The sequence below is a fragment of the Pseudoalteromonas sp. RB2-MNA-CIBAN-0110 genome (assembly GCF_040309305.1).
Lineage (GTDB): Bacteria > Pseudomonadota > Gammaproteobacteria > Enterobacterales > Alteromonadaceae > Pseudoalteromonas > Pseudoalteromonas arctica.
The window spans coordinates 1-54,791 of the sequence record NZ_JBEOOQ010000033.1; the positions used below are offsets into that span (position 1 = coordinate 1).

The 54,791-nt window shown below is 38.1% G+C and carries 34 protein-coding genes, 1 tRNA gene and 1 pseudogene; 10 read left to right on the forward strand and 26 right to left on the reverse strand.

Features of this window, described 5'->3' with window-relative positions; translation table 11 throughout:
- The first annotated feature begins 95 nt into the window (after positions 1-95).
- Both AAEY68_RS15220 and AAEY68_RS15225 read left to right on the forward strand, forming a co-directional pair.
- Positions 96-172 (forward strand) — tRNA-Val (locus AAEY68_RS15220).
- Between the two features lie 581 nt (positions 173-753).
- A pseudogene (locus AAEY68_RS15225) lies at positions 754-1,288 on the forward strand (IS256 family transposase); the annotation flags it as partial.
- Between the two features lie 148 nt (positions 1,289-1,436).
- Here the strand turns inward: AAEY68_RS15225 and AAEY68_RS15230 are convergent.
- Positions 1,437-2,198, reverse strand: a complete 762-nt coding sequence (locus tag AAEY68_RS15230) for a 2-keto-4-pentenoate hydratase (RefSeq protein ID WP_024594156.1) — start codon at positions 2,196-2,198, stop codon at positions 1,437-1,439.
- A gap of 188 nt (positions 2,199-2,386) precedes the next feature.
- Between AAEY68_RS15230 and AAEY68_RS15235 the strand changes: the two genes are divergently transcribed.
- The 3 genes from AAEY68_RS15235 (at position 2,387) to AAEY68_RS15245 (ending at position 6,931) form a co-directional block, all read left to right on the forward strand.
- Complete coding sequence (locus tag AAEY68_RS15235; protein ID WP_024594155.1) at positions 2,387-5,218, forward strand: TonB-dependent receptor; 2,832 nt, start codon at positions 2,387-2,389, stop codon at positions 5,216-5,218.
- 172 nt (positions 5,219-5,390) lie between these two features.
- Complete coding sequence (locus AAEY68_RS15240) at positions 5,391-6,128, forward strand: FadR/GntR family transcriptional regulator (protein ID WP_024594154.1); 738 nt, start codon at positions 5,391-5,393, stop codon at positions 6,126-6,128.
- A gap of 68 nt (positions 6,129-6,196) precedes the next feature.
- Positions 6,197-6,931, forward strand: a complete 735-nt coding sequence (locus AAEY68_RS15245) for a FadR/GntR family transcriptional regulator (protein ID WP_024594153.1) — start codon at positions 6,197-6,199, stop codon at positions 6,929-6,931.
- A 101-nt stretch (positions 6,932-7,032) separates the two neighbouring features.
- Here the strand turns inward: AAEY68_RS15245 and AAEY68_RS15250 are convergent, their stop codons facing one another.
- The 10 genes from AAEY68_RS15250 to AAEY68_RS15295 form a co-directional block, all read right to left on the reverse strand.
- Positions 7,033-7,653 carry a 2-dehydro-3-deoxy-6-phosphogalactonate aldolase gene (locus AAEY68_RS15250; protein WP_024594152.1) on the reverse strand — a complete coding sequence of 207 codons (621 nt, stop codon included), beginning with the start codon at positions 7,651-7,653 and terminating at the stop codon, positions 7,033-7,035.
- A complete protein-coding gene (locus AAEY68_RS15255; RefSeq protein WP_024594151.1) occupies positions 7,644-8,651 on the reverse strand; it encodes a 2-dehydro-3-deoxygalactonokinase in 1,008 nt (335 codons plus the stop codon). Before AAEY68_RS15255 ends, AAEY68_RS15250 begins: the two co-directional genes overlap by 10 nt.
- A gap of 18 nt (positions 8,652-8,669) precedes the next feature.
- The gene (locus AAEY68_RS15260) at positions 8,670-9,833 is read right to left on the reverse strand and encodes a mandelate racemase/muconate lactonizing enzyme family protein (RefSeq protein ID WP_024594150.1); all 1,164 of its coding nucleotides are present in this window, start codon (positions 9,831-9,833) and stop codon (positions 8,670-8,672) included.
- 10 nt (positions 9,834-9,843) lie between these two features.
- Complete coding sequence (locus AAEY68_RS15265; RefSeq protein WP_024594149.1) at positions 9,844-11,271, reverse strand: NAD-dependent succinate-semialdehyde dehydrogenase; 1,428 nt, start codon at positions 11,269-11,271, stop codon at positions 9,844-9,846.
- A gap of 123 nt (positions 11,272-11,394) precedes the next feature.
- Complete coding sequence (locus AAEY68_RS15270; protein ID WP_024594148.1) at positions 11,395-12,378, reverse strand: aldose epimerase family protein; 984 nt, start codon at positions 12,376-12,378, stop codon at positions 11,395-11,397.
- Between the two features lies 1 nt (position 12,379).
- Entirely contained in the window at positions 12,380-13,159 is a 780-nt protein-coding gene (locus tag AAEY68_RS15275) for an SDR family NAD(P)-dependent oxidoreductase (protein ID WP_024594147.1), read from the reverse strand.
- A gap of 11 nt (positions 13,160-13,170) precedes the next feature.
- Positions 13,171-14,742: a sugar porter family MFS transporter gene (locus AAEY68_RS15280; protein WP_024594146.1), complete on the reverse strand. Its 1,572-nt coding sequence runs from the start codon at positions 14,740-14,742 to the stop codon at positions 13,171-13,173.
- Between the two features lie 201 nt (positions 14,743-14,943).
- Positions 14,944-15,819: an SMP-30/gluconolactonase/LRE family protein gene (locus AAEY68_RS15285; protein WP_024594145.1), complete on the reverse strand. Its 876-nt coding sequence runs from the start codon at positions 15,817-15,819 to the stop codon at positions 14,944-14,946.
- 17 nt (positions 15,820-15,836) lie between these two features.
- Complete coding sequence (locus tag AAEY68_RS15290) at positions 15,837-17,000, reverse strand: mandelate racemase/muconate lactonizing enzyme family protein (protein ID WP_055255562.1); 1,164 nt, start codon at positions 16,998-17,000, stop codon at positions 15,837-15,839.
- 19 nt (positions 17,001-17,019) lie between these two features.
- Positions 17,020-18,441 (reverse strand): sulfatase, encoded by a 1,422-nt coding sequence (locus AAEY68_RS15295; RefSeq protein WP_024594144.1) that lies wholly within the window; start codon positions 18,439-18,441, stop codon positions 17,020-17,022.
- A gap of 344 nt (positions 18,442-18,785) precedes the next feature.
- Here AAEY68_RS15295 and AAEY68_RS15300 point away from each other — a divergent pair, with 344 nt between their 5' ends.
- The gene (locus tag AAEY68_RS15300; protein WP_350586282.1) at positions 18,786-20,921 is read left to right on the forward strand and encodes a multiheme c-type cytochrome; all 2,136 of its coding nucleotides are present in this window, start codon (positions 18,786-18,788) and stop codon (positions 20,919-20,921) included.
- A 344-nt stretch (positions 20,922-21,265) separates the two neighbouring features.
- Positions 21,266-23,806: a TonB-dependent receptor gene (locus AAEY68_RS15305; RefSeq protein WP_166377577.1), complete on the forward strand. Its 2,541-nt coding sequence runs from the start codon at positions 21,266-21,268 to the stop codon at positions 23,804-23,806.
- A 79-nt stretch (positions 23,807-23,885) separates the two neighbouring features.
- On the opposite strand, the gene AAEY68_RS15310 is transcribed toward AAEY68_RS15305, so the two are convergent.
- The 12 genes from AAEY68_RS15310 to AAEY68_RS15365 all read right to left on the reverse strand — a co-directional run bounded on the left by AAEY68_RS15310 (position 23,886) and on the right by AAEY68_RS15365 (position 45,900).
- Positions 23,886-25,814 carry a CRTAC1 family protein gene (locus AAEY68_RS15310; protein ID WP_350586284.1) on the reverse strand — a complete coding sequence of 643 codons (1,929 nt, stop codon included), beginning with the start codon at positions 25,812-25,814 and terminating at the stop codon, positions 23,886-23,888.
- Between the two features lie 12 nt (positions 25,815-25,826).
- Positions 25,827-26,831: a family 16 glycosylhydrolase gene (locus AAEY68_RS15315; RefSeq protein WP_231609347.1), complete on the reverse strand. Its 1,005-nt coding sequence runs from the start codon at positions 26,829-26,831 to the stop codon at positions 25,827-25,829.
- A gap of 386 nt (positions 26,832-27,217) precedes the next feature.
- Complete coding sequence (locus tag AAEY68_RS15320; RefSeq protein ID WP_024594191.1) at positions 27,218-28,861, reverse strand: hypothetical protein; 1,644 nt, start codon at positions 28,859-28,861, stop codon at positions 27,218-27,220.
- Positions 28,862-28,973: 112 nt separating this feature from the next.
- Positions 28,974-30,770 (reverse strand): Ig-like domain-containing protein, encoded by a 1,797-nt coding sequence (locus AAEY68_RS15325; RefSeq protein ID WP_024594192.1) that lies wholly within the window; start codon positions 30,768-30,770, stop codon positions 28,974-28,976.
- A 62-nt stretch (positions 30,771-30,832) separates the two neighbouring features.
- Entirely contained in the window at positions 30,833-34,543 is a 3,711-nt protein-coding gene (locus AAEY68_RS15330) for a TonB-dependent receptor (RefSeq protein ID WP_166377580.1), read from the reverse strand.
- A gap of 580 nt (positions 34,544-35,123) precedes the next feature.
- The gene (locus tag AAEY68_RS15335) at positions 35,124-36,254 is read right to left on the reverse strand and encodes a Vgb family protein (RefSeq protein WP_024594193.1); all 1,131 of its coding nucleotides are present in this window, start codon (positions 36,252-36,254) and stop codon (positions 35,124-35,126) included.
- Between the two features lie 107 nt (positions 36,255-36,361).
- The gene (locus AAEY68_RS15340; RefSeq protein ID WP_024613064.1) at positions 36,362-38,233 is read right to left on the reverse strand and encodes a CRTAC1 family protein; all 1,872 of its coding nucleotides are present in this window, start codon (positions 38,231-38,233) and stop codon (positions 36,362-36,364) included.
- A gap of 25 nt (positions 38,234-38,258) precedes the next feature.
- On the reverse strand, positions 38,259-39,701 hold the full coding sequence (locus AAEY68_RS15345; RefSeq protein ID WP_024594195.1) for a sulfatase-like hydrolase/transferase: 1,443 nt from the start codon (positions 39,699-39,701) through the stop codon (positions 38,259-38,261).
- A gap of 69 nt (positions 39,702-39,770) precedes the next feature.
- Positions 39,771-41,294, reverse strand: a complete 1,524-nt coding sequence (locus AAEY68_RS15350; RefSeq protein WP_024594196.1) for a sulfatase-like hydrolase/transferase — start codon at positions 41,292-41,294, stop codon at positions 39,771-39,773.
- Between the two features lie 179 nt (positions 41,295-41,473).
- Positions 41,474-42,364: a family 16 glycosylhydrolase gene (locus AAEY68_RS15355; protein WP_024594197.1), complete on the reverse strand. Its 891-nt coding sequence runs from the start codon at positions 42,362-42,364 to the stop codon at positions 41,474-41,476.
- A 73-nt stretch (positions 42,365-42,437) separates the two neighbouring features.
- The gene (locus AAEY68_RS15360) at positions 42,438-44,864 is read right to left on the reverse strand and encodes an alpha-amylase family protein (RefSeq protein ID WP_024594198.1); all 2,427 of its coding nucleotides are present in this window, start codon (positions 44,862-44,864) and stop codon (positions 42,438-42,440) included.
- An 817-nt stretch (positions 44,865-45,681) separates the two neighbouring features.
- On the reverse strand, positions 45,682-45,900 hold the full coding sequence (locus AAEY68_RS15365) for a helix-turn-helix domain-containing protein (RefSeq protein WP_024594199.1): 219 nt from the start codon (positions 45,898-45,900) through the stop codon (positions 45,682-45,684).
- Positions 45,901-45,987: 87 nt separating this feature from the next.
- Between AAEY68_RS15365 and AAEY68_RS15370 the strand changes: the two genes are divergently transcribed.
- From AAEY68_RS15370 to AAEY68_RS15380, 3 genes are read left to right on the forward strand one after another with little or no spacing between them, the layout of a single operon-like run.
- Positions 45,988-46,239 carry a hypothetical protein gene (locus AAEY68_RS15370; protein ID WP_024594200.1) on the forward strand — a complete coding sequence of 84 codons (252 nt, stop codon included), beginning with the start codon at positions 45,988-45,990 and terminating at the stop codon, positions 46,237-46,239.
- Positions 46,232-47,443: a site-specific integrase gene (locus tag AAEY68_RS15375; RefSeq protein WP_024613063.1), complete on the forward strand. Its 1,212-nt coding sequence runs from the start codon at positions 46,232-46,234 to the stop codon at positions 47,441-47,443. Before AAEY68_RS15370 ends, AAEY68_RS15375 begins: the two co-directional genes overlap by 8 nt.
- Positions 47,436-48,293, forward strand: coding sequence for an HD domain-containing protein (locus AAEY68_RS15380; protein ID WP_024594202.1), 858 nt, complete (start codon positions 47,436-47,438; stop codon positions 48,291-48,293). The genes AAEY68_RS15375 and AAEY68_RS15380 overlap by 8 nt, the downstream gene beginning before the upstream one ends.
- A gap of 33 nt (positions 48,294-48,326) precedes the next feature.
- On the opposite strand, the gene AAEY68_RS15385 is transcribed toward AAEY68_RS15380, so the two are convergent.
- Genes AAEY68_RS15385 through AAEY68_RS15395 form a run of 3 tightly spaced genes read right to left on the reverse strand, consistent with a single transcriptional unit; the run spans position 48,327 to position 54,513 of the window.
- Entirely contained in the window at positions 48,327-51,440 is a 3,114-nt protein-coding gene (locus AAEY68_RS15385) for a site-specific integrase (protein ID WP_166109283.1), read from the reverse strand.
- Positions 51,410-53,884, reverse strand: a complete 2,475-nt coding sequence (locus AAEY68_RS15390) for a hypothetical protein (RefSeq protein WP_139015469.1) — start codon at positions 53,882-53,884, stop codon at positions 51,410-51,412. Before AAEY68_RS15390 ends, AAEY68_RS15385 begins: the two co-directional genes overlap by 31 nt.
- 59 nt (positions 53,885-53,943) lie before the next feature.
- Positions 53,944-54,513, reverse strand: a complete 570-nt coding sequence (locus tag AAEY68_RS15395; RefSeq protein WP_024594206.1) for a hypothetical protein — start codon at positions 54,511-54,513, stop codon at positions 53,944-53,946.
- Positions 54,514-54,791: the final 278 nt, after the last annotated feature.

A 54,791-nucleotide genomic window follows, 5' to 3' on the forward strand; every position in this document is an offset into this window, starting at 1 on the left:
AGCTCAGTTGGTTAGAGCACTACCTTGACATGGTAGGGGTCGGTGGTTCGAATCCACTCAGTCGTACCAACATTTAAAAATCCTAAAAAAATTGTACGACCGTAGCTCAGCTGGTTAGAGCGCTACCTTGACATGGTAGAGGTCGGTGGTTCGAATCCACTCGGTCGTACCAATTAAACTCTATATTTCAAACAGTTAAAAATCCTATTCAATCTACTCGTTTAATTTTTTGTTGAAAATTAAATTCTTAGTTTTTTTATTATTTTGTATTCAAAATTTTAAAATAACGAGAGCCAAGCCTCAAAAGATCATCCTAAAAATTCCAGTTTTTATCGATTTGTGCCCAAACTTGTGCCCAAGCGCCCAAACCACTTTTTTAGCTCTTTAATCTTCCTCAAAATTAGACCCCTACCCTTGCAAATTCACAAACCTCAAATCACAAATTCCAAACCAAAAATTTCAAATCAGGTGACCACTACCCTAATATTTTCCGTGTCATTTCATGAAATATCCTATGACCCCTATTCTATAAACGTAAAAATCCAAGCAGTCACGCTTAACAGAGTTGATTTAATTAATTGTAGATATCCTTAGTTTCTTACTGGATATTATGCACAGAAGAATTCTTAATGGCTGGAAAAAATCAATTGGACAACAACATCAAAAAACGAAATCTAACAAATTAATCCACTAGATTACATCACCTCAATAATGTTTTGTCAGCCAGAGGCAAAGTCAACACTTGATTACTAGCTTTCAGTGCTTACTGATCTTAGTAATCGTGTGTTAAGGATATTTTTATTACCTGTGTTGATGAGTTAACAGGTTTTCCTGAGGCCATTGCGACTATTTTCCCAGAAACCGAAACTCAGCTATGCGTAATTCATCAAATCCGTAACTCAATGAAATACGTAGCGTCTAAGAATCAAAAAGCATTTATGGCTGATTTGAAACCTGTCTATAAAGCAGTCAGTTAGGAATAAGCTCAACTCGCACTTGATGAGTTAGAGGCTAAATGGGGAAATGCTTATCCATTAGTCATTAATTCTTAGCATAGGAAATGGCATAAATTACCCCATTACTTTAAGTACCCAGAGCGCATCCGGAAGATTATCTATTCCACCAATGCAGTGGAAGCAGTACATCATCAGTTCAGAAAATTAACCAAACCAAAGGGCACTCCCTAATGAAAATAGCTTACTGAAATTATTGTACGCAGGCATATTAAATGCGTCAGAGAATATGTAGGACGATGCCAATTCATAATTAGAGTCTCTGCTTATCCTAACTAGCTATTTATTTTGAAGGGCGTTTAGACAGCGTACTGGATATTTAAATAATTTAACTTTTCTTTTACCGTAAAATCAAAATACACGTGTAGGTTAGCTGTACAACGTAATTTAAAAGCGTTTGCTAACCTACAGAACCTCAATGTATCAACATGAAAATTCGACTGTAATCTCTCCTAAACCTTCGTACTTTATTGATGTTTTTTTATTTATATCTAATTGCATTAGACCGTTATAAGAGCCGGTAATAAAGATATGTCCTGCTTTTAATTCAAACCCATTTTCCGTTAAAAAGTTAATAGCCCAATATAAAGGAAGCTGCGGCAAACCTGCCGGATGCTTCCCTGCATAGCTTTGTAAATCTTCGCCCTGTTTAACATCAATATTTATATCACTGCTCTCGTATGCTTTTTTAACGTCTACTTTAGAGCCTAAATATACACCTTGATTAGATAATCCATCGGCCAATTTTTCATAGTGTGTTGCTTGATAACCCTCTGGAAATCTGTTTTGAATAAGCTCCAACGCTAAATGGGCACTACCAATGGCATTATCTATATCCTCATTTTTATATTCTTCATAGCTTGCTAGGTCTTTGTTTAACACAAATGCAATTTCTGGCTCAATGAGCGCTTTATTATTTTTTGTGAAAAGAGCACAACGTCCCATAGATTTAACCGGAGCATGCAAAAGTGGCGCGAGGATAATCGTGCCATCACCTGATGGAAGCATACATTTCCAACCATACACTTTTTGGTTATTTAGCTTAATCATCAACTTCTGAACTGCTAAAACGTCGTCTATAGAATTAAGCGTTATATCTGATGATAAGTCTGGTATCGCAATGCCTTGCTCTCTTTTATTTAGTAAATGCTTAGCGATATGTTCAAGCAAGATTGAGTTATCCACTGTAGTTCCTTTTTTGCTATTGAAAGTTATTTGCATAGTAATAATAACAGTGTTCTTGACAATTAAATATATGATGTTTAGATTTGTCGAACGTTACTCTTTTGCGAATTTACTTCTTGTTAAGTGAGTAAACTCTCAAAGGTTGAACTTTACCTGACGACACGACACACAAATATATGGAGATCACTATGCGTTCAAAGAAAAAAATTGCACTCGGTGTTTTAGCCGCTCTCTCAAGCTGTTCATTTGCTCAAGCTGCTACAAACGATAAAGTAAAAGACGATACTGAAGTCATTGTTGTAACGGGTGTTCGTTCAAGTCTCGAGGCCGCATCATCTCTAAAACGTTACAGCGATAGTGTTCAAGATAGTATTGTTGCTGAGGATATTGGTAAGTTTCCCGATCAAAATGTGGCTGAGTCTTTACAACGTGTTCCTGGTGTTTCAATTAACCGTGTAAATGGTGAGGGCTCAAAAATAACCGTTCGTGGTTTTGGCCCAGAATTTAACGTTGTTACATTAAACGGGCGCACATTAGCTACTTCTGAAATTGGTCGCTCGTTTGATTTTCAAGTATTAGCAGCTGAGCTAATATCGGGTGCTGATGTCGTTAAGTCGCCTACGGCTAAAACACCTGAAGGGAGCATTGGTGCTTATGTTAACGTTAAAACTGCACGCCCATTAGATAACCCCGGATTACATGTACTTGGCTCTATAAATGCCAAATACAGTGAACTTTCTGGCGAGACGAGTCCTGAATACTCTGCGTTATTTAGCAATACGTTTGCTGATGAAACATTTGGTTTTAATATTGCCCTTTCACAACAAAAAAGTGATAACCGATACGATTCAATGGGCACTACCCGTTGGTTATTACTCAATAATGAGCCAGGTGTGATTGAAGGCGACATTCATAATTTAGATGGCAATGTGGTTACGCCAACTATGCTTCGCCATGCTGGGCGAATTGAATACGCATTAGGGCAAGAGCATCGCGAACGTACAGGCATTAATACCAGTTTTCAGTGGGCACCAGATTCAAGCTTTACCAATACTTTTGATTACATGTATACGGATCTCTCAGTAGAAACTCAAACTCAAGGTTTGCAAGCCGGTTTACAGTATCCTAATTGGCGAAATGTGGTTGTATCAGACAACGGTACTATTTTATCAGGCACTAAGTTTTCGGGTAAAACACTGGGCGGAACTGGTGAAAATGTAGATTTTAGAATTGATGGTTTATTTCAAGAGCTGGAGTCAAAATCAAAAACACAGGCATTTGGGTTTAATTCTATAAAAGAATTTGATGTATTAACGCTTGAGTTTGATATAAGCCATTCAACATCAAAATCAACGCCGCGTAGCGACTTATTAGTTCCTAATTATATTTCACCGGAGCGAAACGACAGTTTAAATTTTGATTTTAGAAACACTGATACCGTTAATTTAGACACAACCATTGATTATGCTTCGCCGACAAGCGTGAGAGCACATTGGAATCAAGTTTCACATTACGAATTAGAAGACACGATTACAGAGCTGCAAACAAAAGGGAAATACCTACTCGATTTAGAGTTTGCTGAAAGCCTAACCTTAGATTCAATCGATTTTGGTATTGCGTATTCAGATCGCGAAAAAGTAAGGGATCGCTTTGAAACATTCCATGAAGATAACTGTGGTTTAGTAGCACCGAATGCCGATATTTGTGGCGAACTTAGAGATATGCCTGATGACATATTTTCAGCAAGTCCCTATTCAGATTTTTTAAGTAGTGAGCCAGGTAATTTTCCGCGTGACTTTTTGTTTGCTGATATAAATAAATACCATAGCGCTATTCGTGATATGACCAAAAATCCAAATTGGCCAAACGAGCAATATAACGAAATCGCATCATCAAGCGTCACCGAAGAGAAAATAAGTGCTTATTCGCAGTTTAATCTCAGCGGCTTAATTGGTGATTACGATTGGCGCGGTAATGTGGGAGTCCGTTATGTAAAAACGGATACAAGCTCAAGCGGTTACGGCAAAAGGCGCCTAGGTTATACGGGCGAGCTTGATAATGGCCAACCTTTATTAGTTGTTGATTACACAGACTCAGGAAGCCTTAAAGCCAAAAATAGTTACACTAACTGGTTACCTAGCGCTAATTTTAGTATTAATTTAAGTGATAACTTATTGGTAAGAGCCGCAGCGGCTAAAGTTATGTCGCGCCCTGCCATTGACGACATTGGCGTACAAACAACGTATACCGATATGCAAGCAGGTAGCTTTTCTCAAACAGGTGGCAATCCTTATTTAGCACCTTATAAAGCTAATCAATACGATTTATCTTTTGAATATTATAGTGATAGCGGCGATTCTTACGCGGTTAACTTTTTCAAAAAGGATATATCTAGCACAATTGCACAAATAACTTATCTAGATAATACGCCTGATATTTGGGATGGGTCGCAATACGTTGATTCATCAGTAAGTATTGATGGATACGGCAATGTAAACGAAACTATTAATACTAAACAAAACCAATCAGGCGGCTCAATTACTGGAGTAGAACTTGCTGTACAACATAATATGGATTATTTACCGAGCTTTTTAAATGGCTTAGGTGTGCAAGCAAACTATACATGGGCTGATACTACAAATAAAAACACACAAAAAATAGAGCTTCCAGGTGTGACCGACCCAGGTGATAAATTAGAGGGGTTTGCCGAAAACTCTTATAACATTGTTGTCTACTACGACAAAAATGCATTTCAAGCGCGTTTAGCTTACAACTGGCGAGATGACTTTTTAAGTAGCCGAGCTGGTATACGCAGTGGTGGATTACCAGAGCATACTGCGGCTTATGGTCAGCTCGACTTTAGTATGTCTTATGCGGTTAACGATAACTTTACGCTAACAGGCGAAGCAATAAATATAACTGATGAACGTACCTATCAATATGCCGATGTAAAAGAGCGCGTTATTAATACCCAATATACTGGTCCGCGTTACCGTATAGGTATACGCGCTAAGTTTTAACGCTTTATTGAAATAACCCAAATTGCTATAAAGATCGCTCATCAGCGATCTTTATTATATTCCCACTATGTCAGTTTTAAACATATAAACAACGATTAAAATTAGTTACCACTCCCCCTATTTTGTGCACATTACATTGACCAGCCAAACATAATATGTTTATATTAAAGATATGAGCGAACTTATATATTACGACCTAAAACAAACATCAGGAATGGCAGCAAGCCTTTCTGTTCAAGTGGCTAAAGAAATTGGCAGACGCATTGTGTCTGGATCATTTGAAGCCGGCAGTTTAATTGATGATGAAGATGCACTCGCTAAACGCTACCAAGTAAGCCGTGTAGTAGTACGCGACGCGGTAAAAATCTTAGTAAGCAAAGGCCTACTTGATGTACGCAGAGGTATTGGTACGCGTGTACTACCTCGTGATAGATGGAATATGCTAGACGATGACGTATTAGCATGGCATTTATCAGCACCACCTAATCGTAAATTTTTAGAGCAATTAATGGACGTGCGCCTAGCCTTTGAGCCAAAAGCAGCACGTTGGGCAGCTGAACGTGCGCGCCCTGAGGATTTAATTGAAATTGCAGCCGCATGCGAGCGCATGGCTAAAACAGATAACAGCGTAGAAGATTTTATTATTGCTGATTCTTTATTTCATAAGGCCATTATAAAAGCAGCGCAAAATAGCTTTTTAGCTTCTATGGAAGGCGTTATTTATTCTGCACTTTTAGTTAGTATTAAAGTAACAAATAAAGACCCGCGCGATAACGGTGCATCTATTCCGTTTCATCGTGAAGTGTACGAAGCCATTGCTGCAAAAGATGGCGATAAAGCCGAATTTCTCACCGAAAAACTCCTTAAAGATGCCAGCTTTCGTCTTTCTGCGACAGTAAATAACAAATAGCCATTGTTTATTGTCGCAAATTCATATAAATAGTACGTATAAATAAATAATACGGACACTAAGATACTATGAGCGAATTAACATACTACGATCTAAGACGCAGCAGTGCCATGTCACCTAGCTTACCGGTACAGGTAGCTAAAGAATTAGGCCGTAGAATTGTTGCTGGCACATATACTCCTGGCACACTGATTGATGATGAAAACCGTTTAGCTGAACGTTTTCAAGTAAGTCGAGTTGTTGTTCGTGATGCAGTAAAAATTCTTGTTGGTAAAGGGCTTTTAGATGTACGCAGAGGCATTGGCACTCGTGTAAAAACCCGTGATAACTGGGCGTTGCTTGACGATGATGTTCTTGCGTGGCATTTAAGCGCCCCACTTAATCCTGAGTTTTTAACTCAATTAATGGAATTTCGTTTAGCATTTGAGCCCAAAGCAGCCAGTATTGCAGCGCTTCGCGCAGAGCCTGAAGATATTAAAGCCATTGAAGATGCATTAAATGAAATGCAAAGCTCGGTAAGCGATTTAGATAAGTTTGTTATTGCTGATGCACATTTTCATGGCGCTATTTTACGCGCTTCTCATAATGAGCTATTTATTTCGATGGAATGCGTTATTTTTTCAGCGTTGCTTGTGAGTATTAAAGTAACAAACCAAAGTGCACAAAGTAATCATGCTTCTATTCCGTTTCACCGAGAAGTATTTGATGCTATTGCCACCGGTAATAGCGAAAAAGCACAAGCCCTTACAGAAAAGCTTTTAGCTGATGCTAAAGCAAATTTAGCTAAGTTAATGGATATTTAATTTATTTTAAATAGCACCGCTAACTCATCATTTAATGTGAGAGGAATGATGAGTAGCGATGCAAGCACAACAACGTTTATCGCAATTTAATTAAAAATTAATTAAAGATAATATTCAGCATAATTTTTAGCATTAGTCGTAAATTCTTCTAAACCCATTCCTGATTTATACAAGCCGCTTCCTAAACCAAAACCCGATGCCCCAGCATTAACAAATTCATCCTGGTTTTGAGGCGATACACCGCCCACAGGGTAAATATCAATACCCGAAAGCACTGTTGTAATTGCTTTTAAGCCTTTTGGGCCAGCTGTATCTGCTGGAAATAACTTAAGCGCGTCGGCACCAGCATGCAGTGCAGCAAAACCTTCAGTGGGTGTATAAAATCCTGGTACGCTGTATAATCCTTTTAATTTACTATAACGGATCACCTCTACATCGCTATGCGGCGATATAATAATACGCCCACCCGCTTCAATTACCTGATCAACTTCGTCTTTAGTAACAACCGTGCCCGCGCCAATAATGGCTATATCTGCGTATTTATCACTTAATAACTTAATACTTTTTAATGCCTCAGGAGAATTAAGTGGCACCTCAATAACGCGGTAACCAATATCAATAAGTACTTTTGCATAATCAAGCACTTCATTTGGTGTAATACCGCGTAAAATAGCAATCAGTGGTAGTTGCTTCATAGCATGAGTTAACGTAATTAATGACATAATTGAGTTTCCTTTTTAGTTAAAAGACCGGCCTGTACAGCTAGTGTAAACATGCCTTTAGTAGATGCCGTAGCACTGTTTAAAATAGAAGAAGTGAAGCCGAGTTCTTTTAATGCTTCACAATAGAGAGTGTTTAAACTTGAGTTACCAATTAAATAAACATGCTTAATGTCGTTTAGCTTACTTTTAATACCCGCAAGCTCAGCGCCAATAAGTAAACCAGATAAGTAACTAGGTACGTTTTGCAGCGTTAATTGTTTATCTAGCTTTAAAGTACGCGCACTAAATAATGCACTTAATAAACTGCTCTGAACTTGACTAACACCAACGCCTTTTAAAAAACTTGGCATATCTGTTGGTGTTTTATCTAGTGACTCTAGCCCTTCACCTAAAATGCTTTGTTTAGTCAATAAATCAAACATTTCGCCGGTCATGAACGTACTAAGACTTGTAATAACCGTTTTTTGGTCAGTATCTTTTGCAACTTGAACCCACTTAGAGTGAGTACCGGGTAGGCAAAACATAGTCTCACTCAATGTTTGATTACTTAGCTCACCCGCTGTTTGCTCTACATCTAATACAGCGCCAAATACTTGTACTTCTTCACCGCGCATTACATCGCATACATTATTTTCCATAACGTATTTAACACCCGGCACAATACTAATTTGTAAGCCTGCTTTATTATTTGCTTTACAAAGGTTTACGCTCATACTACCGAGATTAGCTGGCGCATTTACATAGCCTGTATCTTGCCAACCTATAGCACCGCCTACCATACCCGCCATAATAATCGGCATTTTATGCTTTGATAACCAGCCTGATATATAACTAAGTAATACGGTTTCTAAACAGTCATTTTTAATACAAAGTACGCCCTGTTCACCATTAACAGTATCTAAAATGCTGCCTTTGCCATCGACTAAAAAAGCTCTAAAGTTAGAGCTTCCCCAATCAACCACAATTAATGCTGGTAAGTTGCTTTTGTTATCGCTCATAAGCCTTGCCCTTATTTATTAAATTGATACTTCGTAATGTTTAATAAAATCAAGGTCGGGCTCAATACCAAGGCCTGGACCTTGTGGTAGCGCAACTGTTCCGTTGTTATTTTTAACTTGCTCGTTAATATTTAGAGACTCTTGCAATAACTGCTCTCTAAATAAGTTTGGCGTTGTATCGTACTCAAGCATAGGTTGTACTGGGTGTGCAGCACCTGGTAAATCAGGTAACGCAGCTAATAAATGTAGATTAGTACCTACCGCAATAGCCGAACCCCACACATGGTTTATAACAGGCACAAAATGCGCGTGTGCCATAGCTAATACTTTTTGATATTCGGTAATACCACCGAGCGCACACACTTCTGGCTGGAGTAAATCAACGCAGCGGTTTTTAATTAAGTCTCTAAAGCCCCAGCGGGTAAATTCGGCTTCGCCACCGGCAATGCTCATATCAAGTGCTTCACATAAATCGCGATAGCCTTGATGATCCTCTGGTGCAACCGGTTCTTCAAACCAGTACACGCCTAAATTTTGCAGCTCTCGACCTAGCGGAATAGCTTCGCGCGCTGTATATGCATGGTTAGCGTCAACCATTAGGCGCATATCGCGGCCAATACCTTTACGTACAGCTTCAACAAGCTTTATATCGCGGTCTGGCGAAAGGCCTATTTTCATTTTCATGGCCGTAAAGCCCATTTCTTTAATGCGTTGGCTTTCTTCGGTAAAGCGCTCTTCCAGGTTTGGAAATTTTTGTAGCATCATGCCGTAACCATAAGCCGGAATGCGGTCTCTAAAAGCCCCCCCTAGTAACTTATAAACGGGTTGATCTAAAAATTTACCTGCAATGTCCCACAGAGCAATATCTACACCAGATAAAGACTGAATAGGCATGCCTTTTTGGCCATGATCGCGCAGTAAGTTATAAACTTTATGCCAAATCACTTCTCTGTCGAGTGGGTCCATGCCCAAAATCATAGGCTGAATTACATGCTCAACAATTGTTTTATTGGCAAACGCAACGCCGCCACCGCCAAAACATTCGCCCCAACCTGTAATACCGATATCCGTACGAACTTCAACTAAATGTGCGGTACGTTTAGCGTAATACTGCTGCGAATAACCAAGTTCTTCTTCTAGGTCGTACTGTAAAACGTGGCTAATAATTTGTGTGATTTTCATAGTCTGTTCCTTAAACCTTTAACGCGCGAGAAACACGTTTATATGCAAGGTAGTCATCTAAAGCTAACAACGAACAATCAACACCCACGCCCGATTGCTTAATACCAAAATGAGGTAAATTAATGCTGTATTTAATGCCGTTTACTTGTACTTCGCCAAAGCGTAAATGTTTTGCAAAGTAAGAAATAGTCTCTTCGTTACTACTAAAAATAAATGAACTTAAACCAGCGTCCGTGTCATTTGCATCGCTAAGTACCTGTTCGTTATCACTAAACGTAATAATACTAATAACAGGGCCAAATATTTCGTCTTTGTATAGATTCATGCTCGAATCTACATTTGTAAGTACGGTTGGTTCGTAAAAATACCCATTAACGCCTGTAGGTTTTTTACCACCTAATTGCAATTGTGCGCCTTTTTGCTGTGCATCTTTAACTAGTTCATCAATACGTTGCCATGAGCTAGCATCCATAACAGGGCCCATATCAATGGCCTCGTTTTTATCAAAACCAACTTTTACTGCTTTTGCACGAGTAAGTACTTTTTCAATAAATTCATCAGCAACGCTTTCGTGTACAAATACACGATTTGGGGTAACACAAATTTGCCCTGCGTTGGCAAACTTAACGCCACAAATCACATCGGCTGCGTTATCTAAATTTGCATCGCTACATACAATGGCAGGTGCATTACCACCAAGCTCCATTGAATAACGCTTGATTGACGTAGCACCTGTTGCAATTACATGCTTACCCACATTAGTAGAACCAATTAAAGTAAGTACAGAGGGAATAGTTGACGCTGAAATAGCATCGCCTACGGTGCTATCTGTGCCCGAAAGTATGTTAACCACACCTGCTGGCAAGCCGATTTTTTCACATAATTCGCCTACAGCATAAGCAGACAAAGGCGTTTTGCTTGACGGTTTTACTACAAGCGGACAACCCGCAGCCATTGCTGGCCCTAATTTATAAGCCAAATTTAATAATGGAAAATTCCATGCTAAAAATGCAGCCGCTACACCAACAGGCTCACGCGAAAGAACGTGGCTGTGTGTACCTTCATTATCTTTTAATTCTTCATCGGCGATATTAACAATGGCATCAGCGTAAAAATTAAGGCTATCAACTAACATTTGAAAGTCGTCAGCGGTTGACTGCCATGGTTTAGCCATTTCTAAATGTACGCATTCACGTAAGTGTTGCTCGTTTGCAATTACTGCATCACGCAGTTTAAGCATCCATTGAGCACGCTCTGTTGCAGGCGTTGTTGACCAACTTGAAAATGCTTCTTGCGCAGACTCTAAGGCCATGTTTGCTTCATTAATACCTGCAGCCGAAATTTCGCCTACAACTTCGAGTGTTGCAGGATTAATAATTTCGGTCGTTGCGTCACTCGTTATTAATTTTCCACCAATATACAGTTGTTTAGAAAGCATTCTGTCGCTCCATTATTATCTACAACACCCTAAGGGCTAAATGACTAAAGTAAGACACACAGGCCTTAATACATAATAACTATTTAAACATATGATGTTTGATTGAGCAAACACAAAATACATTTAGTTAACAAAAAAACTCATATGCCAAGATTTATGAGCATTGCCTTTAATTAAGCCCTCCTCTTCACTCGCCATGGCTTTGTGTAAAGAATCGCTATTGCCTATACAAGGTTCTATCCCAAGTACAAAAGGGGGTAGCTGCTCATTGGCAGACCAACCGTTGTAATTAAACCAAAGCCCTAAGTGACTTATGTTTGTTGATGAAAATTCAAACCCGCAGCTTTGCTGAGCTTTATCATCAACCAGTTTTACAATTATACTTTGATCTTTATGAGTGCCCGTATTTAAGTGTTTGCTAAAAACCTTACTTGCAAAACCACTGTTATAGGGCATAACTTTATTTAGCGGCGGGACTTTAGTTGAGCACTCACTCCAGTTAATAAAGGCACTATTAACGTTATAAAAATGACTTAGCCCTTCATCAACTTTAAACTCCATATGTTTGTTATTTATTAAAATACGCATCTCTGGTTTTATGGCAAAAATAGGATGCGCTGACCAAACAAAAGGGAGATTGTGAGTTGTGTTATTTTTTACGTGGTAATCAACAAGCAGCCGCTTACTGTGTTTTTTTAAGGTAAACGTTCTTATAAATGTAAAAGTAGAGTCAAAAACCTCAGCTTGTAAGCTAAGTATTATCTCTTCATCGCTAATATGGGTATTAGTTATTTGCCATGCTTGGCACCACAACTCACCATGATCATGTGAAAAATGTGTTTTATTGGGGATATGTTCGTACAGCTGAGGAGAAATACCCGGAAAACATTCATCCCAACCACCGCTATCATGCTCAGAAAAGTCATTATTTTTTGCAGGTTTTAAAGTGATTTGTTTATCGTGAGCAAGCCACTCTCTATTGTGTTTTAAGCTTACAATAGAGATGACTTTTGCACCCAACTGAGGAATAACTGTAATAGCAAGCTCACTATTTTTTAGCAAAATAGCCTCAAAACCATGAGCCTTACAGTGTGTTAAGTTAAGCACTTTAATCGTGATAAATTACAGAACGGCCACCATCAATGATTAAGCTTTGCCCTGTCATAAAACTCGAATCTGAACTGGCTAAAAACACGGCTGGGTAAGCAATTTCTTCAGTTGTTCCATTTCGTTTTAGAGGATGTACATCGCCCATTGCTTTGCGTGAAGCTTGCGGATCGTCTGTTTGCTCCCACGACTTAAACGCCATAGGTGTTTCTATCATGCCTGGGCACAATGCGTTTACTCGTATGTTGTGCTTTGCGTATTCAACGGCTAAGTTTTTAGTTAACCCTATAACCGCATGTTTAGTTACCGCATACGGAAAATACCCCGGTACAATTTTATAAGAATGTACAGAACCTACATTTATAATACTGCCACGGCCTAACTCTTTCATATGCTCAAGTACGGCTACAGCACACTGCCACATACCTTCAACATTAACCGCAAAGCTATCACGCCACATTTGTGGCGTAACGTCATCTACGTTTCGCCCGGGGCTAATTAAAGCCGCGTTATTAACTAAAATACTGGGCTTGCCGAGCTCATTAACTACTTTTTCAACCATGTTTTTTATAGCCGTTTCGTCGCTAATATCGGTATGAGCAAAAATAGCATCAAACCCTTTGCTTTTTAGCTCTGCTACAACACTTTCACCCATTTCTTTATTTATATCAGCAACACACACTTTAGCGCCTTGCTCACAAAATACGCGTGCTACTGTTTTTCCAATTCCATCGGCTGCGCCAGTGACAATAGCAACTTCGTTTAATAATCGTGATGACATAGTTATATTCCTTATTTATTGAGCCCAGGGACCAAATCGCGTTCAATGGCCTCAATAGACTTGCCCTTAGTTTCGGGAAGTATGAATGCCATAACAATGCAGCCTACAATAGCGACGCCTCCGTAATATAAAAACGTATTTGCTGCGCCCATGTTCTCTAATTGCCAAGGGAAAAACTGCTGAATACTCCAGCTAGAAATACTCTGTACTAAGGCGGCAAAGGGTAGCGCAACACTGCGTACTCGGCTTGAAAATATCTCCGAGAATATCACCCACATTATTGGCCCTATCGACATATTAAAGGCGGCTAAAAATGCGAATAATCCAAATAAAACATACGCAGGACTAATATTTATAGAAGCATTAATAATTGCACCGGTAACAACTGGTAGCTCTTTTTTACTGTAAATAGTGGCTAGATCTGCTTTTAGCGCAACATCAGTGCTGTATATTTTATTTTCGAAAACGTGCAGCTTTGTAATATCTACTTTTTGCTCTGCAACTTTGGTTATTGCTTCACTGTTGAGTGAGTACGTGGCATTTTCAAAACCATACCAAATTGATACATGCGCAACAGCAATAAGCAGTAAACCGGTAATAGTTAATGTTCTTCTGCCAAGTTTTTCAACAAAGAATATGGCGACCAATGTAAATAATACAGATACCGCACCAAGTACTATTGTTTGTAAAAAAGAGTTTTCGACGCTCATACCTATTTGTTCAAACACGGTAGGTGCATAAAACAATACGGCGTTCATGCCGGTTGCGCCCTGCACTACCGCGTAACATACAGCAAGTAGCACAACAAAACGCATAGGCTTACTAAACAATACTTTAAGTTGCTCTAGTGCACTGTTTTTTGAATCTTCTTGAATGGTTGCTTTAATATCATTAAGTACTACTTCGGTATCGGCGTTATTGATCCCCATACCTTTGAATACAGCGCGTGCTTCTTCATCACGTTTTTTGCTCATTAACCAGCGCGGCGATTCAGGAATCGTCATTAATAACGAAAACCAAATAATATTAGGCACAATTTCAAAGCCAAGCATATAACGCCAAATATTGGCTTCATTTAACCATTCAATTGAGCCCATGTTTTTAACAAAAAAGTAATTAACAACAAACGCAAATAAACTACCTAACGTTATAAGCAACTGATTAACTGATACAAATTGGCCGCGTTTATTAGCGGGTGCAATTTCACCAATATACATAGCTGAGACAGTTATAGAGGCAAATGCGACCCCTCCTATAAAGCGTCCAACAACCAGCATGGGGTAACTTACCGCAAAAGCAGAAATAACCGTAGAGAGTGAATATGTTAAAGCAATGCCAATAAGTACCTTTTTACGACCAAATTTTTGGCATAAAGTACCTGTAAAAAATAGTGCGATGATTACGCCAACAATGGCGCAACCCACTACATTACCTGTTTGTAAACTGGTTAGCTCAAACTGCGAACTAACATAGCGTAACGCCCCCGATATATTGGCCGCGTCTAGGCCAAATACAAATCCGCCAAATGCTGCAATGAGGGAGTACTTAATTGCTTTTGTTGATTGTGTGTGTGTGTCTTTCAATGTATTACCCTTAGTTTTATTTTTATACTTTTACTGTGTTGGTAATGAGTGCTCTACAACATATAAAAGAATAACATTGATAGAATTAGTAAAAACAATATAAACATATGATGTTTATGTGTGCAATGTGTTTTTCCTCTCACATCTAATTAATGTAAGAGGAAAAAACACAAAATTAATATTTAAAGTGAATACGTAAAATTAAAAGCCGTCTATTTTAACGCAAGGCTCAAATACACCTTTTACCGCATTTTTAAATGCAAGCGTAGCGCCGTGAGGTATAGCATTAAATGGGGTATCTTCTAGGCCACATTGTGCTGACGTTACGTAAAGTGTTGTACCATCGTCGCCAAACGCTGGGCATGTAGGGCGAGGTGTTTGAGTCGCTAAGCTTTGAATTACCTTAGCTTCGGGCGATATGCAATCTACACGTGCGCCATCCCAAAGTGCAATCCACATGTTGCCTTCGCTATCAATTACAGCGCCATCAGGTGATACAGCTGAGCTCGAATAGTCAAAAAACAACACACTTTCTCCTATTGGCGTACCCGTAAGTGAGTCGACGTCAAATCGGTAAATTTTTTGCGTTTTTGAATCTGCGTAATAAGCTCTAGCACGCGACTTATCAAAACAAATACCATTGGGTATGGTTAAATCACTAACAACTTGAGTAAGTACGCCGTTGTGAAAACGATATATTGCCCCTTCGTTTTCGTGAGCATCGCCGTGCATTGTGCTTATCCAAAACCCACCCCACGGATCGGCACGCCCATCGTTACTGCGGTTGTCAGGTTTATCTGCTTCAACGCTGCACAAAAAAGTTTGCTTATGCGTGCTGGTATTATAGGTATTTAGGCCTTTATCACTTGCTAGTAATAAGGTTTCATTGTTTACCCAAGCCAGAGCGGTAACCATATCATCTAAGCGTTGCTCAACTTTATGGTCGCCTTTTTTGCTGTGCAAAATATGGTTTGGAAAATCAACCCAATAAAGCGTTTGTGTGATCGGGTGCCACAAAGGCCCCTCGCCTACAAAATTTAGTGTGCTGTCAAAAACAGTCGCTGTAAGTGTATTCATTTAATTCTCTAAACTAGTTACCAGTTAGTATGTGAACCATCACGCTTTGATAAATGCGGTGCTTCGGTTTCTACAGGGGTTGCCAATCTAAACGCGGCTTCGTTCACTTCAACACCTAAACCAGGTACTTCAGGGATAGTAAACTTATTGCCTGTTAATACATGCTGCTTAGGAAAAAGAAGTGGATCATGGGCGCCAAACTCACTAAACGGACCTTGGTGTGTTTCCATTAAACCTAAATTTGGCAGCGCTGCAGCAAAGTGATTTGTTGCCGCTGTACACACAGGGCCAAGCGGGTTATGTGGCATAACATCGATATAATGTGCCTCAGCCCAACCAGCCACTTTCATTGCTTCTGTTAAGCCACCAATGTTACACACATCTACACGTAAATATTGAGTAAGCCCCTGCTCTATATAAGGCTTAGCTGCCCATTTAGAACTAAACTCTTCACCAATCGCAAAAGGAATATGCGTTAAAGTACGCAGCGTTTTATACGCATCAGGAGATTCATGACGAATCGGTTCTTCAATAAAATCGAGTGTATCGGGCTTTAAACGTTGGCAAAACGAAGCAGCCTCAGCCACGCTTAATCTGTGGTGGTAATCAATACCGAGTGTAATATCAGGCCCAAGTACTTTACGCAGCTCATTTAAACAACGAGCTGTGCGCGTTATAGATTCTTGTGGTTCAAAAAACACAGGGTCGTCAAAACGACTCGGTATCACTCTTATTGTTGTCCAACCTAGCGCAATAAGTGCTTTTGCTTCTTTAACTAAATCGTCAAATTTATCAGGATCGGCCTCTGTATAACAACACGCAAAGCACGCTATGTGCTCGCGTTGTTTGCCCCCTAATAACTGATAAACAGGCACTTGTAGTGACTTACCTAAAATATCATAAAGAGCAATATCAATGGCTGAAATAGCAGCCGTAATTACACGGCCCCCTTCAAAATAATGGCTGCGGTAAAGCTCTTGCCAAATACGGCCAATTTTACGTGGATCTTGTCCTTTCAAAAATCCAGCAAAGTGATGTATCGCGCCAATAACTGCTTGCTCTCGATTTGATAAGCCCGATTCGCCCCAGCCAACTATGCCACATTCGGTTACTACTTTTACTAATAGCTGATTACGTTTCCCTACGCAGCCTAAAAGCGCTTCAACAGATTCTATTTTCATTATTATTACCTATGCGTTATTAAGGTTGAGTTGCTGGTAAACGGTATTTATCCATGCGGTCTATATCGTATTTTTCGTATTTTCTTTTTAATAACCAGCGCGGACGCTCTAACGTTAATTCCCATTCAAACAATGATTTAAACATAGTTTTAACACGTTCAGGATTTTTTGCTGCTAAATCTGTTTGTTCACTAATGTCTGTGCTTAGGTCGTATAGCTCTGCTGGGCGGTCTGGGTAACGAATAAGTTTCCAATCGTTATCGCGTATTACAGCTCTGTTTTCTTTTTTCCAGTACATCACTTTATGTGGGCGTGCTGTGTTTTTACCTTGAATATAAGGGAGTAAATCAACGCCATCAATATCATTACCTAACGCCTTACCTTGTGCGGCACTGTAAAAAGTAGGCAGTAGATCTAGTGTGCTTACTGGGTAGTCGTAAGTCGAACCTGGTTTAATATGTTTTGGCCAACTAATTAAGAATGGTACACGAATGCCCCCTTCTAACTGGTTTGATTTAGTCCCTGCAAGTGGTGCATTATTTGAGGCGTTTTTGTCAGATGGGCCACCGTTGTCGTTTGAAAAAACCACAATAGTATTATCATCTAAGCCTAGCTCTTTAAGTTTATCAAGTACATAACCACTGGCTCTGTCTAACCCTAGGGTCATTGCAGCAAGCTCTTTACGTTTGCCCGTTAAGTTTGGAAACTTAGCTAAATCTTTAGGATCTGATTCAAGCGGAGTATGTACTGCGTTAAAAGCTAGATAGATAAAAAAGGGTTCATCTTTGTTTTGTTCAATGTACTTAGCGGCTTCTTTACCTAACTCATCGGTTAAGTACTCTTTTGGCTCTTCGTAATTACCAAAGTCACGCTCTAATTTTTTATCGAAAAAATGTTTGTTTCCATTTTTCATTTCTTGTTCTGAATAGTTAAAGTAGCTTCTGTCGCCACCTCTAAACCCTAAAAAGGTATCAAAACCACGTTTTAAAGGATGAAACCTGTCGGCGTCACCTAAATGCCACTTACCAAATACCGCTGTTTTATAACCCTGCTCTTTAAGATAATCGCCCATTGTTTTTTGATCTAATGGCAAGCCCATATCTGCACCTTTAAGTGCTGAGTTATCGCTCATAAAACCAGGTACGTTAATTTCTTCGTAACCAAAACGTTGCTGGTACTTACCCGTCATTAAACCTGCGCGTGAAGGACCACAAGTAGAATCACTTACGTAACCTTGAGTAAAACGAACACCGCTTTGGGCAAGTTTATCTAAATTAGGTGTTTTAAGCTGCGTACTACCTTGAAAGCCAAAATCACCAAAACCTGCGTCATCAGCAAAAATTAAAACAATATTAGGTTTTTCTGTTTGTGCTTTTGCCATTGCATTAGCACTAACGCAAAAGCCTAAACATACAGAAAGAAGAACAAGTAGCTTATTCATCACAGTTTCCTATTTAATATAATAGTTAAGCACATAGCTAAAAAATATTAATTACACCATAGCTAACATATTGGTTATATTAGACTATTACGGCTAGTTAATTTAATGGTTGAGTTGTAAATAATGCGTTTATAAATCACAATATCGCTACACTAAACAAAACATAACAATATTGCAAACATATGATGTATGATATTTTGAAATTAATTTTTCAATTTCTCACTATTACTTAAGCCTAATAACAGCGTCAGCTTAAAGGCAAAGCTCATTTATTGAGTACTTAGCTGCGGCCTGTTATTTAGTTTTAAGTATGCATTGGTGTGCTATTAAAGGTGGATTCTAAAATGATAAATATAAAAAACAGCCTTTTTGTTGTTCTTTTTTTATGCAGCTGTTTTTCAGCGATTGCAAACGAGGAATGCCAGTCTTGTCATCAACAACAAACCCATGATTGGAAACAGTCAGACCATGCAAACTCAATGGCTTTAGCCAATAAAGATACCGTGCTTGGTGATTTTAATAATATAACCGCGACCCACTTTTCTCAAAAAGCCGTATTTTATAAAGAAAAAGAGTCCTTTTTAATTGATTTGACCGAGCAAGGCACTAAAAAAACGTACACCGTAAGTTATGTATTTGGCTTTGACCCATTGCAGCAGTATTTAATTGAAGTTGAAAAAGGCAAATACCAAGTATTTCCTTTTGCATGGGATAGTCGCGCTAAATCACTAGGCGGAAAGCGTTGGTATGCTAACTACGCTAACGAGGATGTAAAACCTAACGACCGTCTCCATTGGCTGCAACCTCTACAAAACTGGAACGGCATGTGCGCCGATTGCCATTCAGATAATTTAAAGCGTAATTTCAATAGTGAAAAGGAGCGCTTTAATACGCACTTTTCGAATATAAATGTGGGCTGTAAATCGTGCCACAGTGAGATTACTAACGAACACAAAACTAAAAAAGTGACTAAACCGGCTCAAACAAGCCCCACCAATATGTCGCAGTGGAAAATAATTGGCGATAATAAAATTGCTACTTGGCAAGGTGAGCCGCGCGATAACAGCTTTATGCAAGGTTGTTATGCGTGCCACTCATTGCGTAGCCCACTAACGGATGGTTTTGACAATAGCCAAGCGTTTTTAGACCAATTTAGCCCTTCATTTTTAGAACCGAATTTGTATCACGCCGATGGCCAAATTAAAGAAGAAGTGTATGTGTTTGGCTCTTTTGCACAAAGTAAAATGTACAAAGCCGGGGTTAACTGTGTTGACTGCCACGATAAACACACCATGAAAGTTAAAACAAAAACGAATGGGCTGTGCTTACAGTGCCACAGTGCCAGCGAATACAACAAACCCGAGCATCATCGTCATAAAGAACAATCAACCGGTGCACAATGTGTTAGCTGCCACATGCCAACCAACAGATACATGGGCGTTGATGACAGGCGCGACCACAGCTTTAAAATTCCGCGCCCTGACACATCAATAAAATACGATACACCTAATGCGTGTGTGCAATGCCACGACGGTCAAACCAACGAATGGGCAGCAAGCACGCTTGAAAAATGGCATGGTAAAGCACCGGCTTTGAGTGCAAGCGAGCACAGTATGCTTGAACTGCGCTCATTAAAAGCGATATCGCAAAATGCACATATGAGCTTAATTAATGACTTTTCGTTAAATGAAATAGACCGCGCCAGTGCAATTGCCTATTTAGGTAATTCGGGCGCTGAGCTAAACGATGCCACAGTAAAAAGTTGGGTTAATTCGCCGCTCCCGCTTATTCGCTTAGCGATTGCTAAAGTAGGCTTTTTACTCCCCGAAGCAGAGCGCTTAAAAAGCTACAAACAACTATTAACCGACAAATTAAAGTCGGTGCGTGTTGCTGCAGCGCAAAACCTAAGCCAAACAACAGCGCAGTTAAACGGGCTTAATCAATCAATTATAGAGCTTGCACACGCCAATACCGTCAATACATGGCGCGGTGAAGGCAACATCAATCAAAGTATGCTCGCGCTTAATAAACAAGACATAAACGGTGCTATAAAGTCGTTACAAAAAGGCATTAGCGTTGACCCTTACTTTGATGCAAGTTATGTAAATTTAGCCGATATTTATTATCGCCTTGGTCAAACAGCGAAAATGCAAAGCACGTTAAACAGTGGTTTAAAGGCCGTACCTACGTCTGCGTCGCTGCACTATGCAAACGGTATGGCGCTTATTAGAAGCGGTAACAAACCCGCTGCGGTTGACTCGTTTAAACACGCAATGGCACTTGAGAATAATAACGTGCAATACGCTTATTTATACTTTTTAGCACTAGATAGCATTGGCTCAACAGCGCAAGCCGTGAGTGAATTAAAACTCAAAATTGGTGCTTATAATAATGCGCCGCAGCTTAAAAATTTAGGAATGAGCTTTGCTCAAAAGCTTAAAAATGCTGAGGATTACCACTTTTTTGCTCGTTTAAAATAATTTTTAAAAATTGAATTATTTTTCATTCTAAATTTGTAATTTAGATTAGAGATTAAAATTCAAACACTTAACTTAATAATCTTGTGTTACTTAAACGGTAATACAAGGTTATAACCTCAATATCACAAGCAACATTTAATAAACAAGTAATCAACATATTGCACTTGCAAACATCATATGTTTAAATTGTTAGAATGAATCATTCGTGATTATTTACACTTCTTGATTGCTTATAGCTTTATCGCAATTAAGAGTCGCTGTTTAATTAGCCTGATTCTAAATAACAGATACTGCCGTTGCATTATCTGCACACACAGTAATTATGAAGAAACGGAGTGGTTAAAATGCTTAAACACAGTAAATTGCATACAGCAATATTACTTGCATGTTGTTCTTTATCAGCTTTCACACACACTGCATATGCACAAGAAGAAACAACCGCAAAACAAGCTAAAAGCAATTCAGACGATTTTGAAGTTATTTTAGTGAGCGCACAAAAACGCGATCAAGCATTAAAAGAAGTTCCCTCTTCAATCGAAGTGCTAAGCGGTGATTTAATTCAAGAAATTGGTATAGATAATGGGTTTGATCTAGTCACCTACTTACCTGGTTTTGGCATTGATGACAGCAGTGAAATACGAACTACAACATTAAAAACACGTGGTATAGGCACTTTTACAAATTCAATTGGCTTACAGTCTTCAAACCTAGTCGTTATAGATGGTGAAGTATTACCTCGCCAATCAATGCTTAACTTACCTATTTCAGATGTACAGCGTGTAGAAGCAATGCGCGGCCCACAAGGGACTTTATTTGGCCAAAACACATCAACAGGCCTATTGCATTATGTAACTAAAAAGCCGCAACTAGATGACCGAGTTTCAGGCACGGTTAGAGCACAAGTTACTGAGTTTGATGGCACTGATTTTAGCGGCACCGTAAATGTACCACTTAACGAAAACTGGGCAGCTCGATTTAACGCACAATACAGTGATATTGATGGTTGGATAAAAAACACCATGCCTGGTGAAGAAGATTACACTATTGGCGCAAAAACAACGAAAGCTGGTCGCGGCCAACTTTTGTACGACAACGGTGAAGAGCTAAACGTACTATTTCGCTTAGAATATTCAGAGACAGACACAAATTGTTGTTCTCTTACTCGTTTAGGTGGAATAAACCCAGATTTTGGCCCTCGTCCAATCGTTAATGTAAAAGACGATGGCACTATTGAAGGCACAACCTATAACCGTGTAAATCCTGAGTCTACTTTTGAAGAAGCCGGCGGCCCGGTTACATCACGTAATGCAGAAGGTAACTTTGGTAGAACAGAAAATTTTGGCTTTTCAATATCGGCTGATTACTACCTAAATGATGAAATTACACTTAGCTATAATGGTAGCTACAGAGATTTTGATTTATATAACAGTTCAGCATTTTTTACTATTAATTTTCCTGTAGAGCGAACCGCTTTTGGTGGTAACGAATCGGTTGATGTTCTTCAACAAGAGTTTCGTATTTCGTCATTTAATAATGAAAAATTTGATTGGGTATTAGGTCTTTTTTACCATGATACCGACGGTCAGCGCTCTGAAATACGTGACGGTTGTATTGCAGGTAACCGTGGCTTTATTGAAGGCGGCGAATTAACAGGGTGTTATTCAAAGCAATCTACCGATGCTTTTTTAGCTAACTATGCAACTACTGGCGATGACGACCGCTCATTACTAACACCTTCTCGCTTACTAAATAGTGGTGATTTTACAACTGGTTTTGAAAACGTCGCTATTTTTGGACAACTTGAATACCAAATAACTGAGCAATTAGATGCTACTTTTGGTTTTAGATTATTACACGAAAAAAGTGATGCAACCTTTGCACGTACAGATTTGGCAACACCTTCTACAGGTGTTGGAATGGAAACATTCAATGAAGTATTAGAACTTGCTCAAACAGATCCATCGCTTATTTTACGCCAAGACGCGCCAACTAAATTTGATAACTCAGACACCGCATTTATATACAAAGCGGTTGTAGGTTATGACTTTACTGATGATATTCGCGGTTATGTGAATTATTCTACCGGCTATAAAGGGGCATCTTACTTTGTAACAACAAATACCGATCCTGCCGATGCAGACAACTTCCCTACCGATCCTGAAAACTCTTCAAACTTTGAAGTAGGTCTGCGTTCAGCTTATTTTGATAACGATTTACTGTTTAACTTTACGTACTTTGATATGAGAGTTGACGATTATCAAGTACGTGCCAGCCGTGTAATAGATGAAGAAAATAACATTATTTTTGCAGGCTATGTAAACGCAGCACAAGCACGTTCAACCGGTATTGAAGCCGATGTAGTGGTTAAAATATCAGATAAATTAAAGTGGTCGTTTAACTACGCTTATTTTGATGCTCGCTACGAGGACTTTGCTGATACACCTATAAACTGTCCTGCTGGTGATGGTGGTTTACTTGCTTCTCGTTGTACAACTGATTCAACAGGCCGTCAGAGCTTTGATCAAACGGGTTTATCTTTCCCTAATAATGCTGAGCAACAATTTTTAAGTACTATTTCATATAATACACAAATTGCTGATACAGGCTGGAATGCTAATACACGTGCAGTTTGGCGTTATAATGGCAGCCATACACAATCAATTAACGAACTTGCCTTTGGCGAATCAGCTAACCCATCGTCAAGCATTTGGGATGGTTACTTAAGCGTAAGCAAAGATAACTTACAGTTTAGTGTATTCATTAAAAACTTATTTGATAAGTCGTACACTACTCGCCAACGTATAAACTCTGAAGGTTTTGGGGAAGCATTCTACCCTCGTGACTGGAGTCGTTATGTGGGGGCAAGCGTTCAATATAGCTTTTAATACATAACGAAAACTGAATATAAAAAAATAGCGCTAATTAAGCGCTATTTTTCTATCTGCATTTTATTATTTAAATTACTTACAATGGCTCTTTTCTACCAACTAACTGCCCGTTAGCATCATTTATTACCGCATTGCTAATATCTACATGTTCATTATTACTCCAACGAACCGATACATTATTTATCTCTGTACACGTACCTAAACCAACGTGTAGCTTGCTGTTTTCGCTTTGTGAAAAGCCAGCACCTGTTGCGCCTACAACGCGTTTATAAGTTTGCCCACACGCTTTTATAGTCGCAGTAGCTCCCAATGCCGACACACCAGCGTTAGGTGAGTAACCAATATTAGTGACTAAAAAATTATGCTGCGCGTTTAAAGCTGTGTTGTTGGTAAATAAATGCCAACGGCCGCGCTCGTTTGAATAAATTAAGTCAAGGTCGCCGTCATTATCGTAATCAAAGGCCTGTGCGCTACCCCCTGTTGCTCCAAGCTCAGTTGAAATAACACCATGGTCTTGTAAAGTCTCAAAACCTTTACCTTGCTGATTTAAATACAGTAGCTGCTCGTTAGCTTTTGCCGGATTGCCATAACGTAATACAAATAAGTCACTCCAACCATCGTTGTTAAAATCCCCGGCTACAGCACTGGTTGTGGGTTCGCTAAGATTAATATTGAGTTTGGCTGTTGCATCAACAAATTTACCTTGCTGGTTTTCTAATAATACCGCTGGTAATGGCTCAAGCCCTTTTACTTTGGGTGAATTAGTCACTCTTTTAATAACACCCGCTGTAGGCGATTTAGTATCCCCCGCTACGCGCCAAGTATCGTTACCTAAGTAACCTATGTATAAACCTTTTTTATGTAGTTTTTTAGGCCAGCCAGCAGCTTGCTCTTTTGTTACCTGTACCGTACGTTCACTACCGCCATGCCCTTCGAGTGTTAAAGGCGCACTATTTTTGCCAATAAACACATTAAAATGGGGGTAAGCCATTTGGAGGTTTTCTATTTCAAAATTGCCTTCGATTTTAAAATCTTCAAATTTAAATGCTTCGTTACGAGTAAAAAAAGCAAAATTTTGAGATTGAGCGTCATAAAAAGTGTGTTGTTCAAATTGGTGTTTAGCGCGGGTTAAAAATAAATCAAAGTCACCGTCATTATCAAAGTCGATTTCGGTCATGCTGCTTACATGGCTAATATTGCGATTATTTCCTAGTACAGCCTTACTTTTATTTTTATAACCTAAATCAGATTTACTCTGCGCTGCAACAATGTCATCTCCACCGTAAAAAAATAAATCATTGTGCCCGTCATTATCAAAATCACTAACTAAGGCTTTATATCCAAGCCATTTTGCAGTAGGTAAGTAATCGACAAACTTAAATTGATTATGCCCTTCGTTTTTATATATATGATTAGCTCCCTTTTTTTGCTTTTTAAGTGGAAAAGCAGAGAGCATTAAATCTAAAGTGCCACTGTTATTACCATCAATTAATTTAACCGCACGTCCGCGTGTACGTTCAAAATCATCAAATGTTTCTCCACCTTCAACAGTACGGTCATGATTTATTTGAAACGATACAGGTAAACGCGGTTTTAGGCCTCCACCACCGCCTTGGGCTATTATTAAATCCATACGACCATCTAAGTCATAGTCAGCAACAGCCACGCCGTGTGTGTCGCCTTTAATAATTATCTGTGGTGCTGAAAAGGTATTGTTTTTGTTATTCCAAAAAATTTTTACTGCGTGGGTATGCTCAGTAATTAATACATCTTGATAGCCGTCTTTATCAAAGTCTGCAATCAACGCACTGTCCCATTTACGACGCGATAGTGGCTCAAAAGGTATGATATTGTGCGATTCGCTAAACATTAATTTATTACTGCTGTTGTCGCTTAGCGTTTCATTGCTTGCCCTTTGAGTGGTGTTACATCCATAAAGCAGAACACTTGTAGCGATCAGTGATAAACAAAATAACGTGTTTGCTGGCTTACTATTTTTTTTCATTTAACCCACTCCTTACTTAACTGACTGTAATGGTTTTTGTTGCCACACACGGATGTATTCAATTTCAAAGTCGACCACACCATCATCTTTTTTGCCCTCAGGGCTATTACGTTCAAGCTCTTCTTTACTTTTTGGTACGCCATGCCAAGGAAAAGTCTCCTGATCAAGCCATAAAAACAGTGGCTTAGTGGCTACGTAACCTTTATCAACCCCGCGATGCTCTTTTGCCCAGGCATCAGCTTGTTCTGCAGATACTTCGCTAAATAATTTACCGTCAACATAGTATTTAATTCCTTGGGCGCTCCAATCAATTCCATACACATGAAAGTCATCGGCTACTCTAAAACCTAAGTCTTTTCGTTCTGTGTAAGTGGGCTTGCCCATTACCTTTTTATTCCAATCGCGGATTGACCACCATAATTCACTGTCTATGTGATCTTTTTTAGGGTCGAGCGAATCGCCAAATAATTCAAAAAAATCAACTTCTAACTTTTCGCCCATCGACCAAAATGCACTGCTCACTTGCGCATCAGCGGCTTTGCTTTTAATTTCTATGTATCCGTACTGAAAAGACTTTCTGCCAATAAAGCATGCCGTTGTCAGGTTTTCGTATTTAAGTGCATCGCCAAACACGGGTTTATGTATTTTTTCTTCAAAAGGAAAGTCGGGTTCCCACCGTGTTTCTAGCTTTAGTTTGCCATTTTCTAGTCGGTAGTTATTACCCGAAAATTGCGAAGGTGCGCGGCCTTTCCATACTTTTTTATTTGGATTATCTGGATGCTTATAAATAGGTTTACCGTTTTCTATTTTACCCACAATGTACCAACGTTCTTCATCGATACTGCTGGCTTCAAATTCATCACTTACTTGAGTGTTTAAAACCCACTCGCCTTCATTTTGGGGATCCGTTAGTGGCAGTAGTAACTCATTAGCCGAAGCGCTCTTACTACCAAAAAACATCAACATACTAAGAGCAATTACACTTATTGCTGGCTTTTTAATGTGTAAAGTATTCATATAAAATTTTGCATCCTATAAATCAGATTTTAAAATTAATGTTAGGGAATATTTAGGGCATGTTGATCTTTGTGGATTGAAATTTGTTCAATCTAGGGGCGATTAAATCGCGGCGCGAGGTTTGTAACCTAGTGGGCTAAGTAAAAACCGAGCAACAAAGAGTTAATCGTCCCTAGAAAGAACCCAAAGGGCAGCGCATGTTTGGTCTTTATGCTGCGTTATCGCCTATTTATGGGGAATAACCACACTGCATAGACTCTGCCTTGCCTAAAAACCAAACAGTCTGCTGCAAATTCACCCACCAAAGATCAACACGCCCTAATTACGAGTTCAAAACAAAAATCCCATAGCTAAACTAACTATGGGATTAAAATTAAACGGCGCAGTTATTTGGTAATAAAATCGGTGGCGCTTTTAATACTGCCACCATTTTGATTAGTTCCATCAATGGCATTTTCGCGATAAATAGTCGATCGATTACGCGTAATATCACCTGCATTAAGTCCTAATAATGAATAATCAAGTGTAGCGTCAGCTTGTATAGCAGCATTAATTTTAATGTTGTATCGACCGCCAAACTTTCTATAACGCTTTCTTAGTGTGTTATTGCTACCTTCATCTAAATCTTGTCCAGATGCTTGAGCTGGGGCTTCAATATCACCATCAACAGTAAGTAAAGGGTTGTCGTAACGCTTAACTAAGTCATTCCCTACATCACTTTGAGAATATGAAGACACTACTGCAATTGGTGCTATGGGTTGACCTAACCAACGAGCGCCTGAACCATCGCGAGGCAATTTAAACAACTGAAAATTACCGTTAGAGCCATTTGATGCAGTATCACGAATACCCTCTCGCGGTAAAAAGTAACTACCAGCTTTAGTGATATCTGACTTAAAGTTTTTATTACTAACAATGTGCTTTACCGTGCCGCCTATTTTAGTGTCAGTAAAATATCCACGCGTAAAACCTATGTCGTCCGTATCAGCCCATACCGGCGCACTGCCTGAGTCAGCCCAAATAACAAAAGTGCTATTTTTACCTTCAGTTGTGCCTTTAATTTCTATGTTTTCGTTTATTTTTGTATGCGGTTTTAAAAATATGGCTGCAAACCCACCTGTATTACTAATATCTTCTAATATAATGTTTCTGTATGCACCGATACGTGGACCAGCTCGGTTTAAGCGATCTGTTACTAAACCACTGCCAGGCTCTATGCGCACTGTAATACCACGCTCACCGCTTATATTTTTAAAGTATAAATCTTCGCCACTAAAAGGTTGAATAACGGCATACCCTGTTGCTATTTTTTCTCCACTGATGTCAGCTAAATAACCTTTTTTAGGTATGCGAGCATAACTTGAGTTAAATACAACATTGCGATTTATATTAGTACCACCAGCGTCAGTTTTAACACCTGGTTGGCCATTATCATCTGCGACTAAAAATATATTGGGTGTTTGCGAGAAGTTATCTTTTTGATGTAGACGAGAAATAGAGAAATTTTCGGCATAACCAACTCTCACCATCCGTTTATCCTGAAAAATAGTATTAGTATTTACATCAATAATAAAACGGTCATTTCGGGTCGCATTTGTTTTTGCACCCGTTGTGGTTATTTCAATATTTTCTGCTTTTGCTCCATTGCCGCCACTTTTACCAAAATCAAACAAAATATTTTGATTCATTTTTAAAATAGTATCGGGTTCTATTTCAAGGCGAACATTAGAGGGCATAACAATGCGATTTAAAGTATAAGTACCTTTTTTAATAACTACTACACCACTAACCGCTGATGCAGCATTGAGTGCATTTATAATTTTATTAGTACATTGACCTGGAGTAGATGCACTATTGCTAGTACCACATTGTCCCGTATTAGTGATTGTCGCTTCTACGGTATTAGTAATAGTATTTGTAAAATACCCTGCTTTATTACCAATTGAGTCTGCGTAAGCTGAACTAATTGATGCACTTAGTAAAAGAGTGCAAAACGTAACTTTCTTCTTTTGTGTGTGTGTGAATTTCATAGGTAATCCTATTTAACGTGTGAGTTATGTGCCTCAATCGGCACATCGTTGCTAAAATAGCCATTACTGAATAAATAGTAATAACAGCAATAACTAATATTTGGTCAAGCTGTTATTCACTTATAATATCGGTACGTGTAACTGCGTAATCGTCAATCAAGATTGAATCACCCGTTGGCAGTCCATACACTTCCCAAAGGGTAAACACATCGGTAATTGAGCTCCATGTAGCTGGAATAGCCCAGTCCCGTTGATTAGTTGAATCCTCTACAAACTCGATGTATTGCCACTGCGTAGTAGCTGCGAGTGCTGCGCTAAATAAGCCGGCTTCTGAGTAACGACCTGTAAATCCATTTGCATCCTCAGGTATGCCGTCATAAACCCACGGTACAACCACATGGCGTAACGTAACGGGTTCAACAGGCACTTGATTTAACTTAACCCACACGGCATAACGGTATGTTTTACCAACAGACTCAGCACCACGCCCATAGTTGGCGCTATACCAGTTGCGTTGTTTATTCCAAACTTGCTGAGTTGCAAAAGAGTACGGTGTATTCGCTTCACCTTGAGTAGCAGTACCCGCTGTAATTTCAAGCGATCGACCATTACCCGACACAGAGGTTGCCGATACGCTATAAGTGGCATTGCCTTTATAAGGTGCGCCTTCACCATTGAGGTTAAAGTCGGTGTTAAAGCCTGCTTCGTGTTCAGACACACCCGGCTCACACATTTGGTTATTAACGGTATTAACCGTAATACTTTTTTGCGAAATAAGTGATAAAGGTGTACTTGCTGTATCGCCATCAATAAGCTCAACCGTTACCGTATTTGGGCTGTCTATTGTTGTAGGTGCTTTAACGGCAAGTACTTCTCCAAAGCCGCTTTTTGCGGTTAAGCTTTTCGTAAATGAAACTTCATCGTTAAGTGTCCAATCAAAAGTATATTCGCCGCTTAACTCTGCGTTTAGTAAAGCCGGCTGTACTTCTACACCACTGGCCACACAGATTGGAACGTCCTTGTTACCTGAAGAAGCGCCTAACTCGTTTTTATCGTCGTTTGTTATTGCAAGACTAAAAGCACCTGTCACTGTAAGTGTGGCGCTTGCTGAAGCTTCGGGGTTATCAACACTTGTGGCTGTAATAGTCGTTTCACCGGTATTTTTAGCGCTAATAAGGCCATTTTCATCAATGGTTGCAATATCTTCATCTGCAATTGAATAAATAAGTGCGGGGTTACACGCGTAACTTGGTATCGCTGATGCGAATACACTTGCTTGACCACCAGCAGGGATTTCAATCGGCGATACATTTACCTCAGTTACAACATCATCAATCGCATTGACAGTTAATTGTAATGTACGTGTAGGCAGTGCGCCGCCCGCAGCAATAGCTGCACCATTATTGATAGAATATGTAATGTTATAAATAACTTGGCTCGGAAAGTCTAAGTTACCATCAGCAATAGGGTTACCATCGCCATCTAAAGCGCCTCTTATATCGGTTTGGTCGCATTGTCTTAATGCCGCCGAAAACGCATCGGTATTTACAACTAATTTAGTGCTATCACTTGATTGCGTGAAAGGTGAAATTCGGTGTGATGCAATAGTATTAGCACTTGTTTGTGGGGTAGTGAAATTATTATTAACCACAAACTCTAACTCACTTACGTTTATGGTTGCACCTGACTCAGAGGCTGGTTTACCGTCGATTGTTACGCCTTGCAGTAAATCAATTTCTTGAACTCCGGACTCTTCAATTAATGTGCTCGTGATCACTGCGGTATCGATTACAAGTGCTAAATCAGATTTAAACTGCGGATCATAACCTTCATCCGTTCCGCCGCACCCTGTTAATACTGAAAATATAACACTGCTAATTGCTGTTTTTATTAGTAAGTTATGTTTCATCTTACTCTCCAAATTTTGTAAGGCAGCGCGCCTAACGTGGCCCGCTGCTAATAGTTTCTCAATTAAAAGGTACCGCGAAGACCAACACGGAACTGACGACCTGTTTTCCAAACTGATGCTGTACGCGAAGTAGTTACACTGCCATCTTCAATTGCATTACCTTCATCAAGCACAACCTCTTGCGAGTTAGCTTCAAACGCATTACGACTAAATGAACTGGTGTAATAAATTCGGTTAGTTTCATCAGTTAAGTTAAGTGCCTGAAAAGTTAAGCTAAAGTTTTTATTAATTTTATAACTTGAGCTAAAGTCCAAACGATGGGTTGCCTCTTGCCATGTAGCGCCGCCAACTAAACCTCGGTTAACTAATTGATCCCCGGTGTAGCGACTCGCTAAACGTAATTGAATCCCTTTTTGTTCCCAATACAGTGTTGTATTTAGGGAATGCTTTGGAGTGAAAGGTTGTGGTAGTGGTTTTAAAAATATATCGGTATTACCTACCTGCTGACGATCAGATTCTGAATCTTGGTAGGTATAGTTCATGTTTAAACCTAAGCCACCCCAATAACTTGGTAAAAAGTCATAATTTTGGTTGTAACCTAGTTCAACACCTTTAATATCGGCGCCTTTACCATTGGTTACTGTGGTTACGTTTACAACGTCACATTCAATGCGCCATTGGTCAAAAAAGCCCGCGACTTGCCTAAGTGGCATACAATCTTCTTCGCCACCTGGTGCTCTATTCTCATCGTAATCAAGTAATAAATCGGCTGTTTGTAAATCGTATTCGGTCCTAACATCTTTGTAGTGATACGGAACAACCACCGTTTCTTCAAAGTCTTTCATATCTTTGTAAAAGAACGCAGCTGAAAGTAAACCTGAATCGCTAAAGTACCACTCATAAGACAAGTCGAGATTGGTTGATTTAAGCGGTTTTAAATTTGCATTACCTGCTGAGCCATTAGCAGAGTCCCATTGTTGCTCAAAAATTTGTGTACGTGGGTTTAATGAATCAAAACGAGGGCGCGTCATTGTTCTACTAACAGCAAAACGTGCAATCATTTCGTCGTTAACTGCATAATTTAAGTTTAAACTAGGTAAATAAGCGTCATGTCCGCCTTTTTTAGTTACCCATGCAACGCGGTCTTGTACTTCACGTCCGCTACCTTGTGTTCCTGTAAATGAAGTTGTTCTGTCTAAAAATGGCCAAATTTGTCCGTTACTTGCAAAGTGTGCCCATGCATTAGCTGACGTTGGAACTAAATTTCCGTTGCTGTCGTAAATTAAAGAAGGCAATGCATTGTTAGCTATAATGTTGCCATTTTCATCTACAAACACTTGCTGATTTACACCCAATCCTGTGTTGCCATCAGCCCCGGGAATTACAAATTGACCCGTTTGCGGATCAACAGGGAAAGTAGCTGGATTTGAGCGGTTATACGCATGAGTGATTTGCCATGCCCAACAATTTTGTAGCTCAGCATCGTTTGCTGGTGTGTAACGATGATCAGGCTGCCCCGTGTCAGATACCCCCATAACAGCTGCTGGGCAGGCATCTAAATTTGTATTTGCTAAACCACGCTCAACTAACAAATTATACGCATCAACCATTTGTGGAAAACGCGTATAGTTAATACCGCCTACGCCTGTTGCTGTTGTGTCATCTTTTACATACCTAAGGCCTAAGTTACCTGTTAGCTTGCCATCCATCAGCTCAAAGTTTGCTTTAAAATAAGCGGCTTTTGTTTCGGTTTCAATATTACGACTGCCTGTAATGGTTTCGCGTATACCTACTTCGCCTGCATCTTTACCTGAAACAATTTCAAGCGCTTTTTCGGCATCAAGTAACGGCCAGCCATTAAAAAACTGTGCAGAGCGATCTGATTGAATATCTTCACCAAAATTATCGTAAGGATAGGCACTATCAGCTACTATATCGGCTAAGCGAATTGTACCAAGCCCACGTACTTCAAACGCTTGATCAGGGTCTTCTAAATCTATTAAATCACTGCCATTTGTGGTTGCTCTATTTTGAATAGAGACATCTTTTTTACGATTTGACCACTTAACTCCAAATTCAAGCGATCTAATAAAGTCGCCATCAAGCGCATAGTCAAAATCAACAAAAAGCGACTTGTTTGTATCCGCTAATTTGTTTTTACGAAGCACTAAACTACCTAAGTGATTGTGCTCCATGTCATACGGATTAAAACGGCTGTATACCGCATTAGACGTACCATCAAAGGCATCAAATTCCCCTGGAGTAACGCCAGTTGAGTAACTACATTCTCCATTGCTGCCACAGTCGTAGCCAACCATTTCGTGGCTACCATCGGGCATTGATTCAACTATTTGACGACCTGCCGTGCCCCATGTAGCTGTACTAATAGAGATGTAACGGTCTTTTTCATCATCGTCTGGTGTTTCATCTGTCGTTTTAGAAAAACCAGCTCTTACATTCATATTTAATGAATCGGTAACCTGATAATCAATATCGAGTGACGCTACATTAGTATCAATTTCTCTAAGTCCGTAGGAGCGAACAAAGTTACCACCTGTAGAGCGGCTACTTGATTGCTGCAAGGTATTGGTCGATAAATCAACCCCGTTTAGTGCTGTATTGTCGTCACCGGCATAAATTAAAGGTGTTACAGGTCCCATGTTTAAACGCAGTCGTTGACTGTCGGTTAACACATCTTGCTCTGTATGAGTTACATCTAGCTGAATATCGAGTGACTCTGTTGGTTGGTATTGAAAACCTGTAGACACTGACAAGCGATCTCGTTGGTCATTATTTAATGTAAAATCAATAACCTCACGCGCTAAAACAAATAAATCACCTTCATGTAATATTTGCGTTTCAGGGTCGTAATTATTAAGTGAACTCAGTGGATTTAATAATGCTTCTCCATTTTCACCAAAAAGCTTATTTCCATCAGCATCACATTGATTGCCAAGTACCCTGATTGCTTTGCCTGTAACAGTGTCATGTGCTGTACGGCCAGTTGCATCATCTAAATCAACAATAGGAATTGCGCCGTTAGCCCAATCGGTATTGATACGATCTTGTCGTGTTTTTTGGGTATCTTTAGAGGCGGTTATAATAAAGCCAAAGGTGTCGTCGAAGTATTTATCAGAAAAACTAAAATTAATGCGTGAGTCACTTTCATCAGAAAACTCGTTGTAGCGCCCTTCAACCGTAAAAGAACGACGTGGTTTGTTTAAATTTAGCGGTTTTACAGTTCTAAGCACAACACTTGCGCCGAGTGAGCCTTCATCGTTATCAGCAGAAGATGTTTTAATTACATCGATAGATGACAATATATCTGACGAAAAAGAGCTTAAATCAACACTGTTATCGTTAGTAGCACCCGCACTAGAGCCATCGGTACTTAGCCCGCCGGTAAGTGCTACACCATTCATTGATATTTGATTTAAAGAAGGTCCGGCACCACGAATTGATATACGAGTCCCTTCACCGCCTTCTTCTTGAATACTCACCCCTGTTACTCTAGATAGTGCATCAGCGATGTTTTGATCTGTTGATTTACCTACATCTTCAGCATGAATTGAGTCACTTACGTTGTCGGAAAAGCGCTTTGCGTTTACCGCTTTTCGTAAGCTACTTTTGATTCCTTGGACTTCAATTATTTCGATATCTTTTTGTAGTTTTATTTTCTCTTTTTCTTCATCTTCTTGTGCAAAAGCAGATGATGAAATAAGCGAAGCAATAATAGCTGCAGAGACTGCTGATAACCTAAAGTTATGCTGCATTGTGTGCTCTCCTGTTTATCGGCATCGTTTTTCTCAATGCCAGTGTGTGATGATGTTGTCTATTTTTATTGTTAGTTAAGCGCCACAGATAAAATGAATGAACGTCCTAGTATCCTAATTTCGTTTCAGAGCTTTGCTTAACTTGCGATCAAGTTAAACATATGATGTTTATATTTACAAGTTGTTTACTTTGGTTTTTACATTTTTGTTTCTTTTTCAAACGAAGCAATTTAAACCGCTGTTTTTAAACAATTTAAATTCATTAATATTTAAGTGAAAGTAACGTAGATATTTTTATTTTTTATACAAAACAAAAAAAGAGACCCAAAAGCCCCATTAATAAATAAAAAATGTTGTTGAAAATGATCAAAATTGAGTTGTTCAGAAAGAAATTTACGAGGGTTTATAATATTAATTTATGCTCATTAGAGTATTTACAGCTATCAAAAGCTGCCAATCAGCAGTTTTGAAAGTGGTAAACCAAATGTATTACCCATAAACCTAAAGCTCATACATACACGGCAATACACACGATTTTAATTTAAGAACCTAATTTAAGCGCTTAACTTAAATTAAAACCTTATTTATTATGTAACTTAATTTCACTTACCGTATAAGGTTTGCCATGCCCAGTATTGATAATGCCTGGGCCTGTAAGCAAGTCAAAATTCGACATAAGCAAAGAGCCTTTATAATAAATAATATCGGCGGGTTGGTCTAATTCACCATTTTCTGAATTGTTATCGGGGTACGATGCAATAACGGTTACATTTTGGTTTGTATCAATTTTTATAACTTGATTAGTTAAAAAACCTGCAGCGTATAAATTACCTTGAGGGTCTATAGTTAAGCCATCAGGTCCACTTCCTTTTGGAAGTGTTGCATAGGTACTTTGGCCAAGCAGGTTGTTGTTTGTATCAAACGTTAATTTATAAATTAAGTCGTCACCTAGGTTGGTTACAAACAAGTTACCCTGTGAGTCAAACACTAAGCCATCAAGTCCAAATTTACGTTGCTTATTAATTGTTTTAGCCAAAAACAATAAATGCGGATCATCTGTACTGTTAGTCACTAATATATTGGTATCTGTAGCTTTAAAACGATATATCCCGCTGAGAGTCTCGGTCTTATTTTTACTTGGCACACGCAGTTGAGTTACGTAAATATAGCCATTTTGATAGCGCACACCATTTGGCGAACTCATGCCTTTTGCTACTATTTGAGTATTGATGACTTTGTTATTTTTTAAGGTGAGTTTAAGTAATCTAGCTTTGCCAGCACCTTGGTTATCGGCTATAAATAACGAGCCATCGGGGGCATAGGCAAGGCCCATAGGACGGCCCTTCCCTTTATTATTTGGCCCCGACAACTGGGCTATTTTAGTAAACGTTTTATCATTATTAATATTAACCAGCACACCCGCTTGTAGCCCTTTATTGGCATAGTTAACACACGATAAAGTAAGCTCTCCTGAAGGAGAGACAGCAAAAGCGTCTGGGGTTGGGCAATAATCAGGGAGTGATGCAAATAAACTCGCACTCTCAAGCAGTGTATTAGACGTTTTAACAGACGCTAAAGATGCACTTTCTCCCCCTTTATTTATATTTTTATTATTGCTTTGAGCCGTGTGGGTACTGCAACCAAACACAGTAAATAAGCACACTAAACCCGCTAATTTATTTTTAAGATGAGTGATGTTATTTTTATTCATTATTGCTCTCTTTTACTCTTAATTTTTTGCGAAAAAAAAGCAAGGCTTGTTACCAAACCTTGCTTTTTACCTCTCATAGTTAACTTTGTCGTAATCAAACGTTGTAATTAAAAATTGATTACTTGATCTGTCCCAACCTTAGATTTACTGATTACTTCGCCATTGCTGTAACGCACACTTACGTTATCTATTTCGTTGCACTGGCCTAAACCAAAATGAACCACATTATCAAATGATTGTGTATAAGGTGCAGCATCAGGCGACACGCGCCTTGTAAGGGTTTTACCACAGCCTTTAAGTGTCGCTATAGCGCCAATTGGGCTTGCATTATGCTTAAGTGAATTACTTATACGCAGTAATGCATAGTGATTACTGTTATTGGCTTGATTACTAAATAAGTGCCACTGACCTCTGTCGTTATTCATAATAATATCGACCTGGCCGTCTAAGTTGTAATCAAATACATTTGCGCCTGAGCCAATGGTACCTAAGGTGTTTGTTATTAATCCCGAATGAGTCGCTTGGCTAAATGTGTTATCGCCATTATTTAAATACAATATTTGCGATGTAGGCGTTACCAAGTTGCCTTGTTTAACAACAAACAAATCTTGGTAGCCGTTGTTGTTAAAATCTCCCACACTTACGCCGGTCGTATTTAAATTTGTTTTAATGCCAGCTTTAGCACTCACATCTACAAATTTTCCACTTTCATTTTTAAGTAACAAATCTGATGGAGCTATTGGTTTTCTATTTACCGTATAATGTTTAACACCGGTTACAACACCCGTTGTAGGTGAAAAAGTATTACCCGCCATACGCCATTTATCATTGCCTATATAACCAACATACAAACCTTTATTAGGTTGGATATCGGCCCAGCCTAGGCCATTACTGCTAACAATATTGACGTTTTGACCACTGTGCCTTTCACCTTCAAATTTATATTTATAAGTGCCTTCGCCTACAAATACATCTTGGTTTGGATAAGGTGACTGGTAGTTAACTAAATTAAGCGTATCGCCAATAAGTAAGTCATCATATTTAAATGGTCCACGCTTGGTGTAAAAACCAAATGTGTGGCTTTTAGCATCAAAAAACGTATCGCCTGCTTGTAATGGGTTAGCACGACTTATATATAAATCAAAGTCACCATCATTATCAAAATCGATTTCGCTAACACCCGTCGCATCCATTATTTTATTAGGTAAAACATTGGCGGTTACGTCACTAAAGGTAAAGTCACCATTGCCTTTTAAAACACGTAAAGCACCGTCGCCGTAAATCACTAAATCGTCAATTTTATCGTTATTAAAGTCGGTAATAAGGACTTTTTGACCATCTCGATTAGTTTTTGGTAAATCAGCTGCGTGGGTTATATTGCCGCTACCATCGTTTTTATAAATAAAATTACTGGTTTGTTTACCGCTATTAGCCTGCGGGAATCCCATTAGTAATAAATCTAAATGACCGTTGTTATTGGCATCAAAAAACTTACTAGTGCGCCCACGCAACGTTGGCAGTTTGGGTGAAAACTCACCGCCTTCAACAATTTCTCTTTTGTTAAAGTGAAATAACTTAGCATTACGCGCGTTATCGCCAGAGCCACCACCACGTGAAAGCAAAATATCCATTTTGCCATCTTTGTCGTAATCGCCTACGCCAATACCGTGCATATCACCCACAATAAGGTCGCGCCCTTTGTCGTAAACGCCTTTATTGTTCCAATACAAACGAATGGTATAACCATGATCGGTAAGTAATAAATCTGGGTAACCGTCGTGGTCTAAATCGCTTATTAATGCGTTATCCCATTTACGGCGATTTTTGTTTTCTAATTTAATTGCTTGGTGCTGCTCAGTAAATAATGTTTTACCCGGTGTTAGCTGAGCACCCGCTAGGGCACTCGCTTGTTGACAACCTAGTAAGCTTGCGCCCATGCATAACAAAGAAACATGCCATACAATTGTTTTTACTTTCATAAAGTCTCCATGAATTTGATAAAACTTACTTAGTTGTTTTAAACGTTTTATCGAATCGTGGCATGGCATCTAATCGCCAGTTCGCACCTTCAGTCGTTTCGTGAAACCATTTTGGCTGTTGGTTATCCCAGCTCCATTTTTCCATTTCGCGAACCATGTCGGTTAACAGTGCTTTGTTAGATTTACTTACATCGTGTTTTTCAGAAATATCGTTTTCGATATTAAATAACTGCCATGGTTGCTGGTTAACTTTTAATGCTTTCCATTGGTTCATACGAATTGCAGCATCGCTGTAACCCTTACGATGGCGAAGTGCATAAATAGGCTCATCTTTATGTGGGTTTTCATTTTTAATAAATGCAGGCCACATATTTGTACCATCTAAATGTTGGTTTTCTTCAACTTTAGCGCCCGCTAAAGCTGCAAATGTTGGGTATAAGTCAAGTGCCGATACAGGATGCGAAAAACGCTTGCCCGCAGGTACATGTTTAGGCCAATGAAACAACATAGGAACTCTAAAACCGCCTTCTTGTGTACTGCCCTTACCTGCTTTAAGTGGGAAGTTATTAGCGCCTTTACTTAATTTGCCACCGTTATCGCTCATAAATACGATAAGCGTATTATCATACTGATTATTTTTTTTCAGGGTTTCTACTAGTTTACCCACGCCGCGGTCAACTGCGTAAACCATACCTGCATATGTTTTACGGTCTTTATTTTTTATATCAGGAAACATCGCCATATCTTCATCTTTAGCTTGCAATGGCACATGCGGTGCGTTGTAAGCTAAATATAAAAAGAATGGATTTTTTTTGTCCGCTGCTTTGCCTACAAAATTAACGGCTTCGCGCGAAAGTGCATCAGTAATGTACTGCGTTTCTTTTACTTCTTTGCCGTTGTGCTCAAGCGGAGTAATGTACTCAAAAATATTTTTTAAGCCTTGTGCCTTTTGCTTTTTATACTGAAGTTGATATTGGTCAGGAAAATAATTATGCCCACCGCCTAAAAATCCATAGTATTCATCAAAACCACGTTTATTTGGATGATACTGCGGCGCATCGCCCATATGCCATTTACCTAATGCACCGGTAAAATAGTTATTTTCGTTTAGTAATTTACTAATAAACTTAGCGTCAGTAGGCACGCCTACGTTTGAGCCGCGTGTCGGTAAATTAAATTGTGAGCCAATCTTATGAGGATAACGACCTGTCATTAATGCCGCTCGGCTTGGGCCACAAAACGGGTGCGCTACGTAAGCGTCTGAAAAGGAAGTACCCGATTTAGCAAGATCATCAATATTTGGGGTAATAATATCCTTAGAGCCATTAAAACCAACATCTGCATAACCTAGGTCATCTGCAACAATAAGAATAATATTGGGTTTTTGTTCACTTGCGTGTATGCCCGCAGAGCCAATTAATAAGGCAAGCGATGATAAAGCGCTCAATAATTTTGTGTGTGTTTTCATAGTGCCAATCTCAATTTTGATAATAAAAAATAGCAGGCCAATTAAGGCCCACCAAAGGGCATTACTCGGCTATAAAAAAGCTTTCATGTGGTGATTAAATTTAGTTAATGATGGGTCTTCAATACGCTTAAGCTCTCCTGCCATTTTATGCACTAAATCAGTAAGCTGTTTTTTGTATTTAGGATTATCTATTTGGTTTGTGATTTCGTACGGATCATTTTTTAAGTCGTATAATTCATCGCGGCTGTCGCCTGGATTCCATACAAATTTCATTTCAGGGGTACGTATAGCTCTAATACCAAACCATCCGCCGTTGTACCATTCGTAGGCATATAACGAAATATCATCTTTACCAGCATCGGCACTATCGCCTTGTTTCATCAATGGTAAAAGTGAACGCCCATCTTCGTCGCCATCAAGGGGTAGTGTCATCCACTGGCGAAGTGTTGGTGCTATGTCTAGCATAGACACTTGGCGGTTAATTATTTTAGGCTCAAGGCTAGGGTCACGAATAATAAGTGGCATACGCATTAATTCGTCGTAGGCATATGGGCCTTTGTCATAAAGGTTATGCTCGCCTAGCATACTACCTTGGTCGCCTACTAAAATAATGTGTAGGTCGTCGTATAAACCTTCTTCTTTGGCGGTGTTAATAAGCTCGCCAACTGCGTGATCAATCATGGCAATGGCACCATAGTAAAAACTATGCGCTTTGCGCCAATCGGTTTCAGTCATGTGGCTTACATCGTGCCAAGGCCACCAAATATCATCTTGTGCCATTGGTTTATGTTTACGTTCTATACCAAAGTTTTTAGGAAGTTTTATGTCTTTGTAGTCGTACATGCTGGCGTAAGGTTCTGGTACGCGGTACGGCGGATGAGGTTGCTCAAAACTAACAATACCAAAAAATGGTTTGTCTGATTTGGCCGCATTTTGCAGCATTAATTTGCCTTCGTTTACTTCTTTAGCTGTTACTGTATCTGCGTATGTACCCGGAAGTGTTTTGTAGTAATCGTGCTTTTCGCCGTTTTTATCGCGCTCACCTGCATTCATACGGGCAACATTTTTTTGTGTACCATAAGGCGTAAAAGGACGGCCATTACGCTCTTCATCTTTATCGTGCCCCCACATAAAGTTTGCACCGCGCAGTGCTGGGCCTTGTGCACCTAAGTGCCATTTACCTACATAACTTACGTCGTAACCTACGCTTGTTGCACGTTTAATTACGCTGCCTTCACTAAGTGATAACTCCGAAAGGCGAGAATGATAAAGCCCCACGTTATCGTCAAGCCCCGTTTTATGTCCCCAGCGTCCAGTAAACATAGCCGCGCGCGAAGGAGAGCATAAGCCAGTAGATGTCATCGCTTGATCAAAACGTGTACCTTCGTTTGCTAATGCGTCAATATTTGGCGTTGAAACTGGGCCATTACGATAAGAAAACGTATCAAAGCGCATATCATCAAACAGTAAAATCAGCACATTTGGCTTTTTGGCTTCAGAGTTTTTCAGCTCTGCATCTTTTGCATATAAATTGGGAGCAAATAATGTGCAGCACCCTAACAGCATCACCATTTTTATTTTAAATAAGTTCATGTGTGTGTCCTTTTAAACAACTAAAAATTGCTACGTCAGTGTTTTAGCAATCTGCCTGTACTTTATTATAAAAGCATAAAATTGATTTCAATAATATAAACATATGATGTTTATATTGGCAACAAGTAAATTTTAATTTGGCTAATATTTACACTTTATTAGAATGGGCTTTAGGGTTTTTATTGCTTTAACCACGTTCTCACGTAATCAATTTCCATTGATGTTGGAAAACCTTGTGCAGACTGATTATCTGAAGGATAAAATTGATTACATTTCCATTGTGTATGCGGTGCGCGTAAGCCCTGCGATAATGTTAAGTTCATATCGCGGTGCCAGTACAAATTCTTTTTATAGCCAACCTGAACGTTATCTACATACCATGTAATGTCGTCTTTGGTTATATTAACCCCATAAGTATGAAAGTCTTCACTGGGATCAAATGGTAAGTGATAGCCATTATGGTTTGTTTCTGGCGAGCTACCAGGTCGCATCCACTTGGGTGCGCCATCTTTTATAACAATATTATGTAGGTCGTGGTCCGACTCCTGAAGCGTCTGTTTTTGAGTTAACTCAACTACATCTATTTCACTATATTGCACATCGCCTTCATTCGTTAAAGTACGATCTATTTTGCTGTACATCCAAAATGCAGGTGATACTCCCGGAAATTTATCCGCACCCTTTATACGTGCCTCATAATATCCGTAACTCCCTGTTGCCCTAGACTTAGCAACTCCCGAAGTGTAAAACAATCTATAATTAGGCACTTTTGTTTTATTACAGCCATCCCAAAACGTTCTTAAATGCGTTTCTCGTTTAGTGGTTAGTTTTAATATGCCTTCAGAAACACTGGCATTTTCATCTTTCCAAGACCAAACACCGTAGTTTTCTGTTTGAAAATTCCATTTTTCAGCATCTTTAATATCAAACTCATCTGAGCGTTCAGTTTGTAAAACCCAATTTTCGCCTGGTTGCGCAATATGAGGCATCGGCTGAGCATTAACCCCTGCACTACCAAGGATTAAGCTCAACGATATTGCTATTAGTTTAACCTTATTATTTGTTTTCATTTACTATCCACAACTTAATGTATCGTGTTAATTGAAAAGCGAGCACATAGGTATGTACCCGCTAAAAAACTATTTATTGAGCTGTAACTTCAACAAGCAAGACACCCTCAGAAGGAATATCAAAGCTGGTATTCATTTTATTGCTCGTCATTAAGTTTTTAACATGAATAGATTTACCATTTTTAAGCGACAGATCAACGGTTGCTGTTGTGTGGCCTAAATTTAAAATATTAACCAGGTAACTACCATTGTCTTGCTTAACAGTACGCCATGTTGTGGTTTTAAATGACTCACCATTATCTACTTTTACAACAACATCAGGCGTACTACCCGAAACCTCTGCAAGTGCAGTTTGTTTAATAGCTTCAACATCGGCCCCTTTTGGCATAACAATAAGCTTACCTTTACTGGCAACTAACTTAGCCTTACGCGGATGCCCGTACTCGTCTAAAGACAAGCTTTGCGCTGAGTCTAAAATAACGGTACCACCTTTGTTTAAATACCCTTGAAGCGCTTTAAATTCTTCATCTGTAACAAAGTTATTGCGATAAACCAGTATTGCATCCCAATTGTTATTGTCTTGCTTTTCGATTACATCTTTAGTTGCAAAACCAAGCGGGAAACCTTCAAAAAATAAATTTTCGTAAAGTGTGTAGCCCTTTGTCATATAGTCGTTTGTATTAATTGCTGTTGTTTCAGAGTAAAACAAACGAAGTGGGCGACGCTGCTCTCTAAGCTCAACAATTTCCTCAGAAAAACTATTAAGATCAAACATTACTTGGGTAACTTCGTTAGTTACATGTGGCTGCATATTGTTAGAACCCGCAAATGCACCGCCAAGACCTGGGTCAAAAAAGTCCAGATCGCCTTCTAAACGATCCTCTGGTGAACCATCTGGATCACGCGCCCAAAACCAGCCCATATTGGCATCCATACCAAGTAAAGTTGCAAGCCAATAAACACTACGTACATAGCTTGTACGTGTGTCTAAATCTCGCCACTGACCTGATGATAAAAAATGAGACTCTGAATTTACATTAATTTTATTCGGCGCAACTGATTCCATAAAGTCATGAAACATAGTAACTATGCCCCAGTTATATGCGTACTTTTCAATCCACTTAGATGACTTACCTGGGCGAATATTTTCGCTACCAAACGACTTAGCATCGTGCCCTACCATGGTTGTTAACTCAGCTAATGCTTCGGTATCAATACCGCCAGAGCGTGAATCGTCCATAAACATGCGCGGCATAATTTTTATATGGGTATCAGCGTCTTCATTTACAGAATGCAGTTCGTTTTGAACGTAAGTAAACCAGTCAGTGCTTCTGTCCATATTATAACGCGTCCAGTCGTACCACTTAGGCTCGCCTTTAATCGCAGGATCAATCGGTATCTCAATAGCTACATCTGCAAACTGGCTAAAATGCGTTCCCCAGTTTTCATTTAGCTCGTTAATATCACCTTGGTATTTTTTATCTAACCAACTTCTAAACTTATTTAGTGTGTATGAAGAGATGCTGGTCATTTCTTCATATTTTTGTGTCCAGTGGCCTTTTTCGGCGTACCAATGCGGCTCGTTAGCTAATACAAACCCAACTTCAGTAACTTTTTTGCCTTTAGTAAGCTCACCCGTTTTACGAATTATTTTACCCCAAAGATCTCGCGCTAATGGGTTATCAATATCGAATCCTGTAAATAACGAACGGCCTTTTCTAACTTCTGGCTCTTGCTCTTCAACCCACTTTGGAATACCCATTAACCAGTAAACTAAAAAACCAATGTTGGTATCAGGGATACGCGTCAGCTCTTTCATTAACTCTTCGTCAAAAGTGCCATCTTCACGCACTAAAAATGAATTAATGGCACGGTCGTGATCTACCGGGTATAAATCTTCACCGCCATGATAGAGCGCGCCTAAATGATCGTTATAAATATCTTTATTTGTAAGTGGCTGACCAACACTCTTTGAAAAGTAATCATACAAAAAGATAGGCTTGCCATTACTCACAAACATATTATCTTCTGCTTTTGTATTTTGCCAATCAACCTTGTTCACTGGGCGACGTTTAATATCACCTGCGAGCTCTTTACCAAGCTCTTCAATGCCTTTCTCTAAAATTTGAATTACTTTTTCGCGCTCAAAGTTTGGTAACTCTTTTGCTAGCTTTTCTTTATCAGCGGCATAATGGCGCTCGTACCCAAATAATTTGACGACTGCGTCATAATTATTTTCATCCCAATTGGCAAACTTTAAAAATTGTTCTGAAAACCAAATAATACTCTGTTCACGTGTTACATCAATCTGCTTACTTTGCGCTTGTTGCATCATTTTTTTGAGTTTTGCCATTTTTAGAATCGCAACTTGTTCGTAGTTATCTTGCGTTGCGCTTTGTGTTTCATTGTTATCAACTTTAACTACGCTTTCTTGTTGTGAGCATGCTGTTGTAAGCAAAAACAAGGGGGCTAGTGTGAAGCCTAAAAGATGTTGTCTCATATTTTTCTCCCGTTGAGGTCGTTATCTGTTAACAGGTTTTTACACTGTTGTTATTATGTGCAACAGATAATATACATCATATGTTTGTATTTGTAAGCTGTTTGAATGTTTTTGTAATTAAATTTAGATCAACCTTACATATTGAAGACTTAGGAGTAGTGTAACTTGAATGTTTTACCTCTACTTGAGTCGCTTACTAACAAAGCAGCTAGAGTATTAAAACACTTGACTACTAAATCAATTTAGGCTGATGCTAAAAAAGTAACTCTCGAAACGACACCTGATTAAAACATATGTGTATTTTAGCTAGGAGTAATAAGAATGGATAAATCACTGAGTAATGAAAATGCTCAATTAAGGCAAGGTTATCGCTCTGTTTAGAAATATTTTAAAAAAATTAAATAACTGAATAAACATTAGCAGCCAAATCTAAAACTTATAAAACTGAAATAGACAAGTTCTTAGTAAATAACTCTCTTTTTACAAAAGCTGACGTTGCCAATCTTCTCGAAATTAAAAGTGCGGACAGACTTGTTGTTGATCAACTGATATTTTTTGTCACTAACATTTATCCTAACGCTGAGGTAGCCTACCCTCGATTTCAACTTAACTTTATTGATAAAAATTAAGTCAATAAATCTTGAGCTATCAAAGTAGGTAAATCACTCTATGAAAACAGGGATCTCCCTTTTTGGTTTAAAAGTTATAATCACACTTTAGAATGTAGTGATATTGAGGCAATGAACAAGCCTGATATTTATCAAGATATTCTATCTGGTGTATAGACTGATATAGCAACGAACTTATTTTGATCCAATTATTTTTTATACGTGATTATCTCTTCTATTTTGCAGTCGAAGTAAGCACATAATGCATCCAAAGTACGCGTAGTTGTTGAGTAATTATTGTTATTAGCCATTTTTGACATCGCGGCTTTATTTACTCCTGCGGCATTTGCAACTTCATCTAACGTAATTTTACGTCCCTCTTTCAATGACTTAGCTGCGATTAATTCCTTTAAGTTATAAACAATCATTTTAATACAACCAATTATTTAAAAAGTTTCTTTACAGGATACTTTCTGTATGATTTAATCACTTTAGTTTCTTGTGAGGATACTTTTATGATTAAAAATGAATTTACTTTGCTTTCTGCTAAAGAACTTTCAAGCTTTATTAAGTTCAGTCCAGATTACATTAACCGTAAGTTGAAAGACAATGTTTTTTTTGAGGGTGAGCATTACATTAGACCTTTTGGATCAAGAAAAATACTTTACCTTTTAGAAAGTGTAATGGAAGAAATGTACAACACCACGTATAAAGCTGAGCGCGAATTTGTCATTCCTCTCGCAAGTGGAGGTGTATGTTATGGCTAGTGTAAGAAGCCGAAACGATAAGTTGTTTTTTGATTTTTATTATCAAAATATACGATGTCGTGAGCAGACCTTACTCAAGGATACAAAAGCTAATCGTATCAAACTTGAGAAAGTTCTAGAAAATATTGAAATTCAAATTATGCTCGATCGTTTTGTTTACCGAGATATGTTTCCGAATAGTAACCGCTGCAAGGCTTTTAAACTGTTTGATGACCAGATAGAAGCTATAAAAGCTAATGAAACGAATAAAGCTGATGTTATTTTACAGAATGTACCTAACTTCGAGGCATTTGCTTATGAGTGGCTAGAAGAAAGTAAAATTCATTGGAAAATTAGTCATTTTAAAAATGTGTCTATGATCTTTGAGCGTTATTTAATTCCTGAATTTGGCAAGTTTAATCTTGATGAAATAAGCCGTGCTCATATTATTAAATATCGCGCGGGCATATTAGAGCCTAAGCGTAGTAGTAAAAAACAATTGAGTAATGATTGGATCAATCATGTTATGACACCTCTTAGAGGCATACTTAAAGAAGCGTCATTACGTTATGATTTTCAAACTCCTTTTAACAATATAAAACCACTAAAAGTAGTTAAAACCAAGATAGAACCTTTTTCACTCAAGGAAGTTCAGCAATTTCTTAAGTATGTAAGAAGTGATTTTCGTAATTATTATACCGTTCGCTTTTTTACTGCGATACGAACAGCAGAGATTGATGGCCTCAAGTGGGAATACGTTAACTTTGATCGAAATGAAATTACTATTCATGAAACCTTAGTTGATGGCAATGTTGAGACACCTAAAACAGCCACATCATATAGAAATATCCAGCTATCTAGAGTTGTTGTTGATGCATTAAAAACACAATTCAAAATAACTGGTAAGAACACTTATGTTTTTTGTAATAAAAAAGGTAACCCTCTTGACCATCGAAATATAACTAAAAGGGTGTGGTATCCAACGCTAGAAGAGCTCTCTTTAAAGAGGAGACGCCCTTATCAAACAAGACATACATGCGCAACCTTATGGCTTTCTGCTGGTGAAAACCCTGAATGGATAGCTAAACAAATGGGTCACAGCACCACTAAAATGCTATTTGAAGTTTACAGCCGTTATGTTCCAAACAATACTCGACAAGATGGTAGTTCTTTTGACCGCCTACTTCTAAATGCCAACATTGAAGAAGAGGCTACTTATGAATAACTATATCTATGGTTGGTTAAAAAATTTACATATTAATGGTACTTTGCCAACAGCCAATTGTGAGCTATTGATAAGTAAGCAAATAATTTACGCTATTACATCTGCTGATATTGCTAGAAAATGCCAAATAGTGTCTGGCTTAGCTCAATTTCAGTTAACTCACGATATAATGGGTAATCATGTTGTTTGTGATATAGAGCCTATACTTTCTCAATGTAACGAACAGCAGTACCTTAATTTAACTTCGATGATAAATAATACAAATGAGCATTTAATAGCACGATTTTTTAAGCTACTTAGCTTCGTCACATGCAGTGAGTTGCAGCCTTTTATTGATTTTATTTTAACTAAACAAAGCATTTTACAAAAATTCATACAAGCACCGGCTAGCCTAAACCACCATCATTCTTATACTCATGGATTATTTGAGCACAGTATAGAGGTAGCTGAAATTGCATTTAATAATGCTAAACACTTAAATCATTCCAGTATTGAATGCCAAGCTGCATTAGTAGCTGGCTTATTTCACGATATTGGTAAAATATTTGTCATGCTACATCAAGCCAACGATCGCTACATACCAGGACCACACGAAGGTTATAACTTTGCTATCTTAGCTGAACCTTTAGCGAAGCTAGGCAGTCGTAATAGGCAATTGCTGGAGTTATTAAGCAGTTTATTAGCAGCCAAGCCATCTGGCTATCAAGCGAGATATGCAATTGAGCATATTGTGCAACAAGCTGACCGATGCTCTTCTGAATCAGCTTTTATACATGCTAAATTTCAAGAACTTCCTGATTATTACCATTTTTGTAAAGTTGGCGATAAAGTTCTTAAAAGAATGAGTTAACGTTTTAAAATACCTAAACTTAATTTGAAGCTATTAAGGGGCTTCGCCGGCCCTATAACTTATAATAAGCAGCAAATGAAGAAAGCTCATTAAGCTATGGTGGCGCCTCGACTTTTTATATGTACCTTTACTACCCTTTACTGTAATTAATAATCCAACTTCTAAAAAGCCATTGCCATTATGTTTACCTAGAAACCTGCCCTCCTCAATTGAGGCGCTTTCGATGTGACTATCGCTTAATCCAAATGACGAAACTAATTCTTCCCAGTAAGACCTCGCTTGAATAACATTTTGATTTTGTAAATCTACTTGATGAAAACGAAATTTGAAGTGGCTCGACTTTAATTTAAATTTTATACATAAATTTAAAAAGTTGCGTATTACTTGCTCATCAGGACAACGAAGAGCGAAATTCTTCCCTGCAGCACCATATTTCAATATTTGTAGGGCATCAAATGCTTCACTAAGCGTTACATTTTTCTGACTTAATAAAGTATCAAATTTCTGACATAAATAATAAAATGCTTTTTGTGAAGAAACTCTTTTTAAGTCATCTTTAGTATTATCTAAACTTGGGAAGTTAGGAATTAAGGGCAGCTTTTTACCTTTCCTGGGATATTCCCTGCTTACACTCAGAGCATTATCATGTAATTTTTGAACTTGCTCCACAGGGAGTGAGTAACTCGATGCTGTATCGTGTATTGAGTTTAGTTCTAGCGATTTAAGAGCATTTGCATAATCTAACATTCTTATTTGCCCATCAACTTCAAACTTTTGTTTAAAACCTTTAAACGATGGTGTGATTAAATCACTAACCTTACCTGCATATTGGATCGAATAGTCTTGCTCTTGTTTTTTACTATAAAATTCAATTCTTTCAATTAAACTTTCACCTGGCATAAACTCCTTAAAATTAGATCTCCCTATACATTCAGATAAAAAATACTTAGATACTGTATATGTCTGATTCATTTGAGCGCAATGCTGTATGTCCTTTAAGTGTAAATAGCTATTTAGTGTCGACACTGTGACTTTATGACCAAGTAAATGAGACAAAAAAAACATTTTTGAGCGAGTATTGTCTTTAACTTTTAATCTTTTGTTAAAGTGAGTAATAAAACTTTGATCAAATAAGCCATTTTCAAATATAGATAAATACTGCCTTCCCGTTAATACCAAGTTTGAATTTAATCTGTACCAAGTCCAATTAGCAAAGCTATGTCTTAGGTGATGAATTCTTAGAGTATGATCCTTAGTATAGTAATGCAGTAATTGCGTTAATAGCTCGTATGCTTTATTTACGCTAACAGAGCAGTTAAATAACAATGAATTTGATGGCTTATTTTCAGTGTTTTTTTGAACGTCATAAAAGCTTCTTAGCTTGGCTAAATGCTCTTTTGGCCATAACGCATCTAGGGGTAGTTCTCTTCTAGCTGAAGGTGTTTTTAAACCCCTTATTTTATTTGGTCTGATTGATAGTAGAACCCAATCATATTCACCTTTATTTGGCTTTATAGGTGAAACCTGAATATCACCAAAGTACAGCTTAGCGGCTTCATTACGGCGCAAGCCACTATAAAAACAAAAACACATTAATAAATATGCATATAACTCAACCGGACTGTTATTGAGGCTGTCACTTAAATATTCAAGAATTGCGCTTACATGACTAGCTGAAACTAAATTAGCATCAACTTTACTTTGGACAGGAGCTATATCAAGATCGTCAATACACAAGTCTTTGACAATTTCAGACTCTATTAAAAACACAGAGAAATAATATAAATACTTTTTACGTTGGGCAGAATTAAAATATTCACTCGTATCATTTAACTTTATTGCCCAATCTGACGCTGATATTACTGCTAGATCAGTTCGAGTAAAAACATTTAAAAAAGGTTCACTGATACTTTTCACATAATCAATTACTGTGTCTACTTTTAACTTCTTTTTAGTTACCCCTCCCTCTTTCAAAAGATAATAAAGCCAACCACACAAAATATTGAAATAAACACTATTTTTATCATTTTTCAATTCTTGTTCAACAAATTTAATGCACTGTGCCCTTGAAGCTCTTTGGCCATTCAGTTCCCTCAAGTTTTTATAGGTATACTCTAACTTGGCTTTTATTAATTTAGGCTCAATATAATCAAAGCTGTCACTATCAAATGACAATAGCTTATTAAGCTCATTAAATTTCTTAGGTTGTTTTGCTATTTCGTCTGCAACTAATGCCTTATTACTTATTAACCTTAAAAAAGCTGTTTGAGGTAGCTCGGTACAGGTACTAGACCGTAAATACATCTGATAGTCGATAGGGCTGAGGTTGATTATAGTATCTATTTTTCTAAGTGTTCGTAATTTTAAAAGTGACAAGCTTTGCCAGTTTTTACCACTAGCTTCTGTTAAAAACGTTATTATAAATTCACTTAATCTATTTTTATTTACTCGTATTTTCTCAGACGGCTTAATGAAGTTTTTATGATGTAATAATAAAAGGACAACAGCATCACATAGTACGTATCGTCGTTCCTCTTTTTCGCTTTTCCCATACCAAAATACTTGACCACCTAAATACATTAAAGCATCCGGGGCATTTATGATTGTAATAAGCTCGTCAAACTGAACACCTGTTGTCATATATAAAAATAAAACTAACCGACCATAACTAGCTTCTTTTGATAAATTAGCAGTTGGTGTTTGTAGCTCTTTACTTAATATTGACTTAATTTGTAGTGCTATCGGTAGTTTTATTAATTCTACTGGTGATAACATAGGTTTATCGCGCTTTAGTACGACGATTTGAGGGACTTTTGAAGATTCAATACCATGATGCTTTAATCCATAATTTAATATAGCATCAATAAGCATGAGCTGAAGGTGTTTAATCGTTAAGTCTTCTTTTAACCGTGACTTTAAAATGTTCATTTCACTAGAAAGAACATTCTCATCGGATTTTTTAAAATACCTAAGCATTAGCATGCATAGCTTTTTATATTCGTTTAAAAAATCATCATCGCTAAATCTAATTCCAAAATCATTATCAGAGCCGTTTCTATAAGCATTTACAATCTGTTGAAAACATTGATGGAACTTACCTTGCTTCTTCAGTTCATTTAAATAAGATCGGACTTTAGAGTTTGCCACCCTACCCCCTTAAATAACTTATCTAGGATAGGTAATAATTCATTTACAGAATCTATGTAATTTAGTGTCGAATAATCAGCTAAAGGAACCTCACCAGACTGCCAATGGCCCATTTGAAAGTTTATTAGCTCTGAATTGACGTTGTTATAAAGCAAATTACTTTTAAGCCAATGCCTTCCTGCATTTGCAGGTATTTTATGTTCCTTAGGTAACCTGAGAACTAACTCTGTAGGAGAAATACCTTTAGTAACAATTCCTGCTCTTTGTCTTTGAAATATGAATAAAGGTCCATGATTTATACGTGAATTTCTAATTAGCTTAAACCACTGACAAGATTCTTTGTAATCGAGATTTAAGCTTTTAGAGGCGGCATTTAAAAAGTCATCTATTGACTGGCATAACTTGGGCTTTAATACTCTTATTAACCCTCTCAAACAACTAAGGTGCTCTTGATAAGCTGTGATTTGCGCATTTAAAATAGACGGTAAACAAACTAATCTAGAATGCGTAAAATCACTATCATCTTTATCACTTATCCCCATGAGGTTTAGCGTTGGAAAATACAGGGAAAAAGTTGGTAACGGGTTCCAAACAGCCCGATAACCCGTTCCAAACATTAACATCCATGCCGTATAGACTGTAAACGCGTTATGGTATTTTAAGATTGCATCAAGTTTTTTTAAAGAGTTTAACTTAGTGTTTTTAACTTCTAATGCCAAAGCTGCTATGAGGCTCTTAACTGTCATATTCTCTGGTGTAAATTTAGAACCAAGCATACGATTACGCTTATCAAAACACACTAATTCAAAAAGTTTTATAGGGGATTTTTCTTTACAATAATCATAGTAATCAGACTCAACTTCTTGCCAAAACTCAAATAGCCTTTCACACCGCGTAACATCATCAATATTGCTATAGCTTCGAGATACTCGAGTAGAGTACATTTTTACATCGTAACTAAAGTCTATATAAATAGGGTCTATCACACCTGTTGCATTAATATAATTCCCAATAAAATTACTAATGCTATTGATACTTAGTCTTCCGCTATAAGCTCTATCTGATAACTTTTTTAATTTTTTGGCTAAACTGCTTTCAAGTGCTGCAAAATTGTCTACGTTAATAAGTAAGCCTTCTTTTCTGCCCTTCAAGTATTTAATTATTAAATCTGTCAAAAATGTAGGACAGGCAGTAAATACACCATTCGCTGTTTTAATAAGACCAACTTTTTTAATCGTTGGTTTAGCGGTTTGAGTTATAGGGAAATACCACCAGCCTCGACCATTTTCATCTAGAAACAAACCTCGTGTTTTGTCATCTATTTTATTAAATATCTGTAAGCTTTCTATCTCATGTAACGTCTTACCCAATAAAAACATCAGCCATCCCAATATCGCAAGCTCAATATTTTTATCGGAACGGCCATACTTATTTAATGTATCAAATAATAAGCCCAGTTCTGGCGCCTTTAATAATCGCGTATCTTGGTAAGCAATATTATGAGCTCGGTGCACATTGCGAGTTATATCTATTTGTTTTTTCTTCTTAGAGGCGGGACTAAAAATCATTTCAATGCTTTGATGATCGGTTTTATCTCTTTCAGTATTGCTTTCATTGTTATCAATTACAAAAGGCATCTGAACCTCAGAATCTTCAGGGTTAAGTCCCTCTGTATCTGATAAAAAGTTTAAAGATGGTATTAAAACTGACAAATTATCAACAGCCCCAGTAATAGGTAAAGTATTAGGTTTTTTATACCATTTAGCGATGGAGCCTCTGTAACGGCCTCCTCGTTTATACAGCCGAGCTGGTTGCCAGTCATTCTTATAAAAATGAATTAAAGTATTTAAATAACCTCTATCCGTTACATTATTAGTATATATATCATTATTAATAATTGACTCTAACTTACTCGCGATTGACGAAGCTGAATCAAGGTAGTTTGTTAATATTTTATCTTTATAAGGTACGAAGGCTATATTGGACTTTTTCATTAATAAGCGAAACTTATTACAAACCTCAGCTTCTCTTGTTGATGAGCTTGTAGCTAATTCAGGATCGATGAGTGTATGTATTTTTTTAAAATAATTACCAATAAAATTAGCAAGAAGATTTAATGATTTTGAATCTTGCTTATACTCATATGATTTAATAAGTAATACATAGAATGGTATCTCATTGCACCAACCATTTTTATATGTGCTGCGATTAAAACTCTCTCTTGAGCTTGCATCTAGCTCAACTCCATACTCATTAAAGGCATAATAAATATACTCAGGAAGACATAGTTCACTTTTAGTAAATTCCCATAGCTTCCATGACGCATCATTCATCCTTTTTAATAATAAAAAAACTTGTGATAAACCACTCAAATCTTCAGGAGCACTTATGCGAGAAGTAAAATCATCAAAGTCAGATTTTATATCCTCGATACTGATTTCCAAGTTTACCCCTTTGCAATACAACTCAATATGCTCAAGAAGCTTAACTTTTAGCATACCCGTCATAATTTAATCACTTTTGTACTAATTTTAAGCCATTTACATAATTCTGTTTTTGTTTTAATAGCTGGAAATAAGGTACGCCATTCTGTTGAATCAATTACTGGTTGTTCACCTTTGAATAAGCCAATAAGTAACTCTGAGATTAAAGGGCCGGATGCATTAAAGTACTGCTTAAAAAGTAGTCGAACAATATCATTAAGAAAAATTAAACGTCTAAGATCGGGTGTCGGACGATTAGGAAGGATCAAACATGGGACAAGTTGATTTGACTGATATTGAAGTCGACAAACTTTATGAAATGTAAATAAGCCAGAGACTAGTTTTAACTTTTCGTTATCAGTTTTATATCCAATTATCGGGGCTTGATAAGCATCAAGTTTCCAAGTAGTAATTGTATCAAAGCTGTCGTTTGAACTTGGTTTTAAAAACGAAAATAAATTTATATTACTGATTAAATTATCTATGGTTTTTTCAAGGGTAATATTTTCTGCGACAATATACTCAAATGTAGACCTGTCTAATAATTCATCGATCTTTTTTAATTTGCCTTCAACATTCTCATCAATCATATTCAGCACCAGAACAATAAGTAGTCATTTTTGACATTTTCATAATGTGCCTAAATAGTGCCCAGATCAAGCTTTAAATGTTCGTAAAACACTCAAAAACAGATTTTAATATTAACTAAATTTTATCTAAGTTATTGTAATAATATGCAATTAATTATATTTACTGGAGATTATTATTTATAGAAGTAGTTAAAATAACGTCTTGACATGGTAGGGGTCGGTGGTTCGAATCCACTCAGTCGTACCAACATTTAAGTAAAATAAATAAAAGTACATCT

Excerpts from the sequence above, each read along its gene's own strand:
- AAEY68_RS15250 (WP_024594152.1), bottom strand. The coding sequence starts at position 7,653 with ATGTCATTAATTACGTTAACTCATGCTATGAAGCAACTACCACTGATT.
- AAEY68_RS15375 (WP_024613063.1), top strand. The coding sequence starts at position 46,232 with ATGGCTAGTGTAAGAAGCCGAAACGATAAGTTGTTTTTTGATTTTTAT.
- AAEY68_RS15395 (WP_024594206.1), bottom strand. The coding sequence starts at position 54,513 with ATGATTGATGAGAATGTTGAAGGCAAATTAAAAAAGATCGATGAATTA.
- AAEY68_RS15335 (WP_024594193.1), bottom strand. The coding sequence starts at position 36,254 with ATGAATAAAAATAACATCACTCATCTTAAAAATAAATTAGCGGGTTTA.
- AAEY68_RS15295 (WP_024594144.1), bottom strand. The coding sequence starts at position 18,441 with ATGAATAAGCTACTTGTTCTTCTTTCTGTATGTTTAGGCTTTTGCGTT.
- AAEY68_RS15285 (WP_024594145.1), bottom strand. The coding sequence starts at position 15,819 with ATGAATACACTTACAGCGACTGTTTTTGACAGCACACTAAATTTTGTA.
- AAEY68_RS15325 (WP_024594192.1), bottom strand. The coding sequence starts at position 30,770 with ATGAAACATAACTTACTAATAAAAACAGCAATTAGCAGTGTTATATTT.
- AAEY68_RS15300 (WP_350586282.1), top strand. The coding sequence starts at position 18,786 with ATGATAAATATAAAAAACAGCCTTTTTGTTGTTCTTTTTTTATGCAGC.
- AAEY68_RS15260 (WP_024594150.1), bottom strand. The coding sequence starts at position 9,833 with ATGAAAATCACACAAATTATTAGCCACGTTTTACAGTACGACCTAGAA.
- AAEY68_RS15355 (WP_024594197.1), bottom strand. The coding sequence starts at position 42,364 with ATGAAAACAAATAATAAGGTTAAACTAATAGCAATATCGTTGAGCTTA.
- AAEY68_RS15380 (WP_024594202.1), top strand. The coding sequence starts at position 47,436 with ATGAATAACTATATCTATGGTTGGTTAAAAAATTTACATATTAATGGT.
- AAEY68_RS15290 (WP_055255562.1), bottom strand. The coding sequence starts at position 17,000 with ATGAAAATAGAATCTGTTGAAGCGCTTTTAGGCTGCGTAGGGAAACGT.
- AAEY68_RS15345 (WP_024594195.1), bottom strand. The coding sequence starts at position 39,701 with ATGAAAACACACACAAAATTATTGAGCGCTTTATCATCGCTTGCCTTA.
- AAEY68_RS15360 (WP_024594198.1), bottom strand. The coding sequence starts at position 44,864 with ATGAGACAACATCTTTTAGGCTTCACACTAGCCCCCTTGTTTTTGCTT.
- AAEY68_RS15315 (WP_231609347.1), bottom strand. The coding sequence starts at position 26,831 with ATGAATACTTTACACATTAAAAAGCCAGCAATAAGTGTAATTGCTCTT.
- AAEY68_RS15340 (WP_024613064.1), bottom strand. The coding sequence starts at position 38,233 with ATGAAAGTAAAAACAATTGTATGGCATGTTTCTTTGTTATGCATGGGC.
- AAEY68_RS15245 (WP_024594153.1), top strand. The coding sequence starts at position 6,197 with ATGAGCGAATTAACATACTACGATCTAAGACGCAGCAGTGCCATGTCA.
- AAEY68_RS15305 (WP_166377577.1), top strand. The coding sequence starts at position 21,266 with ATGCTTAAACACAGTAAATTGCATACAGCAATATTACTTGCATGTTGT.
- AAEY68_RS15370 (WP_024594200.1), top strand. The coding sequence starts at position 45,988 with ATGATTAAAAATGAATTTACTTTGCTTTCTGCTAAAGAACTTTCAAGC.
- AAEY68_RS15350 (WP_024594196.1), bottom strand. The coding sequence starts at position 41,294 with ATGAACTTATTTAAAATAAAAATGGTGATGCTGTTAGGGTGCTGCACA.
- AAEY68_RS15240 (WP_024594154.1), top strand. The coding sequence starts at position 5,391 with ATGAGCGAACTTATATATTACGACCTAAAACAAACATCAGGAATGGCA.
- AAEY68_RS15330 (WP_166377580.1), bottom strand. The coding sequence starts at position 34,543 with ATGCAGCATAACTTTAGGTTATCAGCAGTCTCTGCAGCTATTATTGCT.
- AAEY68_RS15275 (WP_024594147.1), bottom strand. The coding sequence starts at position 13,159 with ATGTCATCACGATTATTAAACGAAGTTGCTATTGTCACTGGCGCAGCC.
- AAEY68_RS15235 (WP_024594155.1), top strand. The coding sequence starts at position 2,387 with ATGCGTTCAAAGAAAAAAATTGCACTCGGTGTTTTAGCCGCTCTCTCA.
- AAEY68_RS15265 (WP_024594149.1), bottom strand. The coding sequence starts at position 11,271 with ATGCTTTCTAAACAACTGTATATTGGTGGAAAATTAATAACGAGTGAC.
- AAEY68_RS15320 (WP_024594191.1), bottom strand. The coding sequence starts at position 28,861 with ATGAAATTCACACACACACAAAAGAAGAAAGTTACGTTTTGCACTCTT.
- AAEY68_RS15365 (WP_024594199.1), bottom strand. The coding sequence starts at position 45,900 with ATGATTGTTTATAACTTAAAGGAATTAATCGCAGCTAAGTCATTGAAA.
- AAEY68_RS15255 (WP_024594151.1), bottom strand. The coding sequence starts at position 8,651 with ATGAGCGATAACAAAAGCAACTTACCAGCATTAATTGTGGTTGATTGG.
- AAEY68_RS15310 (WP_350586284.1), bottom strand. The coding sequence starts at position 25,814 with ATGAAAAAAAATAGTAAGCCAGCAAACACGTTATTTTGTTTATCACTG.